The 54,638-nt window shown below is 68.6% G+C and carries 59 protein-coding genes and 1 pseudogene (1 of these 60 running past the window's edge); 22 read left to right on the forward strand and 38 right to left on the reverse strand.

Features of this window, described 5'->3' with window-relative positions:
• A pseudogene (locus VHS75_RS16285) lies at positions 1–940 on the forward strand (hypothetical protein); the annotation flags it as partial.
• A gap of 86 nt (positions 941–1,026) precedes the next feature.
• Here VHS75_RS16285 and VHS75_RS16290 read toward each other — a convergent pair.
• Together VHS75_RS16290 and VHS75_RS16295 are read right to left on the reverse strand one after the other, a co-directional pair.
• On the reverse strand, positions 1,027–1,539 hold the full coding sequence (locus VHS75_RS16290; protein WP_329639665.1) for a hemerythrin domain-containing protein: 513 nt from the start codon (positions 1,537–1,539) through the stop codon (positions 1,027–1,029).
• Positions 1,540–1,621: 82 nt separating this feature from the next.
• Positions 1,622–2,419, reverse strand: coding sequence for an enoyl-CoA hydratase/isomerase family protein (locus tag VHS75_RS16295; RefSeq protein WP_329639666.1), 798 nt, complete (start codon positions 2,417–2,419; stop codon positions 1,622–1,624).
• Positions 2,420–2,601: 182 nt separating this feature from the next.
• Between VHS75_RS16295 and VHS75_RS16300 the strand changes: the two genes are divergently transcribed.
• The gene (locus tag VHS75_RS16300) at positions 2,602–3,567 is read left to right on the forward strand and encodes a c-type cytochrome (protein ID WP_329639667.1); all 966 of its coding nucleotides are present in this window, start codon (positions 2,602–2,604) and stop codon (positions 3,565–3,567) included.
• 3 nt (positions 3,568–3,570) lie between these two features.
• Here the strand turns inward: VHS75_RS16300 and VHS75_RS16305 are convergent, their stop codons facing one another.
• Entirely contained in the window at positions 3,571–4,635 is a 1,065-nt protein-coding gene (locus tag VHS75_RS16305) for a TauD/TfdA family dioxygenase (protein ID WP_329639668.1), read from the reverse strand.
• A gap of 159 nt (positions 4,636–4,794) precedes the next feature.
• On the opposite strand from VHS75_RS16305, the gene lepB reads away from it, so the two are divergent.
• On the forward strand, positions 4,795–5,574 hold the full coding sequence (gene lepB / locus VHS75_RS16310; RefSeq protein WP_329639669.1) for a signal peptidase I: 780 nt from the start codon (positions 4,795–4,797) through the stop codon (positions 5,572–5,574).
• A 149-nt stretch (positions 5,575–5,723) separates the two neighbouring features.
• Here lepB and VHS75_RS16315 read toward each other — a convergent pair whose 3' ends face one another.
• Positions 5,724–6,113, reverse strand: a complete 390-nt coding sequence (locus VHS75_RS16315) for an EF-hand domain-containing protein (RefSeq protein ID WP_329639670.1) — start codon at positions 6,111–6,113, stop codon at positions 5,724–5,726.
• A gap of 195 nt (positions 6,114–6,308) precedes the next feature.
• Here VHS75_RS16315 and VHS75_RS16320 point away from each other — a divergent pair, with 195 nt between their 5' ends.
• The 6 genes from VHS75_RS16320 to VHS75_RS16345 all read left to right on the forward strand — a co-directional run bounded on the left by VHS75_RS16320 (position 6,309) and on the right by VHS75_RS16345 (position 13,021).
• Positions 6,309–7,589 (forward strand): SulP family inorganic anion transporter, encoded by a 1,281-nt coding sequence (locus VHS75_RS16320; RefSeq protein ID WP_329639671.1) that lies wholly within the window; start codon positions 6,309–6,311, stop codon positions 7,587–7,589.
• A 65-nt stretch (positions 7,590–7,654) separates the two neighbouring features.
• Entirely contained in the window at positions 7,655–9,454 is a 1,800-nt protein-coding gene (locus VHS75_RS16325) for a DUF885 domain-containing protein (RefSeq protein WP_329639672.1), read from the forward strand.
• A 195-nt stretch (positions 9,455–9,649) separates the two neighbouring features.
• Positions 9,650–10,420, forward strand: coding sequence for a PEPxxWA-CTERM sorting domain-containing protein (locus VHS75_RS16330; RefSeq protein ID WP_329639673.1), 771 nt, complete (start codon positions 9,650–9,652; stop codon positions 10,418–10,420).
• Between the two features lie 459 nt (positions 10,421–10,879).
• Positions 10,880–11,665 (forward strand): PEPxxWA-CTERM sorting domain-containing protein, encoded by a 786-nt coding sequence (locus VHS75_RS16335; RefSeq protein ID WP_329639674.1) that lies wholly within the window; start codon positions 10,880–10,882, stop codon positions 11,663–11,665.
• Positions 11,666–11,923: 258 nt separating this feature from the next.
• Positions 11,924–12,706, forward strand: a complete 783-nt coding sequence (locus VHS75_RS16340) for a PEPxxWA-CTERM sorting domain-containing protein (RefSeq protein WP_329639675.1) — start codon at positions 11,924–11,926, stop codon at positions 12,704–12,706.
• A 183-nt stretch (positions 12,707–12,889) separates the two neighbouring features.
• Positions 12,890–13,021 (forward strand): hypothetical protein, encoded by a 132-nt coding sequence (locus VHS75_RS16345; RefSeq protein ID WP_329639676.1) that lies wholly within the window; start codon positions 12,890–12,892, stop codon positions 13,019–13,021.
• A 59-nt stretch (positions 13,022–13,080) separates the two neighbouring features.
• Here the strand turns inward: VHS75_RS16345 and VHS75_RS16350 are convergent, their stop codons facing one another.
• From VHS75_RS16350 to VHS75_RS16370, 5 genes are all read right to left on the reverse strand, one after another.
• Positions 13,081–14,502 (reverse strand): M20/M25/M40 family metallo-hydrolase, encoded by a 1,422-nt coding sequence (locus tag VHS75_RS16350; protein ID WP_329639677.1) that lies wholly within the window; start codon positions 14,500–14,502, stop codon positions 13,081–13,083.
• Positions 14,503–14,572: 70 nt separating this feature from the next.
• The gene (locus VHS75_RS16355; RefSeq protein WP_329639678.1) at positions 14,573–14,959 is read right to left on the reverse strand and encodes a hypothetical protein; all 387 of its coding nucleotides are present in this window, start codon (positions 14,957–14,959) and stop codon (positions 14,573–14,575) included.
• A gap of 66 nt (positions 14,960–15,025) precedes the next feature.
• On the reverse strand, positions 15,026–16,273 hold the full coding sequence (locus VHS75_RS16360) for a YdcF family protein (protein WP_329639679.1): 1,248 nt from the start codon (positions 16,271–16,273) through the stop codon (positions 15,026–15,028).
• A gap of 51 nt (positions 16,274–16,324) precedes the next feature.
• Positions 16,325–17,377: a glycosyl hydrolase family 18 protein gene (locus VHS75_RS16365; protein ID WP_329639680.1), complete on the reverse strand. Its 1,053-nt coding sequence runs from the start codon at positions 17,375–17,377 to the stop codon at positions 16,325–16,327.
• A gap of 48 nt (positions 17,378–17,425) precedes the next feature.
• On the reverse strand, positions 17,426–18,499 hold the full coding sequence (locus tag VHS75_RS16370) for a 2OG-Fe(II) oxygenase (protein ID WP_329639681.1): 1,074 nt from the start codon (positions 18,497–18,499) through the stop codon (positions 17,426–17,428).
• A 270-nt stretch (positions 18,500–18,769) separates the two neighbouring features.
• On the opposite strand from VHS75_RS16370, the gene VHS75_RS16375 reads away from it, so the two are divergent.
• The 3 genes from VHS75_RS16375 to VHS75_RS16385 all read left to right on the forward strand — a co-directional run bounded on the left by VHS75_RS16375 (position 18,770) and on the right by VHS75_RS16385 (position 21,475).
• Positions 18,770–19,570: a glycosyltransferase family 2 protein gene (locus tag VHS75_RS16375; RefSeq protein WP_329639682.1), complete on the forward strand. Its 801-nt coding sequence runs from the start codon at positions 18,770–18,772 to the stop codon at positions 19,568–19,570.
• Between the two features lie 10 nt (positions 19,571–19,580).
• On the forward strand, positions 19,581–20,417 hold the full coding sequence (locus tag VHS75_RS16380; protein WP_329639683.1) for a polysaccharide deacetylase: 837 nt from the start codon (positions 19,581–19,583) through the stop codon (positions 20,415–20,417).
• An 83-nt stretch (positions 20,418–20,500) separates the two neighbouring features.
• The gene (locus VHS75_RS16385) at positions 20,501–21,475 is read left to right on the forward strand and encodes a sensor histidine kinase (RefSeq protein ID WP_329639684.1); all 975 of its coding nucleotides are present in this window, start codon (positions 20,501–20,503) and stop codon (positions 21,473–21,475) included.
• On the opposite strand, the gene VHS75_RS16390 is transcribed toward VHS75_RS16385, so the two are convergent.
• On the reverse strand, positions 21,472–22,410 hold the full coding sequence (locus VHS75_RS16390; protein ID WP_329639685.1) for a helix-turn-helix transcriptional regulator: 939 nt from the start codon (positions 22,408–22,410) through the stop codon (positions 21,472–21,474). The two genes, VHS75_RS16385 and VHS75_RS16390, sit on opposite strands and share 4 nt — an antisense overlap.
• Before the next feature lie 196 nt (positions 22,411–22,606).
• Here VHS75_RS16390 and VHS75_RS16395 point away from each other — a divergent pair, with 196 nt between their 5' ends.
• Genes VHS75_RS16395 through VHS75_RS16405 form a run of 3 tightly spaced genes read left to right on the forward strand, consistent with a single transcriptional unit; the run spans position 22,607 to position 25,296 of the window.
• Positions 22,607–23,425, forward strand: a complete 819-nt coding sequence (locus tag VHS75_RS16395; RefSeq protein ID WP_329639686.1) for an SDR family NAD(P)-dependent oxidoreductase — start codon at positions 22,607–22,609, stop codon at positions 23,423–23,425.
• Between the two features lie 3 nt (positions 23,426–23,428).
• A complete protein-coding gene (locus VHS75_RS16400; protein WP_329639687.1) occupies positions 23,429–25,063 on the forward strand; it encodes a GMC family oxidoreductase in 1,635 nt (544 codons plus the stop codon).
• Between the two features lie 20 nt (positions 25,064–25,083).
• On the forward strand, positions 25,084–25,296 hold the full coding sequence (locus VHS75_RS16405) for a hypothetical protein (RefSeq protein ID WP_329639688.1): 213 nt from the start codon (positions 25,084–25,086) through the stop codon (positions 25,294–25,296).
• Here VHS75_RS16405 and VHS75_RS16410 read toward each other — a convergent pair.
• The 10 genes from VHS75_RS16410 to VHS75_RS16455 form a co-directional block, all read right to left on the reverse strand.
• Positions 25,293–26,111 carry a glycosyltransferase gene (locus VHS75_RS16410; protein WP_329639689.1) on the reverse strand — a complete coding sequence of 273 codons (819 nt, stop codon included), beginning with the start codon at positions 26,109–26,111 and terminating at the stop codon, positions 25,293–25,295. The two genes, VHS75_RS16405 and VHS75_RS16410, sit on opposite strands and share 4 nt — an antisense overlap.
• 155 nt (positions 26,112–26,266) lie before the next feature.
• Entirely contained in the window at positions 26,267–28,666 is a 2,400-nt protein-coding gene (locus tag VHS75_RS16415) for a TonB-dependent receptor (RefSeq protein ID WP_329639690.1), read from the reverse strand.
• A gap of 36 nt (positions 28,667–28,702) precedes the next feature.
• Positions 28,703–29,689, reverse strand: coding sequence for a FecR family protein (locus VHS75_RS16420; protein WP_329639691.1), 987 nt, complete (start codon positions 29,687–29,689; stop codon positions 28,703–28,705).
• 109 nt (positions 29,690–29,798) lie between these two features.
• A complete protein-coding gene (locus VHS75_RS16425; RefSeq protein WP_329639692.1) occupies positions 29,799–30,350 on the reverse strand; it encodes a sigma-70 family RNA polymerase sigma factor in 552 nt (183 codons plus the stop codon).
• Between the two features lie 59 nt (positions 30,351–30,409).
• Positions 30,410–31,177, reverse strand: a complete 768-nt coding sequence (locus VHS75_RS16430; protein WP_329639693.1) for an alpha/beta fold hydrolase — start codon at positions 31,175–31,177, stop codon at positions 30,410–30,412.
• Between the two features lie 65 nt (positions 31,178–31,242).
• Complete coding sequence (locus VHS75_RS16435) at positions 31,243–31,674, reverse strand: response regulator (protein WP_329639694.1); 432 nt, start codon at positions 31,672–31,674, stop codon at positions 31,243–31,245.
• A 126-nt stretch (positions 31,675–31,800) separates the two neighbouring features.
• Positions 31,801–32,250, reverse strand: a complete 450-nt coding sequence (locus tag VHS75_RS16440) for an NUDIX hydrolase (RefSeq protein WP_329639695.1) — start codon at positions 32,248–32,250, stop codon at positions 31,801–31,803.
• A 182-nt stretch (positions 32,251–32,432) separates the two neighbouring features.
• Positions 32,433–32,900: a GNAT family N-acetyltransferase gene (locus VHS75_RS16445; protein WP_329639696.1), complete on the reverse strand. Its 468-nt coding sequence runs from the start codon at positions 32,898–32,900 to the stop codon at positions 32,433–32,435.
• Positions 32,897–34,768: a DUF885 domain-containing protein gene (locus VHS75_RS16450; RefSeq protein WP_329639697.1), complete on the reverse strand. Its 1,872-nt coding sequence runs from the start codon at positions 34,766–34,768 to the stop codon at positions 32,897–32,899. The genes VHS75_RS16445 and VHS75_RS16450 overlap by 4 nt, the downstream gene beginning before the upstream one ends.
• A gap of 121 nt (positions 34,769–34,889) precedes the next feature.
• Positions 34,890–35,414 carry a hypothetical protein gene (locus VHS75_RS16455; RefSeq protein WP_329639698.1) on the reverse strand — a complete coding sequence of 175 codons (525 nt, stop codon included), beginning with the start codon at positions 35,412–35,414 and terminating at the stop codon, positions 34,890–34,892.
• Between the two features lie 127 nt (positions 35,415–35,541).
• Between VHS75_RS16455 and VHS75_RS16460 the strand changes: the two genes are divergently transcribed.
• Positions 35,542–35,820 (forward strand): hypothetical protein, encoded by a 279-nt coding sequence (locus tag VHS75_RS16460; protein WP_329639699.1) that lies wholly within the window; start codon positions 35,542–35,544, stop codon positions 35,818–35,820.
• A 26-nt stretch (positions 35,821–35,846) separates the two neighbouring features.
• On the opposite strand, the gene VHS75_RS16465 is transcribed toward VHS75_RS16460, so the two are convergent.
• Positions 35,847–36,179: a cytochrome c gene (locus VHS75_RS16465; RefSeq protein WP_329639700.1), complete on the reverse strand. Its 333-nt coding sequence runs from the start codon at positions 36,177–36,179 to the stop codon at positions 35,847–35,849.
• Positions 36,180–36,290: 111 nt separating this feature from the next.
• Here VHS75_RS16465 and VHS75_RS16470 point away from each other — a divergent pair, with 111 nt between their 5' ends.
• The 3 genes from VHS75_RS16470 to VHS75_RS16480 all read left to right on the forward strand — a co-directional run bounded on the left by VHS75_RS16470 (position 36,291) and on the right by VHS75_RS16480 (position 37,689).
• On the forward strand, positions 36,291–36,419 hold the full coding sequence (locus tag VHS75_RS16470; protein ID WP_329639701.1) for a hypothetical protein: 129 nt from the start codon (positions 36,291–36,293) through the stop codon (positions 36,417–36,419).
• 427 nt (positions 36,420–36,846) lie between these two features.
• The gene (locus VHS75_RS16475; RefSeq protein WP_329639702.1) at positions 36,847–37,329 is read left to right on the forward strand and encodes a nuclease; all 483 of its coding nucleotides are present in this window, start codon (positions 36,847–36,849) and stop codon (positions 37,327–37,329) included.
• A gap of 66 nt (positions 37,330–37,395) precedes the next feature.
• Complete coding sequence (locus VHS75_RS16480; RefSeq protein ID WP_329639703.1) at positions 37,396–37,689, forward strand: hypothetical protein; 294 nt, start codon at positions 37,396–37,398, stop codon at positions 37,687–37,689.
• Here the strand turns inward: VHS75_RS16480 and VHS75_RS16485 are convergent.
• The 9 genes from VHS75_RS16485 to VHS75_RS16525 all read right to left on the reverse strand — a co-directional run bounded on the left by VHS75_RS16485 (position 37,686) and on the right by VHS75_RS16525 (position 45,566).
• Positions 37,686–38,432, reverse strand: coding sequence for an AraC family transcriptional regulator (locus VHS75_RS16485; protein WP_329639704.1), 747 nt, complete (start codon positions 38,430–38,432; stop codon positions 37,686–37,688). The two genes, VHS75_RS16480 and VHS75_RS16485, sit on opposite strands and share 4 nt — an antisense overlap.
• Positions 38,433–38,594: 162 nt before the next feature.
• A complete protein-coding gene (locus VHS75_RS16490) occupies positions 38,595–39,197 on the reverse strand; it encodes an isochorismatase family cysteine hydrolase (RefSeq protein WP_329639705.1) in 603 nt (200 codons plus the stop codon).
• A gap of 53 nt (positions 39,198–39,250) precedes the next feature.
• Entirely contained in the window at positions 39,251–39,478 is a 228-nt protein-coding gene (locus VHS75_RS16495) for a hypothetical protein (protein WP_329639706.1), read from the reverse strand.
• Between the two features lie 25 nt (positions 39,479–39,503).
• Entirely contained in the window at positions 39,504–39,917 is a 414-nt protein-coding gene (locus VHS75_RS16500) for a DUF3617 domain-containing protein (RefSeq protein WP_329639707.1), read from the reverse strand.
• Positions 39,918–39,985: 68 nt separating this feature from the next.
• Entirely contained in the window at positions 39,986–40,216 is a 231-nt protein-coding gene (locus VHS75_RS16505) for a hypothetical protein (protein ID WP_329639708.1), read from the reverse strand.
• 187 nt (positions 40,217–40,403) lie between these two features.
• Positions 40,404–41,414: a LysR family transcriptional regulator gene (locus VHS75_RS16510; RefSeq protein WP_329639709.1), complete on the reverse strand. Its 1,011-nt coding sequence runs from the start codon at positions 41,412–41,414 to the stop codon at positions 40,404–40,406.
• 5 nt (positions 41,415–41,419) lie between these two features.
• Positions 41,420–42,886, reverse strand: coding sequence for an efflux transporter outer membrane subunit (locus VHS75_RS16515; protein WP_329639710.1), 1,467 nt, complete (start codon positions 42,884–42,886; stop codon positions 41,420–41,422).
• A gap of 2 nt (positions 42,887–42,888) precedes the next feature.
• Complete coding sequence (locus tag VHS75_RS16520) at positions 42,889–44,418, reverse strand: MDR family MFS transporter (protein WP_329639711.1); 1,530 nt, start codon at positions 44,416–44,418, stop codon at positions 42,889–42,891.
• Positions 44,415–45,566 (reverse strand): HlyD family secretion protein, encoded by a 1,152-nt coding sequence (locus VHS75_RS16525; protein ID WP_329639712.1) that lies wholly within the window; start codon positions 45,564–45,566, stop codon positions 44,415–44,417. The genes VHS75_RS16520 and VHS75_RS16525 overlap by 4 nt, the downstream gene beginning before the upstream one ends.
• 270 nt (positions 45,567–45,836) lie before the next feature.
• Between VHS75_RS16525 and VHS75_RS16530 the strand changes: the two genes are divergently transcribed.
• Complete coding sequence (locus VHS75_RS16530; protein ID WP_329639713.1) at positions 45,837–46,772, forward strand: LysR family transcriptional regulator; 936 nt, start codon at positions 45,837–45,839, stop codon at positions 46,770–46,772.
• 231 nt (positions 46,773–47,003) lie between these two features.
• Positions 47,004–47,237 (forward strand): hypothetical protein, encoded by a 234-nt coding sequence (locus VHS75_RS16535; RefSeq protein WP_329639714.1) that lies wholly within the window; start codon positions 47,004–47,006, stop codon positions 47,235–47,237.
• A 71-nt stretch (positions 47,238–47,308) separates the two neighbouring features.
• On the opposite strand, the gene VHS75_RS16540 is transcribed toward VHS75_RS16535, so the two are convergent.
• A complete protein-coding gene (locus VHS75_RS16540; RefSeq protein ID WP_329639715.1) occupies positions 47,309–48,550 on the reverse strand; it encodes a type II toxin-antitoxin system HipA family toxin in 1,242 nt (413 codons plus the stop codon).
• 2 nt (positions 48,551–48,552) lie between these two features.
• Positions 48,553–48,882 (reverse strand): helix-turn-helix transcriptional regulator, encoded by a 330-nt coding sequence (locus VHS75_RS16545; protein ID WP_329639716.1) that lies wholly within the window; start codon positions 48,880–48,882, stop codon positions 48,553–48,555.
• Between the two features lie 172 nt (positions 48,883–49,054).
• On the opposite strand from VHS75_RS16545, the gene VHS75_RS16550 reads away from it, so the two are divergent.
• A complete protein-coding gene (locus tag VHS75_RS16550) occupies positions 49,055–49,780 on the forward strand; it encodes a hypothetical protein (RefSeq protein ID WP_329639717.1) in 726 nt (241 codons plus the stop codon).
• A gap of 64 nt (positions 49,781–49,844) precedes the next feature.
• Here the strand turns inward: VHS75_RS16550 and VHS75_RS16555 are convergent, their stop codons facing one another.
• From VHS75_RS16555 to VHS75_RS16580, 6 genes are all read right to left on the reverse strand, one after another.
• A complete protein-coding gene (locus VHS75_RS16555) occupies positions 49,845–50,519 on the reverse strand; it encodes a JAB domain-containing protein (protein ID WP_329639718.1) in 675 nt (224 codons plus the stop codon).
• Positions 50,520–50,572: 53 nt separating this feature from the next.
• On the reverse strand, positions 50,573–52,270 hold the full coding sequence (locus tag VHS75_RS16560) for a hypothetical protein (protein ID WP_329639719.1): 1,698 nt from the start codon (positions 52,268–52,270) through the stop codon (positions 50,573–50,575).
• A 70-nt stretch (positions 52,271–52,340) separates the two neighbouring features.
• Complete coding sequence (gene map, locus VHS75_RS16565; protein WP_329639720.1) at positions 52,341–53,174, reverse strand: type I methionyl aminopeptidase; 834 nt, start codon at positions 53,172–53,174, stop codon at positions 52,341–52,343.
• A gap of 228 nt (positions 53,175–53,402) precedes the next feature.
• Positions 53,403–53,615, reverse strand: coding sequence for a hypothetical protein (locus tag VHS75_RS16570; protein ID WP_329639721.1), 213 nt, complete (start codon positions 53,613–53,615; stop codon positions 53,403–53,405).
• 96 nt (positions 53,616–53,711) lie between these two features.
• Positions 53,712–54,458, reverse strand: coding sequence for a DNA/RNA nuclease SfsA (sfsA, locus tag VHS75_RS16575; protein WP_329639722.1), 747 nt, complete (start codon positions 54,456–54,458; stop codon positions 53,712–53,714).
• Positions 54,458–54,638: the 3' end of a hypothetical protein gene (locus tag VHS75_RS16580; RefSeq protein ID WP_329639723.1), read on the reverse strand. It continues 218 nt past the right edge of the window; only the last 181 of its 399 coding nucleotides appear in the window; its start codon lies off the right edge, out of view; the stop codon is at positions 54,458–54,460. Before VHS75_RS16580 ends, sfsA begins: the two co-directional genes overlap by 1 nt.

Here is a 54,638-nt window from a genome sequence, read left to right on the forward strand (position 1 = left end):
CGTCCTGACCGGCTTCATCGCCGATCCGCCGAAGGCCGGCGAGCAGGCGTTCGAGAACAAGTGGGGCGCCTCGGTCGGCAGCTATGCGGTCGGCGCCGAGAGCGAGATCGCGCCGAAGGACGCCGGAACCTACATCCCGGCGGGCGGCGGCATCGGCTTCCAGACGCACTACACCCCGTTCGGCAAGGAGCAGACCGACACCACCCAGATCGCGCTCTACTTCTACAAAGACAGCGAGAAACCCGACCTGGTGATGCACAACTCCCAGATCGTGAACAACGCGATCGTCCTGCCGCCGAACGACGGGCATCACGAGGAAGTCGCCTATCTGGAGTTCCCGAAGGACGCGCTGCTCTATTCGGCCTTCCCGCATGCCCACTACCGCGGGGCCTCGTCGGACGTGTGGATCCGCTATCCGGACGGCAAGGAGAAGCTCCTGCTCTCGCTGCCGCACTATGAGTTCAACTGGCAGCGCCACTACACCTTCGCCGAGCCGATCAAGGTGCCGGCGGGCTCGAAGCTGATCGCGCACTACGTCTACGACAACTCCAAGCGCAATCCGCACAACCCCGACCCCTCCAAGCAGGTGGTCTGGGGCGATCAGTCCTGGGAAGAGATGTTCTTCACCCGCATCCGTTATCGCTGGATCGACGAAACCTCCGTCAAGCCGGTGAACTATGACGAGGCCCTGCAGGCCAGCGCGCTGATGGGCATGCTGGACTCGAACATCGACGGCAAGATCGAGAAGTCCGAGCTGAAGGGCCAGATCGGCAAGATGCTGCTGGCCCAATGGGACACGATCGACGCCAACCACGACGGCTTCATCGACAAGACCGAGCTGGCCGCCGCCCAGAAGATGATGATGGGCCATCGCCGCCAGCAGGCCGAGGCCAAGCCGGCCGCGCCTGCTGCGGCGACCCCGACGGCGGGCGGCAGGTAAGCCCGACCTCTGGGACCCGTTGAAAAGGCCCGGTGGAAACGCCGGGCCTTTTTCTTTGGGCGACTCCGGGGGAGCCTCAGGCCACTTCAGGCCAGGCTCGTGCCCTGCAGGGTGGGCGCCTCGGGACGGGGCAGGCCCGTCTTGTAGGCGGCCATGAGCTGTTCCTTCTCGGCGGCCATGCGGGCGCCGAGATCGTCCATGTCGAGGCCGGCCTTGCGGGCCTGGGCGAACACGCCTTCGACGCGCTTTTCTTCCTCCTCGATGTGGTGGGCGATCTCTTCGGACAGCACCTTGACCTTGGCCTCGTAGAACCTGTCGTCCGGGCCGCCGGCCTCGATCTCGGCGATCAGCACCTTGGCGCCGTCGTGTTCGACATAGGCTTCGTTGAGCAGGTCTTCCTCCACCGAGCCCTCGCAGGCCGGGTAGAAGATGTCCTCCTCGATCTTGGCGTGGATGGTCAGCTCCATGCAAATCTGCTCGGCGAGGGCTTGTTTCTTGCCGTCGCCGGTGGCGGATTCGAACTTGGCGAACAGGTCTTCGACCTTGCGGTGGTCAGCCTTCAGCAGGGCGATGGCGTCGAGTTGCGGGGCGTTGGCCATGGCGGTCTCTCCGGGAGGGGTTGTTTCAGCCCTCAATTCCCGGTCCGCGCCCTGGTTCCGACTGCGCCCGCCTATTCCTGCCCTAGCGCCCCTGGAACGCCGGCTTGCGCTTTTCGAGGAAAGCGCGGCGGGCTTCCTGGCCGTCCTCGCTGCCGAAGGCCTTGCGGATGTTGGCGACCTCGTAGCGCAGCTGGGACTCCATCTCGACGGCCTCGGTGGAGCGGACCATGCCGCGCTTCAAGAGGCGAAGCGTGATCGGCGACCACTCGCAGAGGGATTGGCAGTATTCCGCCAGGCGCGGAGAGAACCCGTCATCGTCGACCGCCTCGCCGGCCATGCCCCAGGCCACCGCCTCGTCGCCGACCAGGGTGCGGTTTTCCATCATGAAGCGCATGGCCTTTTCGTAGCCCATGGCCTGCGGCAGGGTGACGGTGAGGCCGGCGTCCGGCGAGCCGCCGATCCGGGTGTAGCCGGCCATCAGCCGCGCGCTGCGGGCGATCAGCCGCACGTCGGTGGCCATGGCCAGGCCGAGCCCCGCGCCGACGGCCACGCCGTTGATCCCGCCCACCACCGGCTTGTCGCAGCGCTTGCGGATCGCCAGCAGGAACTGGCCGACCCAGCCGATGTCGTCGAGCTGGGTGGTCATGAGCGTGTAGGGCGAATAGGGCTCGGCGCCGGGCGACAGGTCGAGGCCGGCGCAGAAGGCGTCGCCGCTGCCGGTGATGGCGACGACCCAGACGTTGTCGTCCAGCGCGGCCTTGTCGACGGCCTCGATCACGCCCCAGGCCAGCGCCTGGCTGAGCGCGTTCTTCTTGTCGGCGCGGTTCAGCGTGATGGTGCGGACGTGACCCGCGTCATGGGTGGCGACGAGTTCGGTCATGGCGGCGTTCCCTGGAGCTCTTTCGGACGAGCATAGGCGATCGGACGCGGCGTGAAGCGAAGGTTTTTTGCGCGCCGCCGCCGCCCGGGGCCGGGCCGTCAAGAATGTGCAGTTGTGCGGACGCAACCGCGGCCTAGCTTGCGACGGCGCGGTGGGCGCCCGAGTCTCGAAAGACCCAAGGCATGCGAACGCCGGCCGCCCTGATGCTGTTGGCCGTGACGCTGGCTGGCTGTGGGCCGAAGCCCGAGCCGGGCGCGACACTGATGAGCTGGGCCTATCCGCAGACGAAGGACCCTGCGCCGCCGCCGCCCGCCACATCGGACCCGGTTCACGTCCCGGGCAGCGCGCTCGCCTTCACCCGCGCGCAGATCATGGATGACGCCAATCCCGTCGACTGGTTCCCGGACGAGCATCCCGCGCCGCCGCCGGTCGTGGCGCACCAGCCGCCGGGCGGCCCGACGCCCTGTGCGGAATGCCACCTCTACGACGGCCACGGCTTCCTGGCGGCGGCGGACCTCGCGGGCCTGAGCCCCGCCTACATCATCCAACAGGTGCAGGAATTCCGCGCCGGCCGGCGCCAGTCGGCGGTGCATGACCGGCCCGACAGCCTGGAGATGATCAAGGCGGCGCAGAAGGTCACCGATCCGGACCTCGCCCAGGCCGCGGCCTATTTCGCCGCCCTGCCGCGCAAGCCCTTCGTCCGCGTCGTGGAGACCGACGCCGCGCCGGTCACCAAGGCCATCTCCTACGGCTGGCTGGAGCTGGTCCCGAACGGCGGGACGGAGCCGATCAAGGGGCGGATCATCGAGGTCTCCGAGGACATGCCGGCGCTCTATCTCGCGGACCCGCATGTGGGGATCGTCGACTACGTCCCGCCGGGTGCGGTGAGCCGCGGGGAGGCGCTGGTGAAGCGCGGCGGCCAGGGCGGCCAGCCCTGCGCGGCCTGCCATGGGCCCGAGCTGAAGGGCGCGGGCGATGTCCCACCGCTGGCGGGGCGCGCGGCGACCTACCTGGCGCGGGCGCTGTGGGACATCAAGACCGGTGCGCGGAGCGGCCCGGCGGTGGCGCTCATGCAGGCGCCGGCCAAGGGCCTGAGCGAGGCGGAGATCACCGACGTCGTGGCCTATCTGGCTTCGAGGCGACCGTAGCGGCTACTCCGCCTCCAGCGGCACGATCCAGCGATCGGCTGGAACCGAGACCCCACCGCGCTCGCCCGGCGTGACCGTGCCGAACCGCTCGGCGAAGACCGGCGGCAAGGCCTGGGCGTGCGGCGGGGCGAGCCACAGGCGCAGCAGGTGGCGGCGGCGCTCGGGTTCGGGCCAGTCCTCGAAGGCGGTGCGGTCGTGGAACAGGACGTGGTTGTTTACGAGCTGGATGTCGCCCGGCAGGAAATCGAGCTCGATGTGCAGGGCCGGGTCTTCGGCGAGGGCGTCGAGCAGGTCCAAGGCCTCGACCTGCGAGGCGGTCAGCGTGGCGACGTCGTCGAAGCGCCGGGCGCTCTCGATGTACTGGCGTTGGTAGATGCCCGCGAAGCGGACCGCATGCCAGTTGAAGACCGGAATGGTGAAATAGGGTCGCTCGCCCGGGCCAACCTCGCCGCGGCGGTCGGTCTCGATAGGCTCGAAAAGGACGGCCGCCAGGTCGGGACGTCGGCGGCGGATCTCGTTGTAAAGGGTGACGGAGCTCACCAGGCTGGACCGGCCGCCGGCCTTGGCGGGCTGCAGGCAATAGAGGCCGACCACGTCGCAGCTGTCGGTGTGATAGGTCTGCCGCTCATGGGTCTGGTAGAGGCGCGCGGTGGGATCGTCGCCGGAGCGGCCGAGGTCCTTCACGTGGCCCAGGATGTGGCCCTTGGCGTTCTGTGGCCGGAAGGCGCCGAGGTGCGCGCCGATCCCGAGGAAGGCGGCGGCGTTCTCGCGGCGGCTGAGGCGCGCGGGGTCCACGCCGCGCAGCACCGCGAAGCCGCGGCCCTCCAGCACCTCGCCGTGAAGCAGCGCCGCCAGACGGGGGCCAAGGATGGGCAGGGGGAAGTCTTCGGCGCGGATGTGGATCAGGTCGGCGTCGACGCTGGCCAGGCGGTGCGCCGCAGCTTCGACCTCTGCCACCTCGGCGCCCGTCAGATGGATTACCCATTCTTCCGCGGCGAAGCTGGCGGCGCGCCAGGCGGCGGGGCCTTCGAGGGCGCCTGGCGGCATCGGTGGAGCGGTCTTGATCATCGCCGCCAGGATATCGCCGCCCGGCGCGGACCTGTCGAGCGTTGTCCGGACACGACAGCGGCCTGTCCCGACAGGGTTCGAGTTGAACCGCGGGACCTGGGCGCTCAGACCCTGCGCCGCGGGCTGCGACTGGCCGGCGTAGCGATGTGAGTTTGCGGCATGACCGCCCAGGATGTGAGCCTGCCCGAGAACAAGACGGGCGGCCTCAGGCGCGAAGTGATTGAGATCTTCAAGACCGTGGGCCTGGCGCTCGCCCTCGCCACGGTGCTGCGGATCTTCATCTTCGAGCCCTTCACCATCCCGTCGTCGTCGATGGAGCCTGGCCTGGTGACCGGCGACTACATCGTGATCTCCAAATGGTCCTACGGCTTCAGCCGGGCCTCGATCCCCTTCAACCTGAACCTGTTCCCGTGGATGCATGGAAGGCGGATCCTGGGGCATGATCCGGAGCGAGGCGACGTGGTGGTGTTCCACCGGCCCGCCGATCCGGGCGAATCCGTGATCAAGCGGCTGATCGGTCTGCCGGGCGACCGGGTGCAGGTGGTCAAGGGCGTGGTTGTCGTGAACGGCCGAGCGATCCCGCGGGAGAGCGCGGGCTTGGCGCCGGACCACGACGATCCGGGCCGGATCGTGCCGCAGGTGCTCGAGACAGCGCCGAACGGGCGGCGCTACATCACCTATGGCGGCGCGCCGGATGGCGAGGCCGACAATACCGGCGTCTATCTGGTGCCGGCCGGGACCTATTTCTTCATGGGCGACAACCGCGACAACTCGCTGGACAGCCGCTGGCCGCGGGAGATCGGCATGGGCTTCGTGCCGGCCGAGAACGTCGTCGGCAAGGCGCAGATGGTGATGCTGTCCTGGCGGAACGCCTCGATCCTGAAGCCGTGGACCTGGTTCAACGTCGACTTCAGCCGGTTCCTGCAGCGGGTGAAGTGAGAGGGCCCCGCGAAGCGGAAACCAAGGAAAAGGGAACCACGGAAAACACGGAAAGAGCACGGAAAGCGCCGGCGTCTTCCGTGATCTCTCCGTGTTTTCCGTGGTTGAAAAGACTGAGCCTCCGCTGCCGCGGAGTCTCGGAAACGAGCCTAGCGCTCTTCGGCGGCGCGGAATTCGGCGTAGGTGATCTTGCCGTCGTGGTTCGTATCCAGGCGCTGGAAGTCGGCGGCGGTGAGGGCGTCGGCGCCGTGGGTGAGGCGGTCGAATTCGGCGCGCAGGCTGGGGTGGGCGAGCGAGGGCAGGGCGACCGCGCCCATGGCCGCGGCGGCCAGCGCGCCGAGGATCAGGCGGTCAGTCCGGCGGGCGGCGCGGGAGGTCCCGGCGCCCTCGACCTGGCCGTCGATGAAGCCGCGCAGGGCCTCGCTGGCCGAGCGGCCTTCGTCGCGGCAGCGGGCCATGAAGGCGAGCTTGGTCGGGTAGGGCAGGCGGATTTCGAGCGTCTCGCTCTTCTTCAGCTTAGCCGTCTTTTGCGCGGTCATCGGGGCCTCGGTCGGGCTGGCGGATCGTCAGAAGCTTAGTCCAAAGCGCGTTTCGTGTCGCCGCGACAGGAAATTCCTGTCCGGACAAGGCTGCGAACGGGCCTAGAGCTTACGTATTGCCCCCGAGTTGCCGATGCGCGCGGCGGAGCGCGATCCTGCAGGCGCGGGGACTGCAGCTTTCTTCAAGGACGCGGCATGCCGGACGGAACGGCCACGGCGAACCTCTACCTGCCCAAGCTCGCGACGGTGCTGCGCGAAGGCTATGGGGCAGGCGACCTGCGGCGCGACGCGGTGGCGGGGCTCACCGTCGCTATCGTGGCCCTGCCGCTCTCCATGGCCATCGCGGTGGGCTCGGGCGTGTCGCCGGATCGCGGGCTCTACACCGCCATCGTGGGTGGGTTTGTCGTCTCGCTGTTGAGCGGCAGCCGGTTCCAGATCGGCGGGCCGGCCGGGGCGTTCATCGTGCTGGTGTCGGCGACGGTCGCGCGGTTCGGGGTCGAGGGCCTGCTGCTGACGGTGCTGCTGTCGGGCGCGCTCCTGACGCTCGCGGGGCTGCTGCGGCTGGGCTCGCTGATCCGCCACATCCCGCACGCGGTGACCGTCGGCTTCACCTGCGGCATCGCGGTGACCATCCTGGCGAGCCAGCTCAAGGACCTGGGCGGGCTGAAGCTCGCCGGGCCGGAGCCGGGGCCGCTGATCCCCAAGCTGGGCGCGCTCGGCCAGGTGATGGGGAGCCTCAATCCGGCGGCCCTGGCGCTGGGCGCGGGCGTCACCGTGCTCATCTTCCTCATCCGGCGGTTGCGGCCCAACTGGCCGGGCATGCTGATCGCGCTGAGCTTCGCCGCGGCGCTGGCGGCGCTGCTGCATCTGCCGGTGGAGACGATCGGCAGTCGGTTCGGCGGCATCCCGCATGCCCTGCCGTTGCCCAGCCTGCCGGCGGTGAGTTGGGCCAAACTGCTGGCGGTGCTGCCGACGGCGCTGTCCTTCACCCTGCTGGGCGGGGTGGAGAGCCTGCTCTCGGCCAAGGTGGCCGACAGCATGACCGCGCGGCGGCACCGCTCGAACATGGAGCTGGTCGGCCAGGGGATCGCCAACATGGCCTCGGCCCTGTTCGGCGGCATCGCGGTGACCGGCACCATCGCGCGGACGGCCACCAATGTGCGGGCCGGCGGGCGCAGTCCGGTGGCGGGGATGCTGCACGCGCTCTTCCTGCTGGTCTTCATGCTGGTGGCTGCCCCGTTGGCCAGCTATGCGCCGCTGTCGGCGCTCGCAGGCGTGCTGGTCGCGGTCTGCTGGGGCATGGCGGAGAAGAAGGAATTCTGGCGGTTGCTCAGCGACTGGCGCGGTGCGCTGGTGCTGCTGACCACCTTCGGCCTGACGTTGGCCAAGGACCTGACGACCGGGATCATCGCCGGCTGCGCCGTGGCGGCGGTGCTGGCGGTCCTGAAGCGGCCGGTGGTCGAAGAGGGCGTCTAGTTGGCAGGCCGGGCGGATTCGACGTAGGCCTGTTCCCTGGGCGTTGAGGCCTGAGGGGTGGTGCGATGCGAGTAGGGCTGGCGGCCGGCGTGATCCTGGCGGGACTGGTGCTGGCGGGCGGAGCCTGGGCGGACGCCGCCAAGCCCGCGCCGGGTCCGGCAGATGCTAAATTCCAGGCGATCTACAAGGCCGAGTGGGCCTGGCGGAAGACGGAGTTCCCGGGCGAGCGCGGCGATGCGGCGGCCATTCCCGACAAGCTGGGCAAGGTCGACGCCGCCAGCCAGGCGCGGCGGCTGGCCCATTGGCAGGACGTGCTGCACCAGCTCGACGGTGTCGCCGAGAAGGACCTCTCGCCGGACGAGGCGGTGAACTATGAGGTCTACAAGGACCAGATCGCCACCCGCGTCGCCCAGCAGCATTTCCGCGAGTACGAGAAGCCGTTCAACTCGGACTCCCAGTTCTGGTCGAACCTGGGGTTCACGGCGAGCCGGACCTTCCACACCACGCAGGACTACCGGAACTGGATCGCGCAGATGCGCGATCTGCCGCGGTATTTCGACGACCAGACGGTGAACATGAAGGCGGGCCTGGCGCGCGGCTTCACCTCGCCCAGGGCGACGCTGGTGGGGCGCGACAAGTCGGTGTCGATCGTCAGCCAGGCGCCGGACGCGGAGCACACGCTGTTCTGGAAGCCGTTCCAGCACATGCCGGCCTCGGTCAGCGCGGCCGACCAGGCGGCGCTGAAGGCCGAGGCCAAGCGGACCATCGAAGGCACGGTGCAACCGGCCTACGCCAAGCTGCTGACCTTCCTCGACACCGACTACATCCCGCACGCCACCGAGACCCTGGCGGCCGAGGCCCTGCCGGACGGCAAGGCCTACTACCGCGCCCAGATCAAGGAGTTCACAACGCTGGATATGGATCCGGAGGCGATCCACCAGCTGGGTCTCTCGGAGGTCGCCAAGATCCACGCCCAGATGCTGGACGTCATGAAGGAGACCGGGTTCAAGGGCGACTTCCCAGCGTTCCTGGCTTTCCTGCGCACCGACCCGCAGTTCTATGTGAAGGACCCGCAGGAGCTGCTGAACCGGGCCGCCTGGATCGCCAAGCGGGTGGACGGCAAGCTGCCGGCCTATTTCGGCTGGCTGCCGCGCAGCCGCTTCGGGATCGAGCCGGTCGCGCCGGACATCGCGCCCTTCTACACCTCGGCGCGCGGGGGCACGACGACCTACCTGCTGAACACCTACGACCTGCCGTCACGGCCGCTCTACAACCTGACGGCGCTGACGATGCATGAGAGTGCGCCGGGGCATTCGCTGCAGGGCGGGCTGGCCGAGGAGCAGGACCAGTTGCCGCCGTTCCGGCGCAACGTCTACATCTCGGCCTACGGCGAGGGGTGGGCGCTCTACTGCGAGCGGCTGGGGGTCGAGATGGGGATGTACGACACCCCCTACGACCGCTTCGGCATGCTGACCTTCCAGATGTGGCGGGCGGCGCGGCTGGTGGTCGACACCGGCGTGCACCACAAGGGCTGGACCCGAGCGCAAGCCATCGCCTACCTGCACGACAACACCGCGCTCGCCGACCACGACATTGAGATTGAGGTCGACCGCTACATCTCCTGGCCGGGACAAGCGCTCAGCTACTACCTGGGCATGATGGCGATCGTCGAGGCGCGGGCGAAGGCGGAGACGGCGCTGGGGCCGAAGTTCGACATCCGCGCCTTCCACGACACGGTGCTGTCGACCGGCTCCGTGCCGCTGCCGGTGCTCCGCGCGCGGATCGACCGCTTCATCGCCGAGGGCGGCAAGGACCCGATGCCGGTGAAGTTCCAGAAGCCGAGGGACCAGCAGGACACGCCCTGAGGGCGGCGCGCCGCAGATCAGTGTCCCGGTTTGAACCGGAAGTCCCCTGGCACGCGACTTGCGAGGCAGGACTTCTCGCTTAAGGCGGGAACTCGGTCGGCCATCCTGGCCCGTCGATACCCAAGCTTAAGCTTAGCATGAGCAAATGCGTCCTGGGGCGCGGTTCAGCTCTCTCGGACGAAGGCGGATCCTGTGATGAAGAAATTCCTGTTCGGCGCTGCTGCGGCGGCGCTTTGCGTCTCGGGCCTGATGGCCGCGCCGGCGGCGCACGCAGCGGTCTATGTCTCCCAGCTGGAGTACAAGGACAACAACGGCGTTTCTTCCCTGTCGGCGACCCCTTTTGGCACCGTCACCATCACCGAGCTGACCCCTGACTCGCTGAAGGTCGAGGTGGACTTGACCAACGCTGCCAGCGAATTCGTGAACACCGGCGGGCCGCACAATCCCTTCGTGTTCAGCACCCTCTACGCCGACCAGGTGACCACGCCGCATGCGGCGGCGACGGACGATCCCAACGCCATCACCACCGACCCGTCGAACCCCAAGTTCTTCGACGACGGGCGCGGGAGCTTCACCAACAGCGTGTTCGGGACCTTCACCAACGAGATCGCCCTGAACTCGGGGAACGGTCAGGCGGGCGGCCAGCAGGATCCGCTGATCTTCACCGTCTTCGATCCGCACGGCATCACCTTCGCCGGCATCGGGGCGACCGTTGACCCGAGCACCGGCAAGCTGCTGACCCTGGGGACCGGCGACCACTTCACGTCGAACGCGCTCGGCAACTGGTTCTCGGCCGACATCTACGACGGCGCGACCGGGCAGACCTACAACGTCGCCGCGCGGGACGCTTTCACCGAGATCCAGAACGCGGTGCCCGAGCCGGCCACCTGGGGCCTGATGATCCTCGGCTTCGGCGGGGTCGGCGCGGTGTTGCGCCGTCGCCGGGCGGCGGTCGCGCTGGCCTAGGGTCCGGCCGAAGCTCGGCGCGAGGCTAGGCTTCGCGCCGAAACCCGGGGCATTCTGCTCCGCGGTTGCTCCAGCGTCCCGGCTCGACAGCCCGCAAACGCGGGCTTTCGGCCGGGATGACAGAGCTGTTTGCAAATCCAATAGTGTACGGACGTTGGCGCGGGTCTCGCTTCGAGGGACTCGAAGCGACGTTCCGGGATCTTTACTTGATCATCCGTCCCGACCGCCTAGCTTGATCCAGGTCGGGCGACCAAGGCAGTAGCCGAGCCCGCCAAGTCTAGTCCCCGCGCCGGTTGAGCTGCTCCGAATTCACGCTACCAGAGAGCGAATTCTTCCCCTCGGGGGGGAACGACGTTGCGCGCCCTTCGATGGAATGGTTAATAGCTAGTTAACAATTGGCCTGCTCAGCGTTTGCATTCGCAATGGTTACGTTGGGGCGCCTAGGATGGGGCGATGATCATGAAGAAGCTGCTTTGCGGCGCTGGCGCCGCAGCTATTTCCTCCGCGGCCTTGCTGGCTTTGTCGGCCGGCTCGGCGAACGCCGCCACGTGGCTCACCCAGCTGAACTGGGCGCCGAACGGCCTCAACGCCACGTCGTACGGCACGGTGAAGGTCAACGAAATCAACGCCGACAATATCCAAGTCACGGTGACGCTCAACAATCCGGCCCTGTTCGCCGACAACGGCAACGGCCACATCATGTTCGGGTTCAACCTGCTGGACAGCCCGGACAGCGTGGTGACGGTGGATGCGACGTCGGCGGTATTGGCGTCGCAGGTGACCTACAGCAGCCCCTCGGCCGACGACGCTCCGCCGACCAGCAGTGACTTCAAGAACTCGCCGTTCGGCGAGTTCGACAACGCCTTCGACATTGTCCCTGCCGCCCCCAATACGCTCCCGAGCCCGTTCGTCTTCGACGTGTTCAACAGCGGCGGCATCACCTTCGCCGGCAACGGCTACACCGTCGACGGCAGCGGCAAGCTGCTGACCCTGGGCACCGGCAACCACTTCTTCTCGAACGGCGACGGCAGCGTGACCGGTTCGCCGACGGGCGGTTGGTGGTTCTCGGCGGACACCTCGGGCACGGTCGGCAGCGGCTGCGACCCGACCTGCGCGATCGCCGGTCGTGACGCCTTCCTGCAGGTCGGCGTTCCCGAGCCCACCTCCTGGGCGCTGATGCTGATCGGCTTCGGCGGTCTGGGCGCGGTTCTGCGCCGCCGCCGCGCGGCGGTCGCCTTCGCCTGACGCTGACGACCCAGCGAAAGCCCCGGCGCGAGCCGGGGCCTTTTGCCTTCTGGCCGGCCGATAAAGGGCAGGCGAAGGCTGAATTTCCGGCCTCAGGGCACCCTGCCGGTGGAAGATTTCCCGTTCTGGGGGAGAAGCTTCTCGTCTGAGGGGAACCTTATTGCTCAGCTTCGGCAGGTCTGGTTTACACCTCACTAACGATAGCGACGATGCAGCAATGCAGTTTCCGTCGCGGACATTTTGGTGGGGATTGAAATTATGAAGAAGCTCTTGCTCTCTGGCGCCGCTGCCCTTTCCTCGGCGGCCTTGCTGGCTCTGTCGGCCGGCTCGGCGAACGCGGCGACTTGGCTCACCCAGCTGAACTTGGCGCCGAACGGCCTCAACGCCACCTCGTATGGCACGGTGAAGGTCAATGAGGTCGACGCCAACGACATCCAGGTCACGGTGACGCTCACGAACCCGGGCCTGTTCGCCGACAACGGCAACGGCCACGTGATGTTCGGGTTCAACCTGCTGGACAGCCCAAACAGCACCGTGACGGTGGATCCGACGTCGACGGTGTTGGCGTCGCAGGTGACCTATCTCCCCCCGTCCAGCGACACCCCGCCGACCAACAGTGACTTCAAGAACTCGCCGTTCGGCGAGTTCGACAACGCATTTGAAATCGATGACTCTGCCCCCAATACCCTGCCGAGCCCGTTCGTCTTCGACGTGCACAATAGCGGCGGCATCACCTTCGCCGGCATCGGGGCGACCTTTGACTCCAGCACCGGCAAGCTGCTGACCCTGGGCACCGGCAACCACTTCTTCTCGAACAGCGACGGCAGCGTGACCGGTTCGCCGACGGGCGGTTGGTGGTTCTCGGCGGACACCTCGGGCACGGTCGGCAGCGGCTGCACCCCGACCTGCGCGGTCGCCGGTCGTGATGCTTTCCTGCAGGTGGGCGTTCCCGAGCCCACCTCCTGGGCGCTGATGCTGGTCGGCTTTGGCGGTCTGGGCGCGGTTCTGCGCCGCCGCCGCGCGGCAGTCGCCTTCGCCTGAGCTGACGACGGCTAAAGACTAGACGAGGGCCCCGGCGAAAGCTGGGGCCCTTTTCGTTTGCGCGGTGCGGGGGCCTGCACAGATAGCGCCGTTCGCGGGGCAACCCCGATTTTGGCGCCACGTTATGTTCGCGAGCCTCCGGGCCGCGTGGCCGGGGGGAGGCTTCCGCCTGGAGGAAACACCATGAAAACCGCAATCGCCGCCCTGGCTCTGGTCGTCGTTCTGAGCGCCGGGGTGGCGCAGGCCTACCCAGATCACCATCGCCATCAGGTCTGCACCTGGCGCCACCACCACAGGGTCTGCCACTGGCGCTAGGCGCCGCGGCTGAACGGACCAAAGGGCCCGGCGCTTGCGCCGGGCCCTCTTCGTAGCCGTCAGCCGGCGTCGGCGAGGGTCTTCACCAGGTCGGTGAGGAAGTCGCGGCCGAGGTAGACCGAGCGGACCGCGGAATGCTCGTTCAGGCCGTGGGCGCCGGAACCCTCAGGGCCGGAATAGAAGCCCGGGACGCCGTAGGTCGGGATGCCCACCGGGATGAGGTAGAGGGCGTCGCTGGCGCCGGTCGACATGGTCGGGATCACCGGAGCGCCCGGATAGTACTTGGCCGCCACCTTCTCCATCGGGCCGATGATCTTGGGATCGAGCGGCGCGGGCATGGACTTGGCGCGGATCGGCTGCAGCGGCGTCAGCTGCACGCCGGGGTCGCCGATGGCCTTTTCGAGCTGGGCCTTGACGCCTTCCATGGTGTCGCCCGGGAACATCCGGCAGTTGATGTTGGCGCCGGCCCGCTGGGGCAGGGCGTTTTCCGCGTGACCGCCGTCCAGCAGGGTGGCGACGCAGGTGGTGCGCAGCATGGAGTGGAAGCCGCGATCCTTGTTGAGCACAGCCTCGGCCACCTTGTCGTTGGGGTCCTTCGAGATCGCCACCATGGCCTTGCCCGTCTCGTCGGTGCGCCCGGCGCCGGCCTTGGCGAAGAAGGCGCGGGTGACGTCGTTGAGCTGCAGCGGGAAGTCGTAGTCGCGCACCTTCAGAAGGCCCTGGGCCAGCTGATAGATGGCGTTGTCCCTGATCGGCACGGAGGAGTGGCCGCCGGGATTGGTGGTCTCCATGCGGAACTGCTGGACGACCTTTTCGCCGACCTGCACGCCCTGGGTCTGGACATTGCCGTCCTTGTCGGCGCGGCCGCCGCCGCCCTCGTTCAGGGCGAACTCGGCGTCGATCAGGTCGCGCTTGTTCCTGGCCAGGTAGTCGGCGCCGTTGAAGGCCGCCAGCGTCTCCTCGCCGCAGGTCAGCGCCAGCTTGATGGTGCGCTTGGGCGCGTACTTCTGTTCCTTGAAGCGGACCAGCATGTCCACCCAGGTGGCGTCGATCACCTTCATGTCCGACGTGCCGCGGCCGTAGAAGTAGACGTTCTCCTCGATGAAGACGAAGGGATCGCGGGTCCAGTCGGCGCGCTTGGCCTCGACCACGTCGAGGTGGCCGAGCAAGAGCATCGGCTTGGCGGTCTTGGACGAGCCGTGGAGGATGGCGACGACGCCGCCTTCTTTGGGGTGATCGGGGACCGAGAAGTAGGTGATGTCGCTGTCGGGGAAGCCCGCGGCCTTCAGGTGCGCGCCCATCTTGGCGGCTGCCTCGGTGCAGGAGCCGACGCTGAGCGAGGTGTTGGTCTCCACCAGCTCCTTGTAGAGGGCGCGGAAGCGGACCTGGTCGGGGCGAAGCTCCGTGGGCGGCGCGCCTTGCGCCATCGCCGAATGAGCCACGCCCAGGGCGAGCGCGGCGGCCAAGATCTTGCGGTGCATGAAAGCTATCCCCCGAACAGAACTGAGCCGGGAGTATTGGCGGGCAGAGCTCGCGCGGTAAAGCGCGGCCTTAGAAGGCGAGGCTGAACTTCGCGCCGACGAAGCGTCCGTGGGGGTCGCTGCCATAGGCTGCGGCGCCGCCGCTCTCGGTGTGACCAGGCTGGAGGCCGCACATGAAGCCGAGGCCGCCGGTGAGGTCGGAACGGCCCGCGAGCTTGGTCTCGACGGCTGTTTTGGCGAAGACGGCAGTGTCCAGGGTCTTGGACTGCAGAGCGGGGCGAGCCAGCGGGTCCAGCGGGTTGGCGATGTCCGGCATGGGCTTGGCGGCCTGCGCCGGGATCGGCAAGGCGACGGCGGGCGCGGCGGGATCGGGCAGGCGCAGGTCCAGCGGCTGGGCGGACGCGGCGCCGGCCGGCAGGGCGAGGGCGAGGGCGAGGGCGATGAGGGTGGTCTTCATGCGGGCTCCACGGGCGGCGCGGTCACGCGTCTTATACACCCTCATTCGCGGAAATGAGGCGGGCGGTTACGGGTCGAGCGGATCCTGCGGGTCGGCGTGCAGGGAGACGAGGTCCGGGATGGCCGCCAGGTCGAAGGGCGAGAGGCGCTTGTATCCGGTCATCGGCTGGTAGCCGAGCTCGGCGGCGTTGCGCTGGGCGAAGGACGGCAGCTCGATCGACAGGCTCTGGTCGCGCGAGGTGGTGATCAGCACCGGGCGGTCGAGCGGCGCCCCCATGCGGAACAGCAGGCGCGTGGCGTTCCTGAGGTTGGTGGTGGTGTGGCGGGCGTAGGGATCGACGACAATCGCCTCGGCCGGGACGCCGTAGTGGGCCATCAGGTCGTGCTTCATCTCAATGGCTTCGGCGAAGGGCGTTTTGTTGGGATGCACGTGGCCGCCGGAGACGATCAGGAAGGGCGCCAGGCCCTCGCGCCAGCGCTTCACCGCCAGGCGGTCGCGGAAGGACCCCACCGGGGAGACATGGACCTCCGCGCCCTCGGTCCCCATGCCGGGCACGACGATGGCGGTGTAGGGCCTGGTCTTCCAGTCGGTCTTGCGGGCCCGGGCGAAGGCGGCGGCGTTCTCGCCGGTTTCGAGCGGCTCGTAGCGGGCGGCCTCGTCGCGCTGGTTGATGGCCAGCAGGTCGAACGCGACAGCGGACCAGGCGTGGAAGGGCAGGGCCTGGTCTTCGCGGTCGGCGGAGACCTCCAGGGCCTCGCGCAGCATCTGGCGGAAGTGCGGCTCGGCGGGCGCGTAGGAGATGGCGTCGATCTCGGCGTAGCGCGGCTTTTCGGCCAGGGCGTAGACCCGGTAGAGGCGGTTCAGGCCCGCGGCCGCGTCGGCCCAGGCGCCGCGGATCAGGCCAGCGTCGTCCAGGCCGGCGTATTTCTGGGCGCGGCCGGAGGGGCGGAGCTGGTCGCGGACCAGGCGGCTGAGTGGGCCGCCGGCCTGGGCGAGGCGGGCCAGGGTGTCGCCGACCTTTGCGATCTCGGCGTCGGTGAGCATGAGCTGGTCGACGGGGCAGGCGGGCTGGGCGCGGCAGGCCTTGATGGCGACGGCGCGGGTGTCGCTCAGGCGGGCGTGCAGGGCCTGCAGGTCGGGGTCGGCGGCCAGGGCGCTTCGGGCCTGCGGATCGGCGGCCAGCAGGGTCAGCAGATAGGCGTTGGCGTCGGCGACCGGGTCGTCACTGTGGAGGAATCGGTAGGCGGGTGACTGGGCCTCGGCGGGGGCGGCGAGGACGAAGACCGCCAGGATCGCGACGACGGCGGCTCGCATGCTCTTCCCCCGAAAGTGCTCGGGCCTATGCAGCGGTCCGCGCGGGACCTGTCAATGCGGGACCATGGTGCAGGGCGACGGCGGCGGCGCGGGAGACATGGGCGGGTCCGGAGCCGGACTCAGCCCGGGCTTGGCCCAAAGGGCGGGGTCCTCCAGGCCCAGGCGCCAGATCGCGACGCCCCGAACATGCCGCGCGAGCGCCCGGCCGATCTGCGAACGGAGCGCGGCGGCGTCCAGCCACCAGACCTGATGGGCGCGGCCGTCGGCCGTCACGTAGCTGAAGTGCGGATTGCCGTCCGGCGCGTTCCGGGTGACGGCGGCGTGACTGGCTCGGCCGAGCGCCTGGGCTTGGGCGACGGAGACGACGGCGGCGACACCCCCTTGCGGCCAGTCGTAGCCGTAGGCGCCCACGGCCACGATGGCGTGGGCCGCGTCGAGGTCGGCCAGCCGCTCGGAGACCTTGCCGGTCAACCAGTCGATCCCCGCGATGGGCCCGGGGGTCGAGGTGGCCCAGCACTGATCATAGGCCATCAGCACCACGGTGTCGGTCGCCGCGGCCAGATCGCGGACCTGGGCCGGGTCCGCGCCCAGGGTCGAGGTCACCCAGAGCTCGCGGCCTAGCGGCTTCAGGGCGGCGTGCAGGCGGGTAAGCAGGGCGGCGTAGGCCGGGGCGCCGGCGGGGCTGAGGTTCTCGAAGTCGAGGATGTAACCGCCGTAGGCCTGGGCCTTCGCCTCGGCGGCCAGGGCGGCGATGAAGGCGTCGCCGGCTTGCGGGTTCAGGAGCACGCCGTCCGCCGCGGCGGCGTCCCAGACCTCGTCATGGGCGTTGGAGACGATGGGGAAGACCTTGGGTTTGCCGTGGGCCGCGGCGAGGGCGGCCGCACGCGCCGGGTCCGGCTGCCAGCGGACGTGGCCCATCGGCGAATCGAGCGCCCCGGACATTGGCGCGACGACGTCGAGCGCGCCGGCATGGGCGCCGAGCGAAGCCGTCGAGGCGGCGTCCCACGGCAGGTAGAAGCCGACGGAGAGCGGCTTTGCCGCCGCGGCTCCGGCGGTGAGGGCCAGAGCCGCGATCAGGATCAACGGAAGACGCCAGCCGGTCATGGCGCTCCTCCTAAGCCCTGCTTCGCACGCTCGGAACCCTCAAAAGCGTCAGGCGGCCTCGGCCGGCGCGGGCTCCGACGGGACGAGGAGATGCAGGTTCTTCAGCCGCAATGTCTCGCCCGCCTCGTCGTAGAGGAAGGGCAGGAAGGCGTAGCGGGCCCCCTTGGTGACCGGCAGGGCCTCGTGCAGCAGCGAGCAGGAGAAGACCACGGCGCCGCCGGTGGGCGGCCGGTAGGTGCGCATCCCGTACTCCGGGAAGCGCAGGTCGCCGCCTTCGAAATCCTCGGCGTTGAGGTTGATCGAGACGGCGAATTGCCGATGGGCGGTGGCGCTGGTGAGATTGTCGCGGTGCGGGCGGAAGTAGCCGCCGTCCTCGGCGTCGTAGCGCGCGACGAGGTAGCGTTCGACGCGGGTGGCGCGGTAGCGATAGGCCTTCAGGAGCTCCGGCGTCAGCCGCCGGCCGATCAGGGTGCGGACCTCGACGCGGAGGGCTTCGTCCATGACGTCGGCGTCGTAGCGCTTCTTGAAATTGTCGAGCACGCCGACTGTCTTGCCGTCCTGCTCGCGCATCACCCCGGACGGCTTGCCGCCCTGCGTCTCGTAGTCGGCGATCAGGCGCCGGCAGAGCTCGGGATCGAAGATCCGCGGTACGATCATCACCGGCGCGTGCAGGGGCACGCCGGCGTGGAGGTCGGGCGGCGGCAGCGCGCGGAGACGGGCGAAGACCTGCTCGCTCTCCTCGACCGGGCTGGTGAAGAGGATGCGTAGGGACGGGTCGATCGCCACCCAGATCGCGCGCTGGGCGCCGGCCTCGTCCAAGGCGCCATAAAGGCGCGCGATCTCGCCATCGGGGTCGAAGAACCAGCGCACGCCGTTGCGATCGCGGGCCCGCGCAAAGGTCTCCTCGTCGTTCAGGACGGTGAAACAGGCGAGGTGGTTGTCGCGCAGGAGGTCGACATTGGCCTGCATGACCGCGAACATCCGCCGCCGCCGCTCGGGGTCGGACGGGGCGAAGCCCAGGAGGACGTAGCGGCCGGCGACGGACGAGAAGTTGTAGTTGGGGTTCAGGACGCTTCGCGCGAAGAACCAGGGAGTCGGTTCGCCTGGCCGCAGTTCCTTCATGGCGGTTCTTGCCCCCTTCGCGAAGATCGCAGGCCGCGCTGGATAGTCCGCAGTTGCGCCGAGTGCAAAGAGTGGTGGCGATATGCGGCCCGGGCGTGGCGCACAAAGCCGGGTTGGATACACGCCTGTAACGCTGGCGTAACAGTCGGAAAGCCCGCAAGTCCCTATAAAAATTACATAAAACGAATCGCGACAATGCGCCGCGGTGACGGTTGTTTGCTGAGGTGACACAGGCCCGAAGGCGTCCTTCATGTCGTTAGGGGGACGTTAATGACCAGACTTTCGGCGGTGCTGTGCGTGCATAATGAGGAGCAGCGCCTCGCGAGGTGTCTGGACGCCCTCGGTTTCGCCGACGAGATCGTGCTGGTCCTCGACCGTTGCACCGACCGCACGCGAGCCATTGGCGAGGCCTATGGGGCGGTGATGCTGAGCGGGGTCTTCCCGCTGGAAGGCTCGCGCCGCGCGGCCGGAATGAATGCGGCGACCGGCGACTGGATCCTGGAGATCGACGCCGACGAGATCGTCAGCGCCGAGCTGGCGCAGGAGATCCTGGCCAGCCTGGACGACACCCGCTTCGCCTTCCGTAAGGCGCCCATCGACAACTACGTGGGCGACCGCCTGATCCGCCACGGCTGGGGCGGCGCGTTCGGCACCAGCCTGGCCGCGCGCTTCTATCGCCGGGGCTCGAAGCGCTGGGGCCATGAGCGAGTGCACCCGGGCGTGACGTTCGATGGCCCGGAAGGTCCGAAGTTCACCAGCCCCTTGCATCACCAGTTCGCCGACAGCGTCTCGGACGTGTTCCGGCGCCTCGACCGCTACACCGACCTGAAGGCGCAGGACCTGCGGGAGCACGGCGGCAAGATGGGCATTGCGGACAACGTCTGGCGCGGGCTGCGCCGGTTCTGGAAGTGCTACGTCAAGCGGCGTGGCTGGAAAGAGGGCGGGTGGGGCCTGATGATCGCGATGATGGCGGGGCTGTATCCGCTGATCTCGGCGTTGCGCGCCGATCTCGACCGGCCGTCGGTCGAGGCCGCGAACGAGCCGGCCGTCGCCCTGGCCCGGGCGGCCTGAGGGACGCGCCGTGGGCTTCAACAATCTACGGCTGTGGCTGGAACTGCGGCGCTGGAAGGCGGCGGGACACACCGCGCGCCTGTGGTGGCGTGACGATGACGCCTCCGGCTCGACGGGCGCGCTCGACCGGCTGCTGCTCGATCGCCTGGTGCAGATCTCGGCCCTGACCGGCACGCCGCTGGCGTTGGCGGTGGTGCCTGTGGGTGAGATGTCGGGGCTGGGGAGCCGGCTCCAGGACGCGGCGACGGTCACCGTCGCCCAGCACGGCGTCGACCATCAGAACCGTCGCGAAGGCCCAGCCGCCGGCGAGTTCCCGCACGATTGGAGCCAGCAGCAGCTGGAAGAGGCGATGACCGCCGGCTGGCGCCGCATCGAGAACCTGCCGCGGGCCCTAAAGGTGTTCGCGCCCCCGTGGAACGACATCCATCCGCATCTGGAGCGCGCGCTGCGCGCCAACGGCTATGTCGGCTGGTCGGCAGGGGGAACGGTTTCGGCGAGCGGGAGCTGTTGCCGGCTGGACATCCATCTGGACCTGATGCGCTGGCGCGGGGGCCCGCGGTTCCGCGGACGCGGCAAGCTACTGGCCGACTTTGCCGCTGAACTGCGCCGCCGGCGCCGGGCGGGGTTGTGGGACGCGCCCATTGGCCTGCTCAGCCACCACCTGGCGCACGACACCGCCGCCTGGACCTTCCTCGGCGACTTCCTGCGCTGGACCAAGGCGCAGCCGGAATTGACCTGGGTGTCGCTGCCGGAACTGATGCGCGAGACCCAATCGCGCCGGGCTCAAGCGCTGTTGCGGTCCTCAGCGCGGCTGATCTCCGACCTGGCGCTGGCCCACCCGGCCTGACGTCGGTCGCGTCGTGGCGACGCACTGCCCGCGAGCGTGAATGCCTGCTAGGGTTGCGGTCGAGCTTTGCGCAACAGGCGGCTATGTCGAAGTCTTCGCCATCAGATTCCAGCTATGAAGCGCGCCTTGAGGCGGTGCTGGAGAGCGTCAGCGACGCCTTCTATGCGCTGGACGCCGATTGGCGCTTCGTGGTCTTCAACCGCGCCGCGGAGGAGTATTTCGGGGTCGCCCGCGAGGCGGTCCTGGGCCGCGACCTGTGGGAGGTGTTCCCGCAAGGGGCCGGCACGCCCTTCGAAGCCTACTGCCGCGCGGCGATGAACGAGGCTGCTTCGACCAGCTTCGAGACCAGTTCGCGGCTGCGGCCCGACCGGGTGGTGGAGCTGCGGATCGTGCCGATGCGGGGCGGCGGGGTGGCGATCTCCCTGACCGATATCACCGAGCGCAAGAGCGCCGATGCGCGCCAGCGGCTGCTGGCCAATGAACTCAATCACAGGGTGAAGAACAGCCTGGCCACCGTGCAAGCGATCGCCGCCCAGAGTCTGCGCGGCCCGGACGTCTCGCCGGTTGCGCGCGAGCGGTTCATGGCCCGACTGGTGGCGCTGGCGCGAGCCAACGACGTGCTGGTGGCGGAGGCCTGGAACGGGGCGAGCCTGGCCTCGGTGGCCGCCGAGATGGCCAATCCGCATGGCGATGGCGAGCGCTTCACCATCGCGGGGCCGGAGGTGCATCTGGCGCCGCAGACCGCGACAGCCATGGCCATGGGGCTGCACGAGCTGGCGACCAATGCGGCCAAGTACGGGGCGCTTTCGACGCCGGAAGGCCGGGTGTCGTTGACCTGGGACCTGGCCGGCGAGGGCGCTGCGCGCCGGCTGAAGATCACCTGGCGCGAGACGGGCGGTCCGCCCGTGGGGCCGCCGGGGCAGCCCGGGTTCGGCAGCCGCCTGATCGAGCGCGGCCTGGCCTCGGAGCTGAAGGCCAATGTGCGGCTGGTCTATGCCCCGGCCGGGGTGGTGTTCAGCCTGAGCGCGCCATTGAGCGAAAGCGTCGTCGAAGGCTAGCCCCGAGGCGCGGCCGGCGCACGCCGGTCATTGGCCGCGATGGGCGCCTCTCGGTAGGCCGGTCCGCGGGACATCGAGGCAAGCAACGGCAGGCGCAGGAGCAGGTCGCCGCCCAGCGCCATGGCCGCGGGTCCGAAGTCGCCGCAGAGATGCCGGCGCACCGCCTCGGGGACCGAGCCCTCCGGCGCCACGGGATCGCGCGCGGCCAATTCGAGGAACCGATGGTCGTCCGCCGATATCTCGCCGCTCAGGTCCTCAACCCGCTCCAGCAGCATCGGATAGGCCGCGGGCGTGCGGCCGACATCGAGCGAGGGCGCCAGCACCAGCCCATCGATCACCTCGGCCTTGGGCGTCGCGACGCCATGGAAGATGCCGAACAGCACTGCGCCGCTGATCACGTCGACGGTGACGGCGAAGAGCTGGTTGCCGGCGGGCAGGATCCAGCCGTCGGCGATGGTGCCGCCGGCGCCGATCCGTATGCGCATCAGGCCGTTGGGATCGGTCCGGACCATGGCGTGGTCGTGGATGAAGCGGCCGGGCGACAGGATGTAGGGCCGGGTTGTGCGGTAGAACCCCTCGTAGGCCGGGCCGCGCAGGGAGGTCGCGGCGAGGAACTGCTCCATCCCCAGGATCGGCAGGCCGGATGCGGCGCTATCCGCAGAAGGATCGTGGCTGGCGACCGCTTTCAGGTCGGCGCCGATCAGTTCGGCGAAGGCGGCCAGGCTGCGGTCCCAGTCCAGGGTGGTGAAGCCTGCGATGCGCTGGGCGATCAGTCCCGACAGCAGGGACAGGTTGTGCGCCGAGGGCTGCACAGCGCCGGAAACCCAGCGGCCGACCACGGACTTGTCGACGCCCAAATCCGCCGCGAGCCGCGCACGGCTCATCGACAGCACCTTGAGGACCAGTTCCAGCTTCTTGGCGAAAGGTTCGCTCATTGTGTCCTGTTTTGGCGGCGCGGGCGCCGATTGGCCGCGTCCTCGTGGGAAGGGGTTTCGCTGCTCACGAGAACGAATGTCAATCCGGTAACAGAGCTTGTCGAACCCTGTTTGGCCCATTGGCATATAAGCGCCCGTTAACCCGTCCGGGGAGGTTGCGTTTGACGCGCGCGGGGCGAACGCCGCAACTGAGGTCATGAACGCCCCCGCCAAGCCGCCGCGACCTCTAGCCCTTGTCACGGGGGCCTCGGCCGGGATCGGGGCGGCGTTCGCGCGGGCCTATGCTGCCAGGGGCTACGACTTGGCGCTGGTCGCACGGCGGGCCGATCGGCTGGAGGCGCTGGGCGCCGAGCTTTCGGCCGCCCATGGGATCGAGGCCTTCGCGATTCCGGCGGACCTGGCGGCCTTCGAGGCCTGCACGGCGGTGCTGGCCGCGGTGGCGCAGCGCGGGCGGGTGGTCGACGTGCTGGTCAACAACGCCGGGTTCTCCATCGCCCAGAGCTTCACGGGCGTGCCCTGGAGCCGCCAGCGGGATTTCCTGATGACCCTGGTGGTCAACGCCTGCGGCCTGGCCCACGGGGTGATCCCCGGCATGGTGGCGCGGGGGCGCGGCGCGATCGTCAATGTCGGCTCGATGGCCGCCTTCGCGCCGGGCGTGGCAGGCCACAGCCTCTATCCGGGCGCCAAGAGCCTGATGGTCAGCTGGAGCCAGTCGCTGGCCGCCGAGCTGAAGGGGACGGGCGTGCGGGTCACCGTCACCTGTCCCGGCTTCACCCTCACCGAATTCGCTGAGGCCAATGGCACCAAGACGATCATGGATAGCGCGCCACGCCGGTTCTTCCAGACCGCCGAACAGGTGGCGGAAGCCACCCTGGCGGCCAACGACCGTGGTCGCGTGGTTGTCGTGCCGGGCCTGCACAACAAGATCGCCGCGGTGATCCTGCACTACATGCCGCAGGCGCTGCTGATCGCGATCCTGAGCCGCGCGTCGGCCAAATATCATCTGGAGGCTTGAGGCATGGCGCACTTCGACGTGGTGATCATCGGATCGGGCGCCGGCGGCGGCACGATCGCCCAGCGGCTGGCCGCGAGCGGCAAGACCATCCTGATCCTGGAGCGCGGCGAGCAGCTGCCGCGCGAGGCGGAGAACTGGAGCCCCAAGGCGGTCTTCGTGGAGCGCCGCTACCGCACCCAGGAGAAGTGGTACGACAAGCACGACAAGCCGTTCCAGCCGAACACCCACTACTGGGTCGGCGGCAACACCACCTTCTATGGCGCCGCCCTGATGCGGCTGCGCGGGGGCGACTTCGGCGAAGTGCAACACGCCGGTGGCGTTTCGCCGGCCTGGCCGATCAGCCTGACGGACCTGGCGCCCTATTACATGGAGGCCGAGACGCTGTGGCGGGTGCATGGCGCGCGCGGCGACGATCCGACGGAGGAGGGGAACGAGCCGCCCTACGCCTTTGCGCCGGTGCACGACGATCCGGGCATCTCGCAGCTGCGCGGCCACTGGGTGAGCCAGGGGTGGAAGCCCTTCACCCTGCCGCTCGGGATCAACCTGGACCAGGCGCATCCGGTGACCTCGGCCTGCATCCGCTGCAAGACCTGCGGCGGCTATCCGTGCCTGCTGAAGGCCAAGTCCGACGCGCGGACCATCGCCATCGAGCCGATCATGGGCCTGGAGAACATCACGCTGGTGACCGGCCGCAAGGTGACGCGGCTGGAGACCGATCCCTCCGGCAAGACGGTGACCGAGGTGGTCTGCCAGACCGAGCAAGGGGAGGAGCGCTGGACCGGCGACATCGTGGTGCTGGCGGCCGGCGCGGCCAATTCGGCGGCGGTGCTGCTGGCCTCGGCCAATGCGGCCCATCCCAACGGCTTGGCCAACGGCTCCGACCAGGTGGGGCGCAACTACATGTTCCACACGTTGACGGCCATGGTCTCGCTGACCGCCGCGCATGTGGACATCACCTTCCCCAAGACCCTGGCTTGCAACGACTTCTACTGGGGCGATCCGGACGGCAGCTACAACTTCCCCATGGGCCACATCCAGTTGCTGGAATACATGAGCGGCCAGACCATTGAGGGGCAGGTCAGCGACTGGCTGCCGCCCGGCCTGATGCCGGATTTCCTGTCCGAAAACGTCGCCGAGCGGATGCTGTCGATGCTGGTGATCTCGGAGGACCTGCCGTTGCCGGAGAACCGGGTGCGCCTGGCGTCCGATGGGCGGATCTGCCTGGACTACACCTACAACAACCTGGAGGGGCACGAGCGGCTGGTGAAGAAGCTGCACGCCTCGCTGGACGGTTTCGTCGACCACGCCCATCCGATCAGCCAGCACCACTTCGCGTTCGACAGCCTGCTGCCGCTCTATGGCACCGCGCATCAGGCAGGCACGGTCCGGTTCGGCAAGGATCCGAAGAGCTCGGTGCTGGATCCGCTCTGCAAGGCCCACGAGCTGGACAACCTCTATGTCACCGACACCAGCTTCTTCCCCGCCATCGCCTCGGTGAACCCGACGCTGACCACCGTGGCGAACGCCCTGCGGGTCGGCGACCATCTGTTGGAGCGCCTGGGCGTCTCGAAGCCGCCCGCGAAAGCAGCCCACATCGAGGGTCCGCCCACGCATAAGGCCGGCGAGGCGTTAGCCTAGGGCCGGGCGACTATGTCGAGTTGAACGTCGCCGACACCGGCAAGGGGGTGGCGCCGGAGGTGATCGAGCGAGCGCGGCGGCTCTGTCCGGACAGGCCCATCGTCTTCGCCAGCGGCTATGCGGACACCGATCAGGCTGAGGCGGCGCTCGGCAGGGAGGCAACCATCCTGCGCAAGCCCTTCACCATGGACGAACTGGCGCGGACCATCGCCGCCCTGATGCGTGAGCCCTAGCGGCGGCCGGCGACGCCGAGGCGGGTCGGCTGCAGGGCAGGCTCGGCGGCGATGGCGGCGCGCGCCTTGACCAGATCGCGGGCGCGCACGCCCGAAAGCACGGCGTCGAGGCCCGCCATCAGCGCGATCAGGAAGCCCAGCTCGCCTTCGCGCAGGCCCTGACGCCAGACGTAGCTGGTCCAGAAACGGCCGAGGCCGCGCGCTACATCGCCCAGCAGGCCGCCGGCTTGGTCCGCGTCGGCGAGGTCCTGGGCGCGCAGCGCGCTGCGGCGATTGAGGCGGGCCATCATCTGGCCGACATCAGCCTCGGCGTCGCGGCGCAGCGGGGTTTCCAGCTCGCCCGCGAAGCGGCCTTCCAGAACGATCGTCGGATCGACGCGCCCGGCCTTCCAGCGCTTGACCCGCTGGCGGTAGAGCCGCGCGGCCATCACCTCGCCGAGGCCGGCGCTCCAGCCGCGGCGCACCAGGGCGCCGCCGACGAAATTGTGCACCGGCACGTCGAACCAGTCGCCAGCGGGGCGACCGTGGATGGCGGCGCGGATTTCGTAGGCGAGGGTGGCGTCGACATGCTCGTCCGGCTCGACCTCAAGAACCCATTCTCCGAGGCAGGCGGCGACCCCGGCCGCCTTGCGCTGGCTTTCCATCGGGAAGATGCCATCGATCACGCGCGCGCCGTATTGGCGGGCGATGTCCTGAGACCGGTCGGTGCAGCGGTCCGCCACCACCACGACCTCGTCGCAGAACTCGAGCGCGCGCAGGCACTGGGCCAGCCGCGCCTCGTCGTTGTGCGCACACACAAGAGCCGAAAGTTTCACCGGCGACACCCCGTCCAAGAGCCCCGCGGCGTGTAAACCCGCCGTCAAGGTAAAGACGCCGCTGCTTAAGCTTGCCCCCCGCTCGCCGAACCCGGGATTCTGTCGCCTGCGACAGGCCGCCACATCGGGGCGCGCGGAGCGGCCTGCGGACGGCTTCAGAACGCCGCCGCGACGCGGACGCCGAAGGTGCGCGGGCGCTGGGGCGTGACCTGTCGGACCTGTCCGAAGGTGAAGGGGTTGCCATAGGCGAAGGTGTTGCCCGAGGCGTCGGTGGGGTTGCTGATGAACACCCCGCCGCTGACGCGCCGCCGCACCAATTCGGCCAGGAGCTCGGAATCGATGACCGGGTCGGTGCGGGCCGACAGCGTCGGGTCGAAGGTCAGGCGCGCGGGGCCGACGTAGCTGGCCCGGGCGAGCAGCCGCAGGGTGAGGTCGCGCGGCAGGGCGTGGTCATAGCGGGCGAGGAGGCCGCCAGACCACCGCGGCGCGCCCGGCAGGCCCGAACCGAGTGTGTTGGCGAAGTCGGGGTTGACGCTGGTGAACTTGGGCGCCGAATAGAGCGCGTTGGCCTGCACGCTCAGGCCGAAGCCCCAGTCGTACGCCGCCTCGGCCTCCAGGCCGCGGATATGGGCGTCGCCCACGTTGGCGGTGTAGGCCAGACCCGTCGGCGCGGGGCGGTACTGATCTGACTGGATGTTGGACCAGACATCGTAGAAGGCGGCGGCGCGGACGACGAGGCGCTGATCCAGGAACCGGCCCTTTGCGCCCAGTTCGAAGTTCTGCAGCCGGTCCGGCTCGAAGGTGGTGCGGGCCGGCTTGATGCCCACGAAATTGGTGGTGTTGACGCCGCCGGGCCGGAAGCCCTCGGAATAGAGGCCGTAGATCAGCGCCTCGTCCATGAATTCGTACTGCAGCGAAAGCTTGGGCGACACGCCGGAAGAGGACGAGGTTTCGTCGATAGCGCGCGGCAGGGTGGGCGGGGCGCCGGCGATGTTGGCCTTGACATCCAGGTGGCTGCGGAAGGCGCGTGCTCCGGCCGCGAACGTCCAGCCCGGGGCGAAGCGCCATGTCGTTTCGCCGTAGGCGGCGAGCTCCTGAAGCTGGTCGCGGCGCTCCTCGTCGTAGACGCGGGTGAGGCGGCCCTGGCTGACGGCCGTGGCGAAGGGTATGGCGCCGCCCGTGGCGACGATGTCCAGGGCCGAGGGGGTCCGCTCCAGCGATGACGAGCCATAAACGCCGACCAGCCAGCTGACGTCGCTGGAGCCCGCGGAGGTCAGCACCACGTCCTGCACCACGCGGCGGATGCGCGCGGCTTCGGAATAGACGCCCAGGGTCGCGCCGCTGACGAACTGGGTGGCCACCTGGGTCGCATCGTAGAGGCTGGAATAGGCGTGCTGGAGATAGGACGTGGTGGCCGCGAGATCGGCGCCGGCGAGCTCGCCGTGCAGGGTGAGGGCGCCTTGCGCGAAGTCGTTGACGGAGGCCTCGCGCACCTGGTTGGCGCGCTGATCGCGCGCGGCGAGGGTGGTGTACTGGGTGTCGCGCGAGTTGAGATGCTGGCCAACCGCGGTCAGGTCGGCCGTCCAGCTGTCGCTGAGTTCCAGGCGCAGGGCTAGGCGCCCGCCCGTGCGAACGGTGGAGTCGACGTTGGAAAGGCGCAGGGAGACGTTGTCCAGATAGCCGCCCTGGTCGTCGTAGTAGGCCACCAGCCGCGCCGCCGCGCGGCCATCGGCCAGTGGTGCGTTGGCGTAGACCTCGCCCTCGTAGCTGGGCGCTCCGCCCGTCGTGGAGCCGGCCATGGCGGCCCCGCCGGCGGCATAGCCGCCGGGGTCGGGCTTGTTGGTGACGATGCGGTAGACGCCGGCGAGGGCGCCGGAGCCATAGAGCGCGCCCTGCGGTCCGCGCACCGTCTCCACCTGCTCCACATCGACCAGGCGCAGGTCCGGATCGGGGGCGTTGTAGTTGATCGGGGCGTCGTCCAGATAGGTCGAGACGGTCGAGCGCGCGCGGCCAGTGAAGGCGCCGTCGGAGAGGCCTCGCATCAGGAGCTTGTCGCGGCCAGGGCCGAGGTTGGTGGTCAGCACGCCGACCAACTGGCCGGCCGTCTCGCGCGCGTCATAGGCGTTGCTGACGACGAGCTGCTCGCCGGACACGACGCTGACGCCGGCGGGCAGGGAGTCCAGCCGCTCGGGCCGTTTGCGCGCGGTGACCAGCAGCTCGGCGACCGCCGGGGCGGTGGGGCCCTCGGCGCGGACCGGCGCGGGGCCGATCGGGATGATGCGCACCGTCTGGGCGTCGACGATCCGCCAGGTGCAGGGCGCGCCGCTGAGCACGCGGGCCAGGGCGTCGCTCAGGGTGTGGCGGCCGGCCAGCGCCGTGGGGCCGCCGGTTCCGCAGGCCGAGGCGCCCAGCAGCGAGACATTGGCCTGCACGGCCAGATCGATCAGGGCCTCGGCGTAGGACTTCGAGGGTATGGCGAAGCGCCGACGCGCTTCAGCGGCCTCAGCCCGGGTGGCGAGCGTGAGGAGGCACAGCCCCGTAAGGGACGCGCGCAAAAAGGCCGCCGGCCTGGATATGGCCCGTTGTCCCCCTCATGGCTTCACGGCCGGATCGCTGCGAAGCAGAACGCCTTGCCCCAAGGGTAGCGCCTTGATGGGGGCGAGCAAGGCCAGGCGGCGAATAACCGCAGCCTGATCGTCGAGGACGAGGACGCCGGAGACGCGGACCGCGGCCAGCGCCGGGTCCTCAAGCGTGATCGGCTTGGCGAACTGCTGGTTCAGATCGGCGACCACGTCGCCCAGTGGCTGGTCGCGGTAGATCAGGCGGCCGACGCGCCAGCTTTCGACCTGCTGCGGATCGACGGTGGTCAGCGCCACGGCGGTCACGCCTTCGATCGTGTCCAGCTTCTGGCCGGGATGCAGCCGCCAGACGCGGCCGGCCAGGTCGTGGCCCGGACGGACCTCGACCACGCCGCGCTCGACGGCGACGGAAAGCTCCGCGCCGCGGTGGCGGACGTCGAAACGGGTGCCGACGACGCGGACCGTGCGGTCGCCGACGTCGATCAGGAAGGGCCGCGCCTTGTCGGCGGCGACGTCGAACACAGCCTCGCCCTGGGGCATGACCACATGGCGCTCGTGGCGGCCGAGCGTGACGCTGAGGCTGGAGCCGGCGTTCAGTTCGATGGTCGAGCCGTCGGCCAGCTTGACCGTGCGGTGCTCGCCCTTGGCGGTGGCGTAGGTCTGGGCGACGGCCGGCGCGAGCATGCCGTAGGGCATGACGGCGAGCGCGAGGGTCGCTGCGGCCGCGACGCCACCGGCGAGCAGCCAGCCACGCGAAGCCGGGCGGCGGCGGCGCGGCGCGGCGTCCAGGCCGTCGACAATCCTGTCCGCGGCGGTCTGCAGTTCGAGGGTCACGGCCAGCGTCGCGTCATAGGCTGCGGCGTTGGCCGGATGGGCGCTGAGCCAGGCGTCGAAGTCGCAGGCCACCACGTCGGTCGCGTCGTCAGCCTGCAGGCGCACAAGCCACTCGGCCGCTTGCGCGCGCCGGGCGTCGTCTCCCTTGCTCCAGGCCTCGTTCATGAACGAAATCCCACCCAGCGCCATAATGCGCCCGTTATGGTGATAGACGGCGCCGAGGCGGCCTGCCCCCCTGTCACGGGCGCCAAGAGTTTACACACTTCCTGGTTGTTCATGCGTCGAACCTCGGCGCGAGCTTGGCGGTAAGCGCCTTCAGGGCCGCGCTGACGTGCTTCTCCACGGCCTTCACCGACAGGCGCATGGCCTGGGCGGTCTCCGCATGGCTGAGACCTTGGAGCTTGTGCAGGCGGAAGGCGCGGCCAGCCTGGGGCGGCAGATCGCCCACGGCGGCGATCAACAGGCGCAGGCGCTGGGCGGAGGCGGCGGCCTCGTCGGCGGGCGGCTCGTCGGCGATTTCGACGCCGCCGACCTCGGTGCGAGCAACCTGGCGCCAGGCGGTGTCGCGGGCGGCCGAGCGCGCCTCGCCGCGGGCCCGGTCGAGCATCAGGTTGAAGGCCATCCGGTAGAGCAGGGCGACCGGGTTGGCGACCGGTTCGTCCCGATCGCGCGCCGCCAGGCGAAGATAGAGTTCCTGCGCCAGGTCCTCGGCTGCGGCCAGCGACCCCGCGCGCGCGGCCAGGAAGCGCACCAGGTTGGCGCGGCGCTCCAGGTAGACGGCCAGCAGCGGGTCGTCGGTCGGCGAAGGGGCAGGCTTATCGGCCACGGCTGCACCTGTGCCGCATTTCGCGCCAGGGCGCCAAGGTCGGCGGTATTATGTCGGCCCTAGGTCAGGCCCGCATCGCTCAGGAATCCCACCAGGGCGGCGTTGAAAGCGGCGGGCTGGTCGATGTTGGCGCTGTGGCCGGCGTCGGGAATCACCACCTTCTTCGCGCCGGGAATCTTGGCGGCCATATAGTCCGAAGCCGCAAGGAAGGGCGCGTCGTTGGCGCCGACGATGACGACGGCGGGGACCTTGATCCCGGGCAGGCTCTCGATGACGCGGGCGTCACGCTGGGTGAGCATGCCGCGCGCGGCGTGGGCGAGGCCGATGGCGTCGCGGTGGCGGGCGAGCCGCACCTCGGCGCTGGCGCGGGAGAGGTCGGGCAGGCCCTCGGCCTCATAGCGTTCGGCGCGCTTCAGCGCATTGGCGTTCCAACCGTCGCGGGCCTGGTCGTTCTTGTAGCCGGGGCCGGTGTCGATGATCAGCAGCGCCCGGGTGCGGTCCGGGTGCGCACGGTGGAAAGCCAGGCTCATGTAGCCGCCGAGCGACAGGCCGCCGACGATCGCGTCCTTGGCGCCCGCCGCGTCCAGCAGGGCGGCCATGTCGGCGACGGTGGCCTCTTCCGAGTACTGGGCCGGGTCGGCCGGATAGTCGGAGGCGCCGTGGCCGCGCATGTCCCAGGTGATGACGGTGAAATGCTCGGCGAGCGGCGCGATCTGGCCGTCCCACATCTGGCCGGTCGAGGAATAGCCGTGGGTCAGGATCAGCGCCGGGCCGGAGCCGGCAATGTCGTAGTGGATGTTGACCCCGTCGCGATCGAGCGTGGGCATGGGCGTCTCCCGTCCCGGCTCTTTGGCGGCCGGCAGGCGAGCCTAACGGGGGAGGCCGCTCACGCCTAGGCCGCGTTGGCGGCGGAGAGCTTGCTCTTGGGCGGCTCGGCGGCGCGCTTGATGGCGTCGAGCAGGCCCGAGACCAGGATCGGCTTGGAAACGAAATCGTTGAAGCCCAGGGCGCGATATTCTTCCGGCCGGCGGGTGAAGACGTCGGCAGTGAGGGCGATCACGGGCGTGTTGCGCTGCGGCCCCGGGCTCTCGCGCAGCTTGGCCACCGCCTCGATGCCGCTCAAGCCCGGCATGTGGATGTCCATCAGCACCACGTCGAAGGTCTGGTCGGCGAGCAACTGCAGCGCCTCGGCGCCGGAGGTGGTCTTGACGGCGGTGTGATTGAACGCGCCGAGGATCTCCTCGACGACGCGCAGGTTCATCGGGTCGTCGTCCACATGCAGGATGACGAGCGAACGATCGAACTTGGGATAGGTCTGCGACACGGAAATACCGCCCTATTCAGGCGTGAAGGGTGCCCCGCGAAGGTTTCGGTAAGACTGACATTCTCGGTTAATTCTGCTTAACCGTGTTTTTTCATCCACAGGCTGTGGATGGTGTGCCCGCCATGCTCAGGGCTGGAAGGTGGCCAAAAGGACCATCAGCTCCGGCTCGTCGACGCGACGGGCCGCCTCCGACAGCGAGAGCCAGAGCTTCTCGCGCTGGCCCAGCTCCAGATAGGCGTCAGCTTCGGTCTCGACGTAGAGGGCGTAGACGGCAACGCGCACACGCTGCAGGCGGCCGCTCTTCAGGCGCTTGTCATAGGCGTAGGAGCCGACCGGACGCTTGGAAATCTTGCCCTGCACGCCAGCCTCTTCGAAGGCTTCCTGGGCCGCCGATTTCGCCGATGACTTGCCTTTGATCGGCCAGCCCTTGGGGATCACCCAGCGATGGGTCTCGCGGCTGGTGATCAACAGCACCTCCACCTTGCCGGCGACGTTGAGCCGCCAAGGCAGGGCCGCGAACTGGCTGCGCGGCTCGCGATCGGGCTCGTAGGTGGAAAGGGGCTCCAGTTTCCTCATCTCACTGACATAAACCCAAGCGCGCGTACGGCAACGCTGTTCGGCGTGGGCGCAACGTCGCAGGGATTGGTCCGAGCAAGATGGCGGAGGTCTCCAGCCGGGAATTCGAGCGCGAATGCAACTGCGGAGAGTGATCCGCGACCGGAGCATTGCAAGGCCAAATCACCACGCTTCAGGCCGCCTCAGACGTCCTTGCGATAGACCAGGAAGCCGGACTTGTCGGCCACCCGGTCGTAGAGGCGCATGGCCGTGTGGTTCGTCTCGTGGGTCTGCCAGTAGACGCGGGTCGAGCCGGCCGCGCGCGCCGCGTCATAGACCGCCTCGATCAGGGCGCGGCCCACGCCGCCGCCGCGGGCCTCGGCCGAGGTGAACAGGTCCTGCAGGTAGCAGGTGAGCGCGGCGGCGGTGGTGGAGCGGTTGAAGAGGTAGTGGACGAGGCCGATCAGCTGGCCGTCCCGCTCTGCGACGAAGGCGTGGACCGGCTCGGCCGGATCGAAGAAGCGGCCCCAGGTGATATGGGTCACTTCGTCAGGCAGGGCGGTCGGGCCGGCGCGGCCGTAGAAGGTGTTGTAGCCGTCCCAAAGCGGCCGCCAGGCCTCGTAGTCCTCTCGTGCGACCGGCCGGATGGTGGGGTCGGAGACGCCGCTCAAAGGCTCACCACCCCGCCGGACTTCACGTAGCCGTCGACCACTTCGCCCAGCACGGTGAGTGGCACGGCGCCGGTCTTGACCAAGAGGTCGTCGAAGGTGCGCAGGTCATATTTGGCGCCGAGGCCGACCTTGGCGCGGTCGCGCAGGCGGTTGATTTCGGTGTGGCCCACCTTGTAGCCGCAGGCCTGGCCGGGGGTGCCGCAATAGCGGTCGATCTCGCTGGTCATCGAGGCCCGCGTGCGGCCGGAGTTGTCCATGGCCCATTGCACCGCTTGCTCGCGGCTCCAGCGCTTGGCGTGCAGGCCGGTGTCGACCACCAGGCGCACGGCGCGGAACTTCTGCGCCTGCAGGTAGCCCAGGCGGCCGGCCCAATCGTCGTCGTACATGCCGATCTCGTCGCCGAGCTGTTCGGCGTAGAGCGCGTAGCCTTCGACATAGGCGTTGAAGCCCGAGATCAGGATCCGCACCAGCGGCAGCTTGCCGGTCTCGGTGAGATAGGCGCCCTGCCAGGCATGGCCGGGAATGGTCTCGTGATAGGTCAGCGAGGGCAGGCTGAACTTCGGCCAGTTCTCGGTCGATTTCAGGTTGATGTAGTAGGTCGAGGGCCGCGAGCCGTCGATGGAGCCGGAGTTCATGTAGCCCTGGCCGGCGCCGTCCTGGATGTCGATCGGCACGCGTTTTACGTTCACCGGCGCCTTGAGCTTCAGGGCGAAGGCCTTGGAGAGCTTCGGCCGCACTGCGGCGATCAGGCCGTTCAGATAGGCGATCAGCTGCTCGCGGCCCGCGTCGGTATTGGGGAACAGGTACTTGGGGTCCTTGCCGAGCGCGGTCATCCGCTCGCCAACCGAGCCCTGGGTCAGGCCCTGGGCGCGCAGCAGGCCGTCCATCCTGGCCTCGATGGCCTTGTTCTGCTCCAGGCCCATGTTGTGGACTTCGTCGGGCGTCAGGTTGGTCGTGGTGCCCTGCTTCAACAGCCAGCGGTAGTAGGCCTCGCCGTTGGGCAGACGCCAGACGCCGGCGTCGTGGCCGGACTTGGGCTGCAGGCCTTTCAGCGTGGCGAGCTGGGCCGAGAGCGCGGGGTAGACCTCCTTCTCGACGACGGCGACGCAACGGGCCTCGTAGTCGCCGCTGAGCGCAGCCTCCCTGACCTTGCGCCCCAATGCCGTGGCCAGGCGGGCCTGGGCCGCCGGGATGGCCAGCAAGCCCTCCTGCTGGCCAATGGCGTTGGAGAGGATGAAGTCGGGCGCGATCACGCCCGCGCCGGCGTCCTTGCGGACCCGCTCGGTCTCCTGGGTCAGGGCGCGGGCCATGGCGTGGACGCGGGCGAGGTAGGCCTCGGCGTCGGCCTTGGTCTTCACCTGGTGCTGGCTGTCGAGAAATTCCGGAATGCCGGAATAGGCGCCCGACTGCTGGCTGACCACGTAAGGGCCGGCGCTCTCGCCCAGCGCCGAGAACAGGGTGTTCTCGCCATAACCGAAGGGTGCGGCCTCGCGGCCCAGCTCGAAGGCGTATTTTACCACCGCCTTGTTCAGCCGCGCGGCGGGGGAGAGCGCCGCGTCGGGGAAGGTCGCAAGCTTCGCCAGGCTCGCGCGGCACCACGCGCGGTCGTGGGTGATGTGGGCCATGGAGGCGTCGCTGAGTTGCGACTTCAGCGCCGCGCGCTTGCCGGTGTCGAGGCCGAGGCTGGTGGCGGTCTCCGGCGAGGCGGCCAGATACTGCTCGGAGACCGTGTCGAAGTAGCGGTTGATCGCCGCGTCGCCCGAGGCGGTTTCGTGGGCGGCGGCATGGCCGGCGGTCTTGCTCCTGCTCGCGGCGATCAGGCCTGCGGCGGCGCCGGTGGCGAGCAGGTGGCGTCGGTCGAGGTTCATGGGGGATCCGTCTGGAGATGAAGGGAGGGTTTTGCTCGTCCGGACCGTAGGGTCGCACCGGGCGCCGGAGCAAGCCGCGCCAGATTAACAAACGGACAGGCGCGGCGAACGGTCGGAACCGTCAGCCTTCCTCGCGGTCCAGGACGCCGCCCTTGGCGCTGATCCAGGTGACCAGGTCCCAGGCGTTGCGGATCGCGATCAGCAGCATGGCGACCACGCTGGCGGCGATCCCGCGCGCGGCCCAATCGGGCGCGATCCATGCCGCCGCAGCGGAGACCGCCAGCGCCAGGGTGGCCAGGAACGGGGCGACCCCGTAGCCCCAGAGGTCGGACCAGTGGGTCGCCTTGACGGACCCACCGACCAGCATGAACAGGGCCCGTCCGGTGAATGTCAGGCAGGCCGCGGCGCCGGCGAGGAAGAGAGCGCCGGTCACGGGTGCGGAGAGCCTGGGCGCGGTCGCCAGCGCGCTCAGCACGAGCACCATGGCCAGATGGGCGACGGTGGGCGTCATGAACACGCTCGCGCCGCGCAGCTTCAGTCCGGTTTCGCCGCCGCGGATCAGGGTGATGACGATGAACAGCAGGCCGATCAGCCCGCCGGCCGCGCCGCCGATCAACAGGTAGAACTCATCCCAGCCCGCGAACATGGGGCGAGCTTAGCGGGCGCGGTGCGCGGGCGACAGAGTCAACGGAACTTCATCCTATTCCTGAACGAGAGGTTAAAGCTGAGCTGTGTATGTGGCGGCCGAGTTTCATGAAGAGGCGTTCCCCCACATGTCCGATTTCCAGCTGAACAGCGTGACCACGCCGCCGCCGATCCAGGCGGTGCAACAGGCTGCGCCGCCGAAGCCGCCGAAGGCGCAGTCGGATCACAAGCCGGCCAACGAGGCGACCACCTCGCGCGGCCCTGCGGTGGTGCTGAGCGGCGGCCTGGCCAAGCCGACGGACAAGACCCGCAAGGACGCCTCGCAGGACGGGTCGTCGCAGAACGGCGGCCAGCCGACCCAGGGTAACAGCGTGGCGCTGGGCCAGCACGTCAATCACGTCATCTGACGCCTTCCGGCCCCGCGGCCTGGGCCCTAAGGGCTCGGCGGCGGGGTCGAGAAATTGTTCTCCAGATAGGCCTGGATCTGGTCGGCCTCGGCGTCAGACACCTCGGCGCCGCGTTGGATCATCTGGTTGATCAGGTCGCGCCAGTCGGCCTTGGGCCGCCGCACCTGGGTGATGAAGCCCGCGTCATGGCAGGTGACGCACTTGACCTGCATCAGCGCGAGGCCCGGATCGATCGCCGGCTTGTCCGCGGGCGGCGGTTGGGCGGCGGGGGCCGGCTGGCCTGGAGCCGCGCTTGCCAGCGCCAGGACGCCGATCGCGGTGAGCGCCGCTAGGGCGAGCGTGGGCCGGGCGTTGCGCATGGGGGTCCTCGTGGGGCGACGAAATCTCAGTTGCTCCCGTATCATGGCCTCGCGTGGTCCAGAACAAGTCGCCGCCGCCGCGGGTTAAGGCTCCAAAGGAGTCGTTATGCCATGGACACGCCTAAAGGCCTGCGAAAAGCCCACCGCCTCGGCGAACTGCTGCCCGTGCTGCTCGCATTCGCAGCGGTGGCGACAGCGACTGTGATGGCCTTCATCCACATCGCCCAGACGACCGGCTAACGGCGGATCTCCAGAAGGGCCCGGCGCCCTCAGGCCATGCCGTCGCGGGCGGCGATGCGCTGCGGTCGGGCGGTCGAGGCTTCGGACTAGCCTTGGATTCACGCAGGTTTCTGAAAACGCCGCGCATCTTGCGAAAGCGCACGCCGCTGCGGCGACCTATCTGTCCGGAGCAAGACCCATGGATGGGCCAGGAGTTGTGAAATGAAGATGTGCACCCCATCCGCGGCGACGACCCCGGATCGACGGTGATTGCGGCGCCCAGGCCGTGACCGTCGGCCTCCGCTACAAGCTCGGCCTCTAGGCTTCCCCCAGCCCCAGAGGTCGCCCGACGCCCCGCTGCCCCCACGGCCGGCCCAGGCCGGGGCGGGGCGTCGGGACCCCTGCCCCGAACCGCGATCAAAGCCACCGCAATCAGATGCTCGATATCATGACGATCAAGCCCATCTCCGTCCTGAGCCTGCTCGCGATGATGCCGCTTGCCGCGTGCTCCCGCGGTGCGTCACTTTTCACAGACGTCCAAGCGACGCGATCGCCACAGGTCACAGTCGTGGAAGCCGACGCACTGGTCGTCGACGGGCGCCCCGTCCGGCTGTCCAACGCCAACGCGCCGCAGCTCGCGCCGCAGGCGCACTGCTGGGCCGAAGGCCTTGCGGCGCGGCAGGTGCGCGAAACCGTTCAAGGCCTTGTCGCCGGGGCTCGCGAGGTGACCGTCACGCCGACCGGCGGGACGGACGAAGACAGCCGCATCTTCTCCCGGGTCGCCGTCAACGGCGTCGACCTGGGCGAGACCCTGATGAAGGACGGCTTGGCGGCCGCGCCGGGGGAGGCGCGATTTGATTGGTGCGGGCCGATGAGCATCGATCGGATCCGCTACCCCCGCCTCTCGGAATTGACCCGCGCCGGCGGCTGAGGGCTCGGCGGATTTTGGACGGCAGTCGTCAACGGCGCTCAGACGCCGGGTTGAAGGGAGATACGAATGGACCAAGCCATCACCGTGACGCCCAGCGGAAATGGCTGGAGCGTGAAGTCCACGCCGTTTGACAACGAGATGTTCTTTGCCAGCGGCAGCATGGCCGAAGCCGCCGCCCGCGATCTTGGAGCGCGGATCGCCGAGGTGAGTTTCGTGGTCGTGATTGAGGTCTTTCTCCGCGACGGCTCGCTGGCGGGGCGCTACGTCTCGGCGGCCCGCAAGTCTCAGGACCCGCAGCATCATTCGCGATGGGTTGAAGATGCGCATAAAGACCGCCGGCCGGCCCGGCAGTTCGACTAGCTCGCGAGCCGCTGGGCCACGGCGCTGCGATAGGCGGCCGGCGCCAGGCCCGTCAGGCGCCGAAAGGCGCTGGTCATATGGGCGTGACTGGAGAATCCCGCGCGGAACGACACGGTCGCCAGGCTGAGCGTGGGATCACGCAGCAGCTCTCGGACCCGCGCGATCCGCCGCGTCAGGATGAAATGGTGCGGCGCCTCACCGGTGGCCTGGCGGAAGGCGCGGGCGAAGTGGGCGGTGCTGAGGCCAGCCAGCGCGGCCAGTTCCTGCACAGTGATCTTGCTGTCGAGCTTGGATTCGATGTGGTCCATCACCCGGTGCAGTTTGAACGGGGACATCGCCGCGCGGCCGTGCGTCGGCGCGCCCCGGCCAATGACCTGCAGGGCGCGCTCCAGCATCGCCGTGCCGAGCGCGGCCAGGTAGCGGAGGTCGAGCGACGATTCCTGGACAAGCGCGCGCCGGGCCTCGATAGCCAGGGCGCGCACGCCCGGATCGACCGTCGTCCTGGGCAAATCACCGATGAGCGCGGCGATATAGGCGCGAGGGTCACCGCGCCCGGCCAGGGCGTCGCGGGGGAAGGTGAGGGAGAGCATCTCGATCGGCGCGTCATGCCGGACACGCGCGCGCATCCCGGGCAGCAGCAGAACGAAGGAGCCCGGCGCGCAAGAGACGCCGCGCGCCGGTGCGTCCTGGAAGGCGGCGACCGCCCGGCCGGCGTCGAACGCGAAATAGAGCTGCGGCCGCACGCCGTCGTAACTCCACTGCCCGCCAAGCGCCCCCAACTCGAACAGCGCGGCGCCGGTGTCGAGACGGAGCCTCTCAGCCTCCGTTTGGCGTCGCGGCGCCCTGGCGGCGAGAGGCGCCGACAGTTCAGGTTGCACCGACATCAAGCCTCCCTGCGGGTTCGTTCATGAAGACCTGCGAGGCAGGGCGCCGGCGATCTCCGCCGTGGTGACGACGGCCGCCTGCCTCGCGATGACCGTGTCGAGCACCACCGCATGCAGCTCCGCATCTGGGTCGGCGCAGCAATCGCGGGCGACGGCCAATCGATAGTCCAGATCGGCGGCATGGCGAACGGTCGACAGTACGACGCCGCTGGTGTGGACGCCGGCGAGCACCAGCGTGTCGATGCCATTGGCCCGCAGCAGCGTCTCCAGGTCCGTTCCGACGAACGGGCTGATGCGGTGCTTGACCACGATCGGTTCCCCCTCTCGCGGCGCTGCGGCCGGATGGATCGCGGCGCCTTCGCTCCCGGCTACCAACATTCCGTTGGCCTTCAGCGCCCCGAACAGCGGGTCGCGGGGGTTGACCTCGGGGTGACCGGGCCGGAAGGCGACAACGACATGGATCACCATCATGCGCGCGTCCCGCGCCGTGGCGATCAGCTCAGGCACGCGCGCGATCGCATCGGCGGACTGGGCAGACGTCATGAACCTGGTGAGGGCATCGACCTGATAGTCCATCACCAGCAGCGCGGCGCTCCGCGGATCAATGGGCGAAAGTTCAGGCACGAGTTCTCCTTATAGGCGGCGCGACGACGAGAGGCCGTGGACGCGCGGCGGCATCACCGCTCGGCCGCGTCGAGGAAGAGGACGGCCGAGTTGATCTCGCGGAAGAACTTATGGATGCGGGCCTTGAACCGAAGGTCCAGGGCCGGCGCCCAGTGGCTGAAATAGGGATCGCGGGTGATGACGCAAGTGAACGTCCACCCCGGTTTGCGCCCACAGCGCCGATAGGGGCCCGCCAGACCTTCGACGTCCTCATTTGACGCACCTTCGTCGTTGGTCGGCACATCGCGATCCAATCGTGAGACGGGCCTAGCCGAACGCCTTGGCGCCCAGCGGACAGGTTGCGGAAATGAGATGCGCGTCCACCGAGGCGCCGCCGGGCAAGGAAATCCCCAGCATCTTGGCCGTCCCGGTCGCGGTCATGTGGACTGTGGCGGCTGTATAGGCGCCCTTACCGCGCAGCTTGATCTTCTGCCCCTTCTTGTCGGCACAGGTGCCTTCAAAGTTGATGGCGCCGCTTGCCGCCGTGCTGACCGGATAGGTGCAGCGATAGATGTGGTTGCTGGGTCCGGAAAGGAATCTGGCGACGTCCTGCGGCTTGATGCACAGCCGATCCGGCGCGCCTTTCTGTCCCATCCAGTCCGTCCGGGTTTCCCAATAGCCGGGCGCGATGGCCGGCTGACCCGCAAACGCCGGCGCCGACGACGGCAGAAGCGCGAGCAACAGCAACCCGCTCCGCAGTCCGTGAAGGCCGTGCGGCTTCCGCGCGGGCGACGCTGAGGCCACCCAGCTCATTGGGGCCACCAACGGCGCGCCGCGGAAAGGTAGCGGCCGTCCAGCGAGCCGTCGCGAAGGAAGACCTCGACCACCACCGCCACACTGACCCGGACACGATTTGGTCCAGTGTCGGACTCGTCGGACTCCGCCGCGTTGGGGTCAGGAAACGGCATCTCACCGTCGCCGGCCGCGGACCACCAGGTCCAAGCCTTCGCCTCGGCTGGCGTCTTGAACGCTTGGGACATGGGACGCTCCTCTCAATATGGCCGTCCCTCGCTGGGCCCTGTTGGTCATTGCCGGCCTGAAGCCGGGCGAAGGGGGACGGTCTGTCTCATCCCCATCCTGCAAAAATGTCGGCCTATTGATAATGGCAAACATTTTGAATGGGGTCTTTGCTGGGGGCAAAGAATGCAATTTCGGGGGCGCGCCGGGTCATAGCGTCATCAGAAGACCGCGCAGCCAGCCGACCGGCGGCTCGGCGAGCCGATCCTTGCCGTAGAGCAGGCTCACATCCGCCCAGAGACCGGGTTGGGTCTGCATCACCCGCAGGCCGTCCCTCTGGCCCCAGGCTAGCGCCAGGCGGCACGGCGCCAGGCCAACCATGTCCGAACTCAGGACAATGGCCCGCGCTGAACAGAAGTCGGGAGTCATCACGCAGACCCGCCGCCGGAGCCCTAGCCTGGCCAGGTCCGCGTCCAGCGCGCCGGTGTCCTCCCAGCTCGATAGCAGCGTGACGGCGGATGATCCGGTGGCGGCGCGTGGCGAGGCGACCGCCACGTGCGGCGCGGCCATGATGGCTTCGAGCGTCGGCGGTCCCTGGGCGAGAGGATGGTCCGCGCGCACGATCCAGGCCAACGCTTCGCGCCGCAATCGCTCGCGCGCGAACCGCTCGGGCGATGCTGCGACGGCGCCGAGCACGAAGTCGACCTTTCCAGCATCCAGCTGTTGCGCGAGATCCGGGGAGCTCTCAGAGACGTGCAATCGCATGTTCGGCGCTCGCGCCCGCAGGCGCGCCACCAAGGCCGGGATCAGCAGCGCGCAGGCGCTGGCGTCCGCGACCACCCGGAAGCGTCGGTCGCTGGTCGCCGGATCGAATTCGGTCGGATGCAGCGCGCCCTGCAGTCTGCCGAGCGCGGCATGCAGCACCGGCGCGATCTCCATCGCCCTGGGCGTCGGCTGCAGGCCCTGGGCGGTGCGCTGGAACAGGTCGTCGCTTAAGACGTGGCGTAGGCGGCCGAGCGCATGGCTCACCGCCGATTGCGTCAAGTCCAGCCGCGCGCCGGCCCGGGTGACGCTGCGTTCCTCCAAGAGCACGTCCAGGACGCGGAGCAGATTGAGATCGAAAAGTGTCGCGTCAGGAGGAGGTCCGCTTCGGCCGACCCCGGGCGTCGGGCGGTCCAAAGCCGGCGCCACTGGAGGGTCCTTCAGGCGGCGTCCCGACATGGCGGTCAGTCGCCCGGCGTTCCGGTCCAGCCGCCCGCCGTCGCGACGAACAGCCGGGCGCTGTCGAGATATTGCCGCGTGCGCGCGTCGACCAGCCCTGAGAGCGAACGCTGATGGATGCGCTCGGCGTCGAGGATCTCCAGGACGCCGGAGTTCCCGGCCGCGAAGCTGCGGCGCGACAGGTCGAGGGATGAGGCGGTCACGGTCAAGGCCTGGCTCTGCGCCTCGACCGTCTGCTGATCGTGCGCCAGGGCCTGGAGCAGGTCGGCCACCTGTCCGAAGGCGCTCAGCACTGTGTCCTGATAGAGGGCGTCGGCGGCGCGCGCGTCCTCGATCGCGGCCTTGCGCTGCGCTTTGAGCGTCCCGCCGTGGAAGACGGGTGCGGTCAGGCCCGCGAAGACGTCATAGCCGCGGAACGCGTCCTTGAAGACATTCCCGCCGGTCGGCGCCGCCTGGCTGAGCGAGGCGCCGAGCGTGATGTCCGGATAGAGCCGCGCGGTGGCGACGCCGATCGCGGCGGTGGCGGCGTGAAGGTTGGCCTCGGCCTGCAGGATGTCGGGCCGCCGCCGGACGAAGGCGGAGGGCAGCGACACCGGTATGTTGGCCGGCAGCCGCAGGACGTCGAGATCCAGATCGGGCGCCTCGAACGCGGCCGGCGCGACACCGACCAGAGTTGCGAGCAGGTGCTGCGCCTCGCTCAGGGACTGATGAAGCGGCGGCAGGAGGGCCTGATCGGCGACCAGCTGGCTGCGGGCATTGAGCACCTGAACCACGGTGCCTTCGCCACCCCGCCGGCGCTGGTCGATGAGCTCGACGTTGTGCTGATCTTCGAGGATCAGCGCCTCCGCCGCGGCGATCTGCGAGCGGATCGCCGCGACCGTGATGGTCTGAATCACCACCTGTCCGGCGATCGCCAGATGGGCCGCCTGCGTCTGGCGCAATTGCGCCTCTGCTTCGGCGCCTGCCTGTTCGATCCGCCGCCGCCGGCCGCCGAAGAGGTCGAGGTCGTAAGAGACCCCGCCGCCGACCGTGTAGAGGTCGAAGTTGGGATTGCTTGAAAGTCCCGGCAGGCTCACTGGCCTGAAGCCGAAGCCCGCGAGATTGACCTCCTGGTGTTCGACGCGAGCGTTCACGTCGACCTGGGGCAGGGCGGAGCCCCGCACCGCGGCGAGCTCCGCCCGGCTGCGGGCCAAGGTGGCGTTGCTCGCCGCCAGGGAGCGGTTGTTGGCGATGGCCCGGTCGACCAGGGCGTCGAGCGCCGGCGAGCCGTAGGCCGCCCACCAGCGGAGCGGCGCGTCCCCTGATATGGCCACGGGCCCGCCGGCCGGTGTGGCGGCGGCCTGAGCTTCCGAGGGCGGCAGATAGGCGGTCGTCGCGGGCGCCGCAGGGCGATGGAAGTCTGGGCCGACGACGCAGCCGGCCAGCCCGAGGGCAAGCAGGGGCGTCAGGGCGAGGAAACGGAAGCGGCGCATGATCATTCCAGATGGAGGCTGACGCTCGGCGCGCCGCGGCGCGGCGAGCGCATGAGCAGGATGAGCGGAACCGCGGCGATCGCCAGGACGCCGAGCAGCCAGAAACCGTCGATATAGGCGACCATCTGGGCCTGCCGCTCGACCTCGCCGGAAAGGGCGGCGATCCCCGTCGGATCGGAGAGGCTGAAATGCCCTGGCATGGTGGCCACGGCGGGATTGTCCAGGCGCAGGCCTTCGGCGAGTCGCGCGCGCACCGTCTCGGTGTTGCGGTAGCTCAACACGGAGAAGGCCGAGATGCCGATGCTAGAGCCAAGGTTGCGGATCAGGGTGAACATCGCCGCGCCCTCGTTGCGGAAGTGCGCGGGGAGGGTGGCGAAGGCGAGGGTGGAGAGCGGCACAAACAGCAGGCCCGTGCCCATGCCCTGGCAGAACCCGGCGAAGGTCACGAAGCTTTGGCCCATCTGCAGCGACATGCCGCTCAACATGAACACCGCGACCGCGGTCAGCAGCAGGCCGCAAAACATCAAAAGCCGAGCATCGACCTTGTTGGCGATGCGCCTGACCACGGTGATCGAGACCAGGGTGCCGATCCCGATCGGGGCCATGACGAAACCCGTAGTCACCACCGGATAGCCCATCAGGGTCTCCAGCAGTTGCGGCAGAATGGACAGCACCCCGAAGACCAGCACGCCGAGCAGGAATCCCAGCACGCTGCAGAACAGGAAGTTGCGGTCCGCAAAGAGCCCGAGCTCGATGAACGGCCGCGGCGCGGTGAGCGTCTGGACGATGAACATGAACAGGAACATGCCGAATGCCGCCGCCTCGAAGCGGATTTCGGTCGAATAGAACCAGTCGAGCTGCTGGCCGCGGTCGAGAAACAGCTGCAACGCCCCGATCGCCAAGCCGAGCGTGGCGAAGCCGAACAGGTCGAGCTTGACCGGCTTCGCCGACCGCGTCTCGGCCAGGAAGAGCGACAGGCCGATGAAGGCGAGGAGGCCAATCGGCAGGTTGATGTAGAAGACCCAGCGCCAGGACAGGTTGTCGGTCAGCCAGCCGCCGAGCACCGGGCCGAGGATCGGCCCCAGGATCGCCCCCATCGTCCAGACGGCCATCGCCTGCCCGTGTTTCTCAGGCGGATTGATATCCAGCAGGATCGCCTGGCTCATGGGCAGCAGCGCGGCGCCGAATACGCCCTGCAGCAGCCGGAAGCCGACGATCTCGCCGAGGTTGGTTGCGATCCCGCAGAGCCCCGAGGCGATGGTGAAGCCCAGGATCGAGACCAGCATCAGCCGCTTGCGGCCGAAGCGGCCGGCGATCCAGCCGGTGAGCGGGATCGTGATGGCGGCGGACACGATGTAGGAGGTGAGCACCCAGGAGATCTGATCGCGCGACGCTGAGACGCTGCCCTGGATGTGCGGCAGCGCGACGTTGGCGATGGTCGTGTCGAGCGAATTCATCAGGGTCGCGGCCATCACCGAGGCGGTGATGAACAGCCGCGTCGCGGCGTCGGGCAGGCCGTCGGCCTGGGTCATGGCGCAGCCGCGGCGACCGCCACGCTCCGCGCTGGCTTCGGGTCGCCGCCGAACAGATGGCGGCGATGCCCGGTGTCGACCGTCACCGAAGCACTGAGACCGGCATGTAGCGGCAGGTTGCCGGGCGTCGGGCCGAGGGCGAATTCAACCGGCAACCTCTGCGTCACCTTCACCCAGTTGCCGGTCGCGTTCTCCGGCGGCAGCAGCGAGAAGGTGTTGCCGGTCCCAGGGCTGAAATTCGCCAACCGGGCCTGCAGCTTCAGGTCGGGGAAGGCGTCGAGCTTCACCGTCGCAGGCTGGCCCAGCCGCATGTAGTGCAACTGGTCTTCCTTGAAGTTGGCCTCGATCCAGAGGCTGGTCCCGACCAGGGTGAAGACCGGCTTCGACGCCTCCACATAGTTGCCCACCGGCAGCTGGTCGACGCGGGTGACGATGCCGTCCTGCGGCGCGCGGACGGTCGTGTAGCCAAGCTTGAGATTGGCCTGGTCGAGCGCCGCCTGGGCCTCGCGGACGATCGGGTTCTCATCGACCGGCCGAGAGGCCTCGCCGCCCAGGCTCGCCAGCACGCTGGCGTTCTGCTGGGCGACGGTCTCGATCTGCTGGCGGGCGGCGACGGCGGCCAAGGCGGCGGTGTCATATTGCGCCTGGGACGAGATGCCCTGGCCGAGCAGCTCCTGTTGCCGGTCGCGCTCGCGCTCGGCGAAATGCAATCGGTCCTGTGCGGCCTTCAGTTCGGAGGCGCCCTGGCGATAGTTGGCCTGCAGGGCCGCGATCCGCAGGCGGGCCGAGGCGAGCTTCGCCGCCGCTTCGTCGACCATCGCCTGGTAGGGCGCCGGGTCGAGGCGGAACAGCATCTCTCCGGTCCGAACCTGCTGATTGTTGGTCACCCCGACTGCCACCACGCGGCCCGGGACGTTGGCGCTGACCTGGACCTTCACCGACTGCACATAGGCGTCGTCGGTCGCCTCGGTGCGGCCGCCGTGCAGATAGATGAACAGGCCTCCGGCGATGGCCACGACCGGCGCCGCGAACATCAGGGGCTTGCGGTAGCGGGCCCGGCGGGTGTGGGGCTCGGGGTTGTCGTTCACGCCAGCTGCGAACGCGCCACGGTCTTCCACCGGGATCCTGGCAGGATTGGCATCGTTCATTTCAGCCAGCGCCCCGGGCGCGGCGCGTCTTGCAGTCGGTCATGGCGTATCTCCCGTTTGGGCGTGACCAGGGCGGCTTGCTCGCTGAGGTCGTTGGCGCAGAATCGATCCCCGGGCGTCTTCGCCCTTTCCAGGACCTCGGAGCGCCCGATTGGTTCGTCGAGGCGGGCGGCTGGATCGGCACACCGCGCCGGGACAGCTAACTTGAAGCGGCCGCGGCCTTTTGATAACCGCACACTTTCTGAAGGGGTTATTTGGAGTTCAAGAAGAATGACCCGCGTCCAACTCACTGAACTCAGCGCCTTCGTGGCGGTCGCGGAACACCGCAGCTTCACCAAGGCGGCGGCGCAGGTGGGGATCGCCCTGCCGACGATGAGCCAGACGATCCGCTCGCTTGAGGAGCAACTCGGGGTCCGGCTGTTCAACCGCACCACCCGCAGCGTCGCGTTGACGGAAGCCGGTGAGCGCCTGCTCGCGGAAATCCAGCCGATCCTCGACGGCGTCGATCACGCCCTGGAGAGCGTCAATGCCTTCCGCGACAAGCCGATGGGAACCCTGCGCCTGGCCGCATCGCGGCCGTTCGCGACCATGCTGCTCGCGCCGCTCATCGCGCCGTTCCTGGCGGAGTATCCCGCCATTCGCGTCGAGATCGCGATCGACGACACCAACAGCGACATCGTCAGTGGTCGTTTCGACGCCGGAATCCGCGTCGGTCATCGCGTCGAGCGCGACATGACCATCCTGCGCATTAGCGACGGCTTCAGGATCCTGGCGGTCGCTGCGCCGGCTTACCTGCGGACCCATGCGGCGCCGGTGCATCCGCGGGACCTGCATTCGCACAACTGCGTCCGCTTCCGCTCACCCTGGGACCAGGTGATCGTGCCCTGGCTGTTTACCCGCGACGGCGAGCAGATCGAGACCGCCGTCGAGGGCTCGCTGACCGTCAATGACATCGACCTGATGCAGAGGGCTGTCCTCGACGGCGTCGGCGTTGGCTATCTCCCGGAGCAGATGGCGGCTCCCTACCTGGCGCAAGGCCAACTGGTGGAGGTGCTGGAGGGTTGGAGCCGATCCATTGACGGCGTGTTCCTCTATCATCCCAGCCGGCGTCAGACGCCGATGCCGCTCACGCTCTTCCTGCGATTCATCGAGACATGGCGAAAGCGCCATCGGCAGGCCCGCCCGGCATCGGCGGACGCCGCCTGACCCGGGTCTTCGCGGAGGCGATCGCCGGGCCGGCGTGATGCGGACCGGCAACCTTAAGAGGGCTTCAAAGCAGGCCGAGAGCCTTGAAGCTGAGTTGCCGCGCGGCTTCGACTACCGTTTCACCGGCCAGTTCGTGAGCTAGCTCGGAGTTGACGTAGCTCGGAATTATGGACGCCCGCTCGTCAGGCGTGAGCGGTGTTGAAGCCTTCTCCCTCGTCATCGAGGAAGCGCATGCACGCCTTTATAGAGGAGTTGGACCTACACCTGCGGGACCATCCGTCCGAAGCGCTCTCCAAGTGGCTCGCCTGGGCGCGCCAGCATGCCGACGCCCTTGATCCTTTCTCGGCGTCGAACCTTCACGACCTGGAGGCCCATGCAGCCATTCTAGCCAAGCCGAAGCGCGGGAAGATGGAGTCAGACGAGAAGGAGCTGCGAGTGCTCGGTCTGTTGGACGAGTATCTCTAGGAGGATGAGATCCAGTGTCACTTGGATTGAGTGGTTGGATCAGACCAAGGCGGACAAATGCTAGGGTTCTCTCAGTTGATCGCCTTGGCGAGATCCTCATGCTCGAAGGCGCTGGCCATGCGGTCGGTCTGGTTTGTGGTCAGCCCGTGCTGGAGCGCGGTCTCACGCCACGTCGATACGGCCGCGCCGACCTCGCGGGCGATGGCGTCCGCGTCGGCTTGGCCGAGCGTAAAGTAACGGGCGACCTGCAGCGCCGTGCCCAAGGAGGCCTCGGGGTCGGTCTCGTTAAGAGCCAGGGCGTGGACCCGCGGCTTCACGTCGGTGGGCATGGGGTTGAGGTCGTAGGCCGGCGAGAGCCGCCAGCCCCGCGGGTCGCGCAGGAATCCATGGTTGCGCAGGTGGTCATCGGTATTGGAGATCAGGATATTGAAGACCATGCGCCGCCAGAGTTGGACGGCGTCGCCGGGAGCGTCGGCGCCGCCCTGGCGCAGCACGTCCACCAGTTCCAGGTAGCTGCGGGTCTCGCCGTCGGCGGCGCCGAGCGCGGTAAGTGCTGAACAGAAGGGCTTGCGCTGGCCGCTGGCCGACCGATCGAAGCGCGTCATCATGAACACCGGCCTCTTGGCCACATGGCGCAGTTGGAATGCGGGGACGACGACGCCGGCGCGCTCGGCCAAGGTCATGGCCACGGACTCCCAGATCGGGACCGGCCAGTCGTCGGTCTGGCTGGGGAACTTGGCCATCAGCAACTGGCCATCGGCGCTGAGCACCGACGCCTTCGGGCGGGCGCCGCCGAGCGAGCTGCCCGGCGCCAGCAGCAGGCGCAGGTCCCCGTCGGTCTCCTTGTCGTCGAGGATGCGGCGGGCGGCGCCCAGCAGCTTGGGTAAGGCGACCAGCGGCGGCACGGGGCGGGCGTCGGCAGTCTGAAAGGCCTGGGCACCCACGTCGCGGAAGCGCAGGGCGCCGAGGCGCGTCTGATCCTCCACCAGCATCAGGAAATCCGCCTCCATCAGGGTGCGGGGCGCGCGGCCCTCGGCCTTGGCGGCGGCGCGCTCGCGGCGGCCCATGAGGTTGCGGCCCCAGCGGTCAGGCGCCGGGTCGCTGAAGGCGTTGAATAGGCCGCCGTCCCAGTGAGCGTCGCCGCGGACTAAGGGCAAGTTGGGGTCGAGTGAGAACGCGCCACCTAGGCCCAGCCAAGCCGGGTCGTATGCGAAGGAGCAGGTTTGGCGGGCGCCCTTCGCCCGAGCCCACAGCCGGCCAACCGGTCGGGTCGCGCCGTCCCAGTCGATATGCACTTCGATCTCGCGGTCCATTTTTAGCGGACCTCAGCCTTGGCGCGCACCCGCTTGGGCAACTGCTCCTCAGCCAGGGTGAGGCCCACCCGGTCGGTGGTCGGATCGGCCAGCATGCCCAGGCGGTCGGCGAGGCCCAACACGAATAGCACCGTGGCGTAAATGCCGAGCGCCACGCCGGGGTCGCCCCGTTCCACCCGGGTGATAGTGTTGCGGCCAACGAAGGCGCGTTCCGCTAGGGCGGCGATGGTCATGCTGCGGCGCCGCCGCGCGGTGGAGATGTCGCGTCCTAGCGTCGCCAGGGCGCGGCTGATCGGCAGGGGAAGGGCGGACTGAGCCTTTGACGCTTTCATCTTTGCACCAGAAATCGATAGCTAAGAACGGTAACGCACCATTTATGGGGCGCGCCGCCTTTACGCAAGCCTAATGGCAAGATGGATGCACCAAAAATCATGCGTTCTGTAACTTAGTGCTCAAAATATGGTGCATATCCCCAAAGCCTAAGCCGTCTTCAGGGAGTCGAACGTGGCCCGCAAACGCTTCACTCGGCAGCAGCTCCATGAGCTGGTTTGGACCCGCCCGATGCGCGATCTGGCAGCGGAAATTGGGATTTCGGACGTTGGCCTGAAGAAGGTCTGCGTGAAGTACGGCAAGATTGGCGTTTACGAAACCGTAGAGCGGCGCATCCATCGGCTCACGCCCGAGGAGCAGCGGAAGACCCAGAAGGGCACGTGGTTCTATGCGCCGAAGTACGACTATCTCAGCTCTAACCAATTTTCGATCCGGCGGAGTGACTACGACACCTACCTTCAGGACGGCCGCAATCTGCGTGTAGAGGACCGTCTCAACGAGGTGATGCGCATCCTGGTAGGGCGGGCCTTCGCAGCCCGGGAAAACAAACGCCTGGAGGGTATCCGGGCGGCGGAGGCGGCAGCGCGAGCCGCCAGGCAAGCCGAAATCCAAAAGCTCCAGGCCACGCAAGTCGCGGTGATCGAACGGCTCCATGCACAGGCATCAGCATGGAGAAAAGCTCAGGATCTTCGGACCTTCATAGCCGCGGTGGAAGATGCGCCGGACCTCTGCGCGGATGCTCGGCGATCGGGGTGGCTGAGTTGGGCCCATGACCAAGCGGATGCTGTTGACCCGCTGTCCCCGGATCCTGCCCGCGTCCTCCAGGTGGATTTCGAGGCGTTCGCCCGACTTCAGGCGCTTACGAAGGCGCCTGCAACTGGGGACGGTAAGGGGATGTAAGTGGGGACGGTTTGTCGGGAGTGACTAGGCTCCCAAGGGGATCTTCACGGTCAATCACATCCAGTCATAAAGGCAGATTATTCAAGGGGTTCATCCGGTTTAGGCCGTGATCCTGCGGGACGAAAGTTCCCTGAGTGGGATGGTTGTGCACCAGGATCACCGCGCTGGCCGACAGTTCGAGGGCGCGGCGCACCACTTCGCGCGGATAGACCGGGGCGTGATCGACGGTGCCGCGGTTCATCACCTCGTCGGCGATCAACTGGTTCTTCTTGTCGAGGAAGAGGACGCGGAACTGCTCGCGCGCCTCGTGCGCCAGGGCGGTCTTCACATAGGCCAGCAAGGCCGACCATGAGGAGATCACCGGGCGGCGGGCCACCTGCTCGCGGGCTGAGCGCAGGGATGCTTCGTGCAGCAGCTTGAGGTCCAGGGCGAGCGCCTCGCCCACGCCTTTGACGGTGCGCAGTTCCTCGGGCGTCGCGCCCAGCACGCCGCCGAGCGAGCCGAAACGCGCCAGCAGCTGCTTGGCCAGCGGCTTGACGTCGCCGCGCGGGATGGCGCGGAACAGGTAGAGCTCCAGGAGCTCGTAGTCGGGCAGAGCCGCCAGGCCACCGGCCGTCGCGCGGTCGCGCAGGCGGTCGCGGTGGCCGAGATAGTGCGGGCGGTCCTTGGGCGCGCGCCGCGGGGTCAACCAGAGGTCAGGCTGAGCGCCGGCGTCCTCGACGGAAAGCGGAGTGTCCATGGGCGAGTAATGTTCCCCATGTGTTCCGAATTGGCAAGGAAAAGCGTCACTGTCTAGATGAGCGCCAGCGACGCCTTGGCAAGGTCGCCTCGCCAGACCTTCCTGGCCTCGGCCATGTCGCGGGCGGCGTCGGCGGCGTGGCCCTGTTTGGCCTCGGCCTGCGACAGCACCTTGAGGGCCAGGGCGTCCTGCGGCCAGGCGGCGAGGCTGGCCCTGGCTTCGCGCACCGCGTCGTCGGGCTTGCCGGCGGCGAGGTCGGCGGCGGCCAGGCTGCGGCGGACCGGATACCACCAGGGCGGCGGGTCGAAGTTCTTGGCGAAGGGATAGGCCTTTTCCTGGCGCGTGGCGGCGCGGCCGAAGGCTTCGGCGGCCTTGGCCGGGTCGTGGCTGAGCAGCGCCGCGCGGCCGATGAGGACATCGGCGGCGATGGCGGCCTGATCGGCGTTGCCGGTCTCGCTGGCTTTCTGGGCTTCCGCGCCGAGGGCGCTCAGCGCCTCGGCCTCGCGCTGCACGCCGGCCGCGTCGCCGCGGGTCGCGAAGGCCTCGCCGCGGGCGTAGTGGCGATAGAGGCGCACGTAGCGCGGGTCGGCGGCGTTGTCGGGCAGGGCCAGCGCCCGGGCCGGCGCATAGCGGCCATAGGCCACCAGGCTGCGGGCGTCGACGGTGGTGCGCTGGTCGGCGGTGCGCTGCACCCGGGTCAGGCCGGCCGGCAGCATGATCTTGCCGTCGTCCGCGCCGGCCGGGAAGGCCACGTCGGCGTGGTCGGCGTACTTGAGCGCGAGCTTGGCGTCGCCGGCCATCAGGGCGCCTGCGAGCCCGAAGGTGTAGTTGTGCAGATAGTACATCTGGCTGGAGAGCGGGCCCTGGTAACCCAGCCGCGCCTCGGTGTCGGCGTCGACCTTCAGGGCCTCGGCGTCGACGATGGCGACCTGCTCGTACTGGCCGACGTGCATCAGGGTGTGGGCCGCCATGTGCACCAGATGGCTGGCGCCGGGCGCCAGGCGCGCCAGCTTCTCGGCGTAGGGCAGGGCCTCGCCCGGGCGGCCTTCGAACTCGGTGGCGTGGATGTAGTAGTGGATCGCGGCGGTGTCGTCGGGATGCCGCGCCAGCACGCCCTTGATCAACTCGGTGGCGCGGGCGACCGCCTGCGGGTTGCCGCCGCGGCCGGGGATCATCAGCGCCTGGCCCGCCAGGTTGGCGATCTCGTCATCGGCCGGGTAGCGCCGGGCGAGGTCGTCCATGGCCTTGCCGAAGTCGAGATCGCGGACCAGCGGCTTGTCCTTGGCGGAGCGGAGGATGATCGCGTCGATCAGACCCTGGGTCCGCATGTCGCCGGGTTTGGCCAGCTTCTTCGCCCGCTCGGCATGACTGAGGGCGAGCGCCGTTTCCTCTTCCGTCACGCCATAGTTCAGCGTCGGGCCGAGACCCAGCGCCACGCCCCACTCGCAGAGCGCGCAGTTGGGATCCAGTTCCGCGGCCTTGGCGAAGGCGGCGCGGGCTTCGTTGTGGTTGAAGGCGTGATAGAGGTTGAGGCCCTCGTTGTACCAGGCCTGGGCCTGGGCGTTGGCGGTGTCGGCGGGCGAAGACCCGTTGCCGACGCCGGCCAGCATCACCGCATTGGCCGCCGTGGCGACCGGCCCGCGATGCTCCGCCCCGCAGATGTAGCCGATGCCGAGGGCCGTGGCGTCGGCGCCCACGGCGGTCGGAATCGCGATGGCCAGCGCGGCGATGGCGGCGGCTGCGGCTTTCATGGCGGTCCCTCCCAAGACGATCGCGGCCAGGGTCGGGCGTTTTCGCGGGCGCGGCAAGGGCGCCGCGGCGTCAGGCGCTGATCATCGGCGGCCTGAACTGGCCGGTGGGCGAGCCGGTGAAGACCTCGTAGCCGGTCTCGGTGACGCCGATGGAGTGCTCGCACTGGGCGGAGAGCGACTTGTCCCGGGTCACCGCGGTCCAGCCGTCGGCGAGCAGTTTCACCTGGTGTTTGCCCAGGTTCACCATCGGCTCGATGGTGAAGAACATACCCGGCCGCAGCAACTCGCCCGTGCCGCGCTGGCCGAAGTGAAGGATGTTCGGCGCGTCGTGGAACACCTTGCCCAGGCCGTGGCCGCAGAAGTCGCGGACCACCGAGCAGCGCATGCTCTCGACGTAGGACTGGATCGCAAAGCCGATGTCGCCGGTCCGCGCGCCGGGCTTGGTGGCGTCGAGGCCGCGCTGCATGGCTTCGTAGGTGACGTCGATCAGGCGCTTGGCGCGCGGGGCCACGGCGCCGACGCCGTACATGCGGCTGGTGTCGCCGTGCCAGCCGTCGACGATGACGGTGACGTCGATGTTGGCGATGTCGCCCTCGCGCAAGATCCGCTCGCCGGGGATGCCGTGGCAGACCACGTGGTTGGCGCTGATGCAGACGGTCTTGGCGTAGCCGCGATAGCCCAGGCAGGCGGGAAGCGCGCCGTGGTCGAGGATGAACTCACGCGCGAGCGTGTCGAGGTGGTCGGTGACCACGCCCGGGACCACATGCGGGGTCAGCATGTCCAGGCACTCGGCGGCCAGCTTGCCGGCGACGCGCATGCCCTCGAAGTCCGCGGGCGTGTGGATTTTGATCTGGCCGGTGCGGAAATCGGCGTCGCCGAGGTCCAGGGATGCGGTGTCGTTCATGGCGGGTGCGTCGCGTTCCAGGGGTCTGCCCTATGTCGCAATGATACCACGAAAGTTCAACGGCGGCCTAAGGGGTGCACGGGTCACACTCGATTCCGCTCATCCCGGCGAAGGCCGGGACCCAGATGGAATGGCTCAGATGTGGGCTCTCTGAACTCTGAGATAGTCCAAGCCGCCACCGAGCTTTGAGATCTGGATCCCGGCCTTCGCCGGGATGAGCGGTTCAAATTAAGTCTGCCGGGTGTTGCTCCAGATCACCTGGGCGACGCCGACCAGAGCGAGGAGCGCGCCCCAGGCCACCCACTGCTTGTCGCCGACCATGAAGCCGACCTTGAAGGCGATGTTCAGGCCCTGCAGCACCCAGACGCCGCCCAGGCAGACCATGAGGACGCCGAGCAAACTCGAAACGAGCCGCATGACGATGTTGAAGATGTTGCGCATTGGGGCTCCCGACCGCGTCTCGTTGGCCTGACCATGCGCCGCGGGGGCGAAAGCCTCAATGACGTAACGCCGGTTGGCCGGCGCGGGCGGGCGACTTTACATCATCCGGAGGCGGTGAGTGATGCTGACGCTGTGGCGATCCATTTCACAGCCATAGGCCAGAGCTTCGACTCCTCTGGTCGTGGCCTTCCGCAGATTGTCGCTGAAAACAGGGTCGAGATCGGAAGCCAACGAAAAGCGGTCACAGTCGTTTCGCTGGACAACGAACAGGACGACGGCGCGCTCTCCGGCTTCTACCTTGGCCCGCAATTCGGCGACATGGCGAAGTCCCCGTTCCGATACGCAGTCTGGAAATTCGGCCAGTCCGTCCCCGCGATGCAAAGTCACGCTTTTGACTTCCAACCAGCAGGCCGGACGGTTCGAGCCTTCGAGCAGGAAATCCACGCGGCTCGCTGTGCCGTAACGGACCTCCGCGCGAACTGAACCGTAGCCCGACAGTTCCGGGATGGCTTCCCGTTTGAGGGCTTCAGCGACCAATCCGTTCGCCCGCATCGTGTTCACGCCCACCAACGCCGGAGTTACTGCAACGTCCGACTTCAGGGTGTTGATGCCGACCAGGCCGCCGTCGGCCTCCACCAGTTCGAGCGTGTGGGCGAGCTTGCGCTTGGGGTCATCGGAGCGGGAGACGTAGGCCCTGAGGCCCGGCGTGTTGAGGCCCAGCATGGCGCCGGGGTTCGGGCAGTGGGCGGTGATCTCGCGCCCGTCGTCCAGGGTGACGTCGGCGAAGAAGCGCTTGTAGCGGCTGACGAGGGTCCCGCGGGCGAGCGGCGAGGGGAAGTCCATCAGGGCTGGGTCTGCGTGCAGGCGGCGAAGGCCTTGCAGGTCCACTTGGTCGCGCAGGCCTCGCGGACGAAGCTACCGAGCACGCCCAGGCGATGGAAGGTGTCGAGCGAGGCGATATTGGCGCAGGTCAGGCCGGCCTCGACGCGGGCGCAGCGGTAGCCGACCGCATCCTCGACCTTG

The sequence above is a fragment of the Phenylobacterium sp. genome, from assembly GCF_036264965.1.
Lineage (GTDB): Bacteria > Pseudomonadota > Alphaproteobacteria > Caulobacterales > Caulobacteraceae > Phenylobacterium.

Coding starts and splice junctions, on each gene's coding strand:
- VHS75_RS16290 (WP_329639665.1), bottom strand. CDS start 1,539: ATGGCCAACGCCCCGCAACTCGACGCCATCGCCCTGCTGAAGGCTGAC.
- VHS75_RS16295 (WP_329639666.1), bottom strand. CDS start 2,419: ATGACCGAACTCGTCGCCACCCATGACGCGGGTCACGTCCGCACCATC.
- VHS75_RS16300 (WP_329639667.1), top strand. CDS start 2,602: ATGCGAACGCCGGCCGCCCTGATGCTGTTGGCCGTGACGCTGGCTGGC.
- VHS75_RS16305 (WP_329639668.1), bottom strand. CDS start 4,635: ATGATCAAGACCGCTCCACCGATGCCGCCAGGCGCCCTCGAAGGCCCC.
- lepB (WP_329639669.1), top strand. CDS start 4,795: ATGACCGCCCAGGATGTGAGCCTGCCCGAGAACAAGACGGGCGGCCTC.
- VHS75_RS16315 (WP_329639670.1), bottom strand. CDS start 6,113: ATGACCGCGCAAAAGACGGCTAAGCTGAAGAAGAGCGAGACGCTCGAA.
- VHS75_RS16320 (WP_329639671.1), top strand. CDS start 6,309: ATGCCGGACGGAACGGCCACGGCGAACCTCTACCTGCCCAAGCTCGCG.
- VHS75_RS16325 (WP_329639672.1), top strand. CDS start 7,655: ATGCGAGTAGGGCTGGCGGCCGGCGTGATCCTGGCGGGACTGGTGCTG.
- VHS75_RS16330 (WP_329639673.1), top strand. CDS start 9,650: ATGAAGAAATTCCTGTTCGGCGCTGCTGCGGCGGCGCTTTGCGTCTCG.
- VHS75_RS16335 (WP_329639674.1), top strand. CDS start 10,880: ATGAAGAAGCTGCTTTGCGGCGCTGGCGCCGCAGCTATTTCCTCCGCG.
- VHS75_RS16340 (WP_329639675.1), top strand. CDS start 11,924: ATGAAGAAGCTCTTGCTCTCTGGCGCCGCTGCCCTTTCCTCGGCGGCC.
- VHS75_RS16345 (WP_329639676.1), top strand. CDS start 12,890: ATGAAAACCGCAATCGCCGCCCTGGCTCTGGTCGTCGTTCTGAGCGCC.
- VHS75_RS16350 (WP_329639677.1), bottom strand. CDS start 14,502: ATGCACCGCAAGATCTTGGCCGCCGCGCTCGCCCTGGGCGTGGCTCAT.
- VHS75_RS16355 (WP_329639678.1), bottom strand. CDS start 14,959: ATGAAGACCACCCTCATCGCCCTCGCCCTCGCCCTCGCCCTGCCGGCC.
- VHS75_RS16360 (WP_329639679.1), bottom strand. CDS start 16,273: ATGCGAGCCGCCGTCGTCGCGATCCTGGCGGTCTTCGTCCTCGCCGCC.
- VHS75_RS16365 (WP_329639680.1), bottom strand. CDS start 17,377: ATGACCGGCTGGCGTCTTCCGTTGATCCTGATCGCGGCTCTGGCCCTC.
- VHS75_RS16370 (WP_329639681.1), bottom strand. CDS start 18,499: ATGAAGGAACTGCGGCCAGGCGAACCGACTCCCTGGTTCTTCGCGCGA.
- VHS75_RS16375 (WP_329639682.1), top strand. CDS start 18,770: ATGACCAGACTTTCGGCGGTGCTGTGCGTGCATAATGAGGAGCAGCGC.
- VHS75_RS16385 (WP_329639684.1), top strand. CDS start 20,501: ATGTCGAAGTCTTCGCCATCAGATTCCAGCTATGAAGCGCGCCTTGAG.
- VHS75_RS16390 (WP_329639685.1), bottom strand. CDS start 22,410: ATGAGCGAACCTTTCGCCAAGAAGCTGGAACTGGTCCTCAAGGTGCTG.
- VHS75_RS16395 (WP_329639686.1), top strand. CDS start 22,607: ATGAACGCCCCCGCCAAGCCGCCGCGACCTCTAGCCCTTGTCACGGGG.
- VHS75_RS16400 (WP_329639687.1), top strand. CDS start 23,429: ATGGCGCACTTCGACGTGGTGATCATCGGATCGGGCGCCGGCGGCGGC.
- VHS75_RS16420 (WP_329639691.1), bottom strand. CDS start 29,689: ATGAACGAGGCCTGGAGCAAGGGAGACGACGCCCGGCGCGCGCAAGCG.
- VHS75_RS16430 (WP_329639693.1), bottom strand. CDS start 31,177: ATGCCCACGCTCGATCGCGACGGGGTCAACATCCACTACGACATTGCC.
- VHS75_RS16440 (WP_329639695.1), bottom strand. CDS start 32,250: ATGAGGAAACTGGAGCCCCTTTCCACCTACGAGCCCGATCGCGAGCCG.
- VHS75_RS16450 (WP_329639697.1), bottom strand. CDS start 34,768: ATGAACCTCGACCGACGCCACCTGCTCGCCACCGGCGCCGCCGCAGGC.
- VHS75_RS16455 (WP_329639698.1), bottom strand. CDS start 35,414: ATGTTCGCGGGCTGGGATGAGTTCTACCTGTTGATCGGCGGCGCGGCC.
- VHS75_RS16460 (WP_329639699.1), top strand. CDS start 35,542: ATGTCCGATTTCCAGCTGAACAGCGTGACCACGCCGCCGCCGATCCAG.
- VHS75_RS16465 (WP_329639700.1), bottom strand. CDS start 36,179: ATGCGCAACGCCCGGCCCACGCTCGCCCTAGCGGCGCTCACCGCGATC.
- VHS75_RS16470 (WP_329639701.1), top strand. CDS start 36,291: ATGGACACGCCTAAAGGCCTGCGAAAAGCCCACCGCCTCGGCGAACTG.
- VHS75_RS16475 (WP_329639702.1), top strand. CDS start 36,847: ATGACGATCAAGCCCATCTCCGTCCTGAGCCTGCTCGCGATGATGCCG.
- VHS75_RS16480 (WP_329639703.1), top strand. CDS start 37,396: ATGGACCAAGCCATCACCGTGACGCCCAGCGGAAATGGCTGGAGCGTG.
- VHS75_RS16505 (WP_329639708.1), bottom strand. CDS start 40,216: ATGTCCCAAGCGTTCAAGACGCCAGCCGAGGCGAAGGCTTGGACCTGG.
- VHS75_RS16510 (WP_329639709.1), bottom strand. CDS start 41,414: ATGTCGGGACGCCGCCTGAAGGACCCTCCAGTGGCGCCGGCTTTGGAC.
- VHS75_RS16515 (WP_329639710.1), bottom strand. CDS start 42,886: ATGCGCCGCTTCCGTTTCCTCGCCCTGACGCCCCTGCTTGCCCTCGGG.
- VHS75_RS16520 (WP_329639711.1), bottom strand. CDS start 44,418: ATGACCCAGGCCGACGGCCTGCCCGACGCCGCGACGCGGCTGTTCATC.
- VHS75_RS16525 (WP_329639712.1), bottom strand. CDS start 45,566: ATGAACGATGCCAATCCTGCCAGGATCCCGGTGGAAGACCGTGGCGCG.
- VHS75_RS16530 (WP_329639713.1), top strand. CDS start 45,837: ATGACCCGCGTCCAACTCACTGAACTCAGCGCCTTCGTGGCGGTCGCG.
- VHS75_RS16535 (WP_329639714.1), top strand. CDS start 47,004: ATGCACGCCTTTATAGAGGAGTTGGACCTACACCTGCGGGACCATCCG.
- VHS75_RS16540 (WP_329639715.1), bottom strand. CDS start 48,550: ATGGACCGCGAGATCGAAGTGCATATCGACTGGGACGGCGCGACCCGA.
- VHS75_RS16545 (WP_329639716.1), bottom strand. CDS start 48,882: ATGAAAGCGTCAAAGGCTCAGTCCGCCCTTCCCCTGCCGATCAGCCGC.
- VHS75_RS16555 (WP_329639718.1), bottom strand. CDS start 50,519: ATGGACACTCCGCTTTCCGTCGAGGACGCCGGCGCTCAGCCTGACCTC.
- VHS75_RS16560 (WP_329639719.1), bottom strand. CDS start 52,270: ATGAAAGCCGCAGCCGCCGCCATCGCCGCGCTGGCCATCGCGATTCCG.
- map (WP_329639720.1), bottom strand. CDS start 53,174: ATGAACGACACCGCATCCCTGGACCTCGGCGACGCCGATTTCCGCACC.
- VHS75_RS16570 (WP_329639721.1), bottom strand. CDS start 53,615: ATGCGCAACATCTTCAACATCGTCATGCGGCTCGTTTCGAGTTTGCTC.
- sfsA (WP_329639722.1), bottom strand. CDS start 54,458: ATGGACTTCCCCTCGCCGCTCGCCCGCGGGACCCTCGTCAGCCGCTAC.